Source organism: Variovorax atrisoli, assembly GCF_014195185.1.
GTDB classification, from domain to species: Bacteria; Pseudomonadota; Gammaproteobacteria; order Burkholderiales; family Burkholderiaceae_C; genus Variovorax; species Variovorax atrisoli.
This window is the reverse complement of record NZ_JACIBG010000003.1, coordinates 1-55,326: the sequence shown is the minus strand read 5'-3', so window position 1 is coordinate 55,326 and position 55,326 is coordinate 1. Positions and strand designations below refer to the sequence as shown.

Genomic DNA, 55,326 nt, shown 5'->3' with positions numbered 1-55,326 from the left:
ATGTCTGCTGCGCACACCGCAACACCATCCGCGCCTTTCTCGCTCAAGGACTTCCTGAGCAGCTTCATGCTGTTCGAGCTGTTCAAGGGCCTGGCCATCACCGGCAAGTACGCCTTCGCCCGCAAGATCACGGTGCAGTTCCCCGAAGAGAAGACGCCGCTGTCGCCGCGCTTCCGCGGCCTGCACGCACTGCGCCGCTATGAGAACGGCGAAGAGCGCTGCATCGCCTGCAAGCTGTGCGAGGCCGTCTGCCCGGCGCTGGCGATCACCATCGAATCGGACGTGCGCGACGACGGCTCGCGCCGCACCACGCGCTACGACATCGACCTGACCAAGTGCATCTTCTGCGGCTTCTGCGAAGAGAGCTGCCCGGTCGACTCGATCGTCGAGACGCACATCTTCGAATACCACGGCGAGAAGCGCGGCGACCTGTACTTCACCAAGGACATGCTGCTGGCCGTGGGCGACCGCTACGAGAAGGAAATCGCAGCGAACAAGGCGGCTGACGCCAAGTACCGCTGACCCGGTTCAGCCCGAAACCCGTACCAATTCGAATTCCAATGGACGTCAAGACCGGTCTGTTCTATCTGTTTGCCGTGGTGCTGCTGTTCGCAGCATTCCGCGTCATCACCGCCCGCAACCCCGTGTACGCAGCGCTGTACCTGGTTCTGGCCTTCTTCCAGGCATCGGCCATCTGGCTGCTGCTGCGCGCCGAGTTCCTCGCGATCTCGCTCGTGCTCGTGTATGTGGGCGCCGTGATGGTGCTGTTCCTGTTCGTGGTGATGATGCTGGACATCAACGTCGACAGCTTGCGGGAGGGCTTCTGGAAGCACTTCCCGCTGGCGGCGGGCGTGGGTGCGCTGATCGCGCTCGAAATGGCGGCCGTGCTCATGGGCGGCTTCCGCCTGGGCGAGCCGCGTGCCGCAGCCGTCGCAGCGGGGGCCAACACTTCCAATACGCTCGAACTGGGCAAGCTGCTCTACTCCGAATATCTCTACCCGCTGGAAATCGCCGCGGTCATCCTGCTCGTGGCCATCGTGGCCGCCATCGCACTGACGCTGCGCACCCGCAAGGACAGCAAGTACGTCAACCCGGCCGACCAGGTCCGCGTGAAGGCGCGCGACCGCGTGCGCATCGTGCAGATGCCGGCAACGCGTGCAGCGGAGCCTGTGGTTGAAGCTGCGGACGCTGCAAAGGAAAACAAGGCATGACGCTCACGCTCGGACACTTTCTTTCGCTCGGCGCGATGCTCTTCGCGCTGTCCGTGATCGGCATCTTCCTGAACCGCAAGAACCTGATCGTGCTGCTGATGGCCATCGAGCTGATGCTGCTGGCGGTCAACATGAACTTCGTGGCGTTCTCGCACTTCCTGGGCGACATGCACGGCCAGATCTTTGTGTTCTTCATCCTGACGGTGGCCGCGGCCGAGTCGGCCATCGGGCTGGCGCTGCTGGTCCTGCTGTTCCGCAACAAGTCGAACATCAACGTCGACGAACTCAACTCGCTCAAGGGTTGACAGCAACATGAGCGCAACCCTTTCCGCATCCACATTGCTGGCCGTGCCGCTGGCACCCCTGGTCGGCGCAGCCGTCGCAGGCCTGTTCGGCACGAAGTTCGGCGGCAATCACATCGGCCGCAAGGTCACGCATTCGCTGACCATCCTGGGCGTGCTGGTCGCCTTCATCATCTCGGCGATGACGCTCAAGAGCGTGATCGCCGACGGCGCCCGCTTCAACCAGACCATCTACGAATGGATGGTGGTCGGCGGCCTGAAGATGGAAGTCGGCTTCATGGTCGACGGCCTCACCGCCATGATGATGTGCGTCGTGACCTTCGTGTCGCTGATGGTCCACATCTACACCATCGGGTACATGGAAGAGGACGACGGCTACAACCGCTTCTTCGCGTACATCTCGCTGTTCACCTTCTCGATGCTGATGCTCGTGATGAGCAACAACATGCTCCAGCTGTTCTTCGGCTGGGAGGCGGTGGGCCTGGTGTCGTATCTGCTGATCGGTTTCTGGTTCAACAAGCCGACTGCGATCTTCGCGAACATGAAGGCCTTCCTGGTCAACCGCGTGGGCGACTTCGGCTTCATCCTCGGCATCGGCCTCATCGCCGCGTATGCCGGCACGCTGAACTACACCGAAGCCTTCGCCAAGGCGGGCACCCTGGCCGGCATCACCTTCCCGGGCACCGAGTGGATGCTCATCACGGTGATCTGCATCTGCCTGTTCATCGGCGCGATGGGCAAGAGCGCCCAGTTCCCGCTGCACGTGTGGCTGCCCGACTCGATGGAAGGCCCGACCCCGATTTCCGCGCTGATCCACGCAGCGACCATGGTGACGGCCGGCATCTTCATGGTGGCGCGCATGTCGCCGCTGTTCGAACTGAGCGACACGGCCCTGAGCTTCATCCTCGTGATCGGCGCCATCACCGCGCTCTTCATGGGCTTCCTGGGCATCATCCAGAACGACATCAAGCGCGTGGTCGCGTATTCGACGCTCTCGCAGCTCGGCTACATGACGGTGGCGCTCGGTGCCTCGGCCTACTCGGTCGCGGTGTTCCACCTGATGACGCACGCGTTCTTCAAGGCGCTGCTGTTCCTCGGTGCCGGGTCGGTCATCATCGGCATGCACCACAACCAGGACATCCGCTGGATGGGCGGCGTGCGCAAGTACATGCCGATCACCTGGATCACCTCGCTGCTGGGTTCGCTCGCGCTGATCGGCACGCCGTTCTTCTCGGGCTTCTACTCGAAGGACAGCATCATCGAGGCGGTGCACGAAAGCCACCTGTGGGGCGCGAACTTCGCCTACTACGCGGTGCTGGCCGGCGTGTTCATCACGGCGTTCTACTCGTTCCGCATGTACTTCCTGGTCTTCCACGGCAAGGAACGCTACGACCAGAACCCCGATGCGCACCATGACGACCATGGCCACGGTCATGACGATCACGGCCATGGCCACGACCACAAGCCGCACGAGTCGCCCTGGGTGGTCTGGCTGCCGCTGGTGCTGCTGGCGATTCCCTCGGTGGTGATCGGCTTCATGACGATCGAGCCGATGCTGTTCGGCGAGTTCTTCAAGAACGCGATCTTCGTGGACGCTTCCAAGCATCACGCCATGAAGGAGCTGGAAGAAGCCTTCCACGGTCCGGTGGCCATGGCCATCCACGGCCTGCAGACGGCGCCGTTCTGGCTGGCGCTGGCCGGCGTGGTCCTGTCCTGGTACATGTACATGATCAACCCGGCGCTGCCGGCGGCGATCAAGCGTGCCTTCGGTCCGATCTACCGCCTGCTCGAGAACAAGTACTACATGGACTGGTTCAACGAGAACGTCATCGCCCGCGCCACGCGCGCCCTGGGTACCGGCCTCTGGAAGGGCGGCGACCAGGCCCTGATCGACGGTGCCGTGGTGAACGGTTCCTGGAAGATCGTGGGTCGTATCTCGGGTGTGGTGCGCTGGATGCAGTCGGGCTACATCTATCACTACGCCTTCGCGATGCTGCTCGGCGTCTTCATCCTGATGACGTACTTCGTCTGGTTCAAACGCTGAGCCTAGCGCTGGAGAAAAAGAAAAATGGGTTTGTTGAGCCTTGCCATCTGGGTGCCGATCGCATTCGGTGCCGTGCTGCTGGCGTTTGGCCGTGACGAGCACGCCAGGGGCGTGCGCTGGGTCGCGCTCGTCGGTTCCATCGTGAGCTTCCTGGTCACGGTGCCGCTGTTCACGCGTTTCCAGAACGGCACCGCCGCGATGCAGTTCGTCGAGAAGACGGGCTGGATCTCGCGCTTCAACGTCAACTACCACCTCGGGGTCGACGGTTTGTCGCTCTGGCTGGTGCTGCTGACGTCGTTCATCACGGTCATCGTGGTGATCTCGGCCTGGGAGGTGATCACCGAGCGCGTGAACCAGTACATGGGTGCGTTCCTGATCCTGTCGGGCCTCATGATCGGCGTGTTCGCCGCGCTCGACGGCGTGCTGTTCTACGTCTTCTTCGAAGCCACGCTGATCCCGATGTACCTGATCATCGGCATCTGGGGCGGCCCGAACAAGATCTACGCGGCCTTCAAGTTCTTCCTCTACACCTTGCTCGGCTCGCTGCTGATGCTGGTGGCGCTGATCTACCTGTACAACAAGTCGGGCGGCAGCTTCGACATCCTGTCGTGGCACAAGCTGCCGCTGGGTGCGACCGCGCAGACCTTCCTGTTCTTCGCCTTCTTCGCCGCCTTCGCGGTGAAGGTGCCGATGTGGCCGGTGCACACCTGGCTGCCCGACGTGCACGTCGAGGCGCCCACGGGCGGTTCCGCCGTGCTGGCCGCGATCATGCTGAAGCTGGGTGCCTACGGCTTCCTGCGCTTCTCGATGCCCATCGCTCCCGACGCCTCGCACGAGTGGGCCTGGCTCATGATCGCGCTGTCGCTGATCGCCGTGATCTACGTCGGCCTGGTGGCGCTGGTGCAGCAGGACATGAAGAAGCTGGTGGCCTACTCGTCGGTGGCGCACATGGGCTTCGTGACGCTGGGCTTCTTCATCTTCAACGAGCTTGGCGTGTCCGGCGGCATCGTGCAGATGATTGCCCACGGCTTCGTCTCGGGCGCCATGTTCCTGGGCATCGGGGTGCTGTACGACCGCGTGCACTCGCGCCAGATCGCCGATTACGGCGGCGTGGTGAACACCATGCCCAAGTTCGCCGCGTTCGCGCTGCTGTTCGCCATGGCCAACTGCGGCCTGCCGGGCACCGCCGGTTTCGTGGGCGAGTGGATGGTGATCCTGGGTGCCGTGAAGGCCAACTTCTGGATCGGCCTGGGTGCGGCCACCGCGCTGATCTTCGGCGCCGCCTATACCCTCTGGATGTACAAGCGCGTGTATCTGGGACCGGTTGGCAACGACCACGTGAAGGAACTCAGCGACATCAATTCGCGCGAATTCCTGATGCTGGCACTGCTGGCCATCGCCGTGCTGTGGATGGGCCTGTTCCCGAAGCCGTTCACCGACGCGATGGACGCCTCCGTGACCGAGCTGCTGCGCCACGTGGCTGTTTCGAAGCTGCCCTCCTGATGCCACGCTGAAGAAGAGAACGAGATGATTGACAAACTCAGCTGGGTCACGATCTACCCCGAAATCGTGTTGCTGGTCATGGCCTGCATCATTGCGCTGGTCGACCTGTCGGACACGAGCCCGCGCCGTACCCGCACGTATGTGCTGACATTGCTCACCCTGGCCGTGGTGGCCGTCCTGTCGGGGCTGCACGCCTCCGCAGGCAAGACCATCTACGGTTTCGGCGGCATGGTGGTCAGCGACCCGATGGGCAACTGGCTCAAGTGCTTCTCCACCGTGGCGCTGATGGTCACGCTGGTCTACGGCCGTCCCTATGCGGCCGATCGCGAGATGCTGCGCGGCGGCGAAATGTTCACCATTAGCATGTTCGCGCTGCTGGGCATGTTCGTGATGATCTCGGGCAGCAACTTCCTGCTGATCTACCTGGGCCTCGAACTGCTGACGCTCTCGAGCTACGCCCTGGTGGCGCTGCGCCGCGACAACGCGGTCGCCAGCGAAGCCGCCATGAAATACTTCGTGCTCGGCGCCATGGCCAGCGGCTTCCTGCTCTACGGCCTGTCGATGATGTACGGCGCTACCGGCTCGCTCGACGTGAACGAGGTGTTCAAGGCCATCGCCAGCGGCAAGGTGAACCACCAGGTGCTGGTGTTCGGCCTGGTGTTCATCGTCGCCGGCCTGGCCTTCAAGGTGGGTGCTGCGCCGTTCCACATGTGGGTGCCCGACGTCTACCAGGGCGCACCGACGGCGATCACGCTGCTGATCGGCGCCGCGCCCGAACTGGCCGCCTTCGCGATCATCATCCGCCTGCTGGTCGACGCGCTGCAGCCGCTGGCCATCGACTGGCAGCAGATGCTCGCCGTGCTGGCCATCGCCTCGCTGCTGGTCGGCAACCTGGCCGCCATCGCGCAGAGCAACCTCAAGCGCATGCTGGCCTACTCGACGATCTCGCAGATGGGCTTCATGCTCCTCGGCCTGGTCGCCGGCTCGGACCAGCAGGGCACGTACAACGCCCAGTACGCCTACAGCGCCGCGATGTTCTACATCGTGACCTACGTGCTGACCACGCTGGCGAGCTTCGGCATCATCCTGCTGCTGGCGCGCGAAGGCTTCGAGAGCGAGGAGATCACCGATCTCGCCGGCCTGAACCAGCGCAGCCCGCTGTACGCCGGCGTGATGTCGATCGCGATGTTCTCGCTGGCGGGCCTGCCGCCGCTGGTCGGCTTCTACGCGAAGCTGGCCGTGCTGCAGGCGCTGATCGCTTCGGGCCACGCCATCTACATCGGCCTGGCCGTGTTCGCGGTGATGATGTCGCTGATCGGCGCGTTCTACTACCTGCGCGTGGTCAAGGTCATGTACTTCGACGCGCCCGTCACGGCCACCACCGTGTCTGCACCGCGCGACGTGCGTACCGTGCTGACGATCAACGGCGCGCTGATCCTGATCCTGGGCATCCTGCCCGGCGGGCTGATGACGCTGTGCTACGACGCGATCGTGGCGACGCTGGCCCACTGACGCGGCCGACCTCGGGTGTCGCAAACCGCGTCGGTCTGGGTCGTTCTCCTGGTGGCCCTCCTGGCCGCCAATCTGCCGTTCTTCAACGACCGCCTGCTCGGCGTCGTGCCGCTCGCGACTGCTCCCAAGTCGCTCGCGGTGCGCCTCGCCGAACTGGTGGTCTTGTACTTTCTGGCCGGCGGCGTCGGGCTTCTGTTCGAGCGCAGGGCAGGGCAGATCGCCACGCAGGGCTGGGAGTTCTATGCGGTGACCGGCGCGCTGTTCGTCGTGCTGGCTTTTCCGGGCTTCACCTGGCGCTACCTGATGAAGCACAGGCACTGACACTGGCATCGAGACTGGCAAGGACGACATGACCACCAAACCCGCCGACACCGTTGATTCGCACCTGAAGGAAGAGCTCCTGAGTCGCGAGGAGCTGTTCGAGGGCAAGTTCCTCAAGGCCCGGCGCGACACCATCCGCCTGCCCGACGGCCACAGCGCCACGCGCGAGTACGTGCTGCATCCAGGCGCGGTGGTGGTGATTCCGCTGCTCGACGACGGCCGTGTCGTGCTCGAGCGGCAGTTCCGGTACCCGGTCGGCCACGTGATGATCGAGTTTCCGGCGGGCAAGCTCGATGCGGGCGAGGACCCCTTCGACTGCGGCCGACGCGAGCTGATCGAGGAAACCGGCTACACCGCGCGCGAATGGGCCTACGCAGGCGCGATGCACCTGGCGGTGGCTTACTCGACCGAGATCATCCACATCTATTTCGCGCGCGGGCTCTCGCTCGGCGAGCGGCAGCTCGACCACGGCGAGTTCCTCGACGTGTTCACCGCCACGCCCGACGAGCTGGTCGGCTGGTGCCGCGAAGGCAAGGTCACCGACGCCAAGACGCTGACCTGCACGCTGTGGCTGCAGAACGTCCTTTCGGGCGCATGGGCACTGGACTGGCAGGCCGCACCCGCGCAGGGCGGCGCGGGATAATCCGCGCCATGAAGGTTCTCGATCTCCGCTGCACCCATGGCCACGGCTTCGAGGGCTGGTTCGCCTCCAGCGAGGATTTCGAGACCCAGCTGGCCTCCGGCCTGGTCGAATGCCCGGTCTGCGGCGACACCGCCATCGTCAAGCTGCTGAGCGCTCCCCGTCTCAACCTGGGCAATGCCAAGGCGCCGAAAGAGGCGGCCACATCCACATCCGTGACCGCCGCGCCTGCCGCTGCCAGCAATGCGTCCGCCGAACTCTCGCCCGAGGCCCGCTGGATGCGTGCGGTGCGCGAGGTGCTGGCAAAGACCGAGGACGTCGGCGAGCGCTTCGCGGACGAGGCCCGCAAGATGCACTACGGCGAGGCCGCCGAGCGCGGCATCCGAGGACATGCCACGCCCGAGCAGGCCGAGGCGCTGCTCGATGAAGGCATTCCGGTGATGGCGCTGCCGATTCCGGCTGCGCTGAAAGAGACCCTGCAGTAAACGGGCAGCCGGCGATCAGCCGGTGCCGGCATCGCGGTCCTGCTCAGGCCGTGAACTGAAGCGCGGCCAGCCGCGCGTAAACGCCGCCCTGCGCGACCAGCGCCGCGTGCGTTCCCTGTTCGACGATCCCGCCGTGGTCCAGCACCACGATGCGGTCGGCCTTCTGGACGGTGGCCAGGCGGTGGGCGATCACCAGGGTGGTCCGGTTCTCCATCGCCGACTCCAGTGCGGCCTGCACCATGCGCTCGCTTTCCGCGTCGAGCGCGCTCGTGGCTTCGTCAAGCAGCAGAAGCGGAGGGTTCTTCAGGATCGCGCGCGCGATCGCGATGCGCTGTCGCTGTCCGCCCGAAAGCCGCACGCCTCGCTCGCCGAGGAAGGTGTCGTATCCCTCCGGCAGCGCCTGCAGGAAGTCGTGGGCGAAGGCGGCGCGGGCGGCTGCCTGCACTTCCTCGGCCGTCGCCTCGGGGTTGCCGTAGCGGATGTTCTCGAACGCGCTGGCCGAGAAGATCACCGCGTCCTGCGGCACGAGGCCGATGCGGGTGCGCAGCTCCGGCAGGGCCAGCGAGGCCAGCGGTGCGCCGTCGAGCAGCACCCTGCCGGTCTGCGGGTCGTAGTAGCGCAGCAGCAGCTGGAACACGGTGCTCTTGCCGGCACCGCTCGACCCCACCAGCGCGACGGTCTCGCCGGGCGCGACTTCGAGGCTGAAGTCGCGCAAGGCCGGCGTGCCGGGGCGGGAAGGGTAGTGGAAGGTCACCGCGTCGAACTTGATCGCGCTGCCCGCCACCGGCACCGGTGCGACCACCGGGTCGGCGGGGGACACGATGGCCGCAGGCGCGTGCAGCAGTTCCATCAAGCGCTCGGTGGCGCCGGCCGCGCGCAGCAGGTCGCCGTACACCTCGCCGAGCACGGCGGTCGCGCTGGCGAGGATGGCGACGTAGACGACGGTCTGGCCCAGGTGGCCGGCGGTGATGTCGCCGCGCAGCACCGCCTGCGTGCCCTGGTAGAGACCCCAGAGAAGCGCCGCGGAGGTCGCGATGATGATGAAGGCCACGAGCACCGAGCGGGCGCGGGTACGGCGCACGGCGGTGCGGAAGGCGTTCTCGGTCGAGCCGCTGAAACGCGCGGCCTCGCGGCCTTCGGCCGTGTAGCTCTGCACCACCGGAATGGCATTCAGCACCTCGGCGGCGATGGCGCTCGAATCGGCCACGCGGTCCTGGCTGGCGCGGGAGAGCTTGCGCACGCGGCGGCCGAACACCATGCTCGGCAGCACCACCAGCACGAGGATGCCCAGCACCTGCACCATCACATAAGGGTTGGTCCAGATCAGCACCGCCAGGGCGCCCGCGCCCATCACGGCGTTGCGCAGGCCCATGCTGAGCGACGAGCCGACGACCGTCTGTACCAGGATGGTGTCGGCCGTCAGGCGCGAGAGCACCTCGCCGGTCTGCGTGGTCTCGAAGAAGGCGGGGCTCTGCTTGAGCACGTGGCCGTAGACGGCGTTGCGGATGTCGGCCGTCACGCGCTCGCCCAGCCAGCTCACCGTATAGAAGCGCGCCGCGGAGAAGACACCGAGCGCCACGGCCACGGCGAAGAGGGCGCCGAAGTGCTCGCGCAGCGCCATGGTCTGGGCGCCCTTGTCGGCGCTGATCAAGCCGTTATCAATCAGGCTGCGCAAGGCGATAGGAAAAGCCAGCGTCGTGACCGCCGCCATCACCAGGAAGACGCCAGCCAGCACGATTTGCACGCGGTACGGGCGAAGAAAAGGGCCCAGGCCCGAGAGCGATCGGGGCGAGCCCTTGGCCATGGAAGACGGTGGGGATGAAGCCATGAGCCGATTCTACCGATCCCTTGCCTCTACAAAGGTAGCCTTGACAATAATTGCCGAGGCAACTAATATTTGGCCCATGAGCGATGCCAACACCCCTCAAAAGCCGCCGGCTTCCCCCGGCGAGGAGCGTCGTGCGCCCGTCGCCTTCTACAGTCCCGAAACCTATCGCGCGGAGGAGAGCATCGGCTACCTCATGCGCCGCATCGTCACGGCGGTCGGCCAGTCGGTCGAAACCCGCATGTGCGAACCGGGCAGCCCCACCTATCCGCAGTGGGTGCCTCTCTACAAGCTTCACGTCGGCGCGGCCACCACGGTGGCCGAACTGGCCCGCGCCTGCGAGCTCGACACCGGCGCCATGACGCGCCTGCTCGACCGCCTCGAGGCCAAGGGCCTGTGCCGCCGGGTGCGCTCGCTCGAAGACCGGCGCGTGGTCAACATCGAGCTCACCGACGAAGGCCGCGCGGCCGCCAAGGAAGTGCCGCACGTGCTCAGCAGGGTGCAGAACGAGCACCTTGCAGGTTTCACCACCGAGGAATGGGAGCAGCTCAAGGGCTATCTGCGCCGCATCCTCGACAACGCCCAGGCCCTCGCGGCCCGTGGAGATAAAAATGACTGACTCCCTCGCCGTGCGCGCCATGCGTCGCACTCCCGTCGTGGCCGCCGCGCTGCTGGTGGTCGCACTTGCCGGTTGCGCCGACATGGCCGGCATCGGCTCGCAGGCAAAGCTGCGCGACGCCACGTCGCTGGGCATCGCGCCCGATAGCGCCGCCGTGCCGGCATCCCGCCTCGACAGCCAGTGGTGGCTGGCCTTCGGCGATTCGCAGCTCAACTCGCTCATCGACCAGGCCGTGGCCGGCAACCCCAACCTGCAGGTCGCGCAGGCCCGCCTCGCTCGCGCGCAGGCTTCTGCCGACATCGCCGGCGCCGCGCTCAAGCCGCAGGTCAAGGCCGATCTCGACCTGAACCGCCAGAAGTTCAACAGCAACTACATCTACCCGGCGCCGCTGGGCGGCTCCACCCAGAACATCGGCCTGCTGCAGCTGGGCGCGAGCTGGGAGCTCGACTTCTTCGGCAAGAACCGCACTGCGCTCGACACCGCCATCGGCGCCGCCAACGCCGCAGCCGCCGATGCCGACGCCGCCCGCGTGCTGCTCGCGAGCAACGTGGCGCGCAGCTACTTCCAGTGGGCTCGCCTGAACGACCAGCTCACCGTCGCGAAGCGCACGCTGGAGCAGCGTGACGAAACCCTGAAGCTGGTGCGCGACCGCGTGTCCGCCGGCCTGGACACCCGCCTCGAACTGCGCCAGAGCGAAGGCGGCCTGCCCGAGGCACGCCAGCAGATCGAAGCGCTCAACGAGCAGATCGCGTTGCAGCAGCACGCGCTCGACGCGCTGGTGGGCCAGCCCAACGTCACCGCCTCGCTCAAGCCGCCGGTGCTGGCTGGCGTGCAGCCGATGTCCCTGCAGGCGAACATCCCGGCCGACCTGCTCGGCCGCCGCGCCGACATCGCCGCCGCGCGCTGGCGCGTCGAAGCAGCCACCAGCGACGTGGCGAATGCCAAGACCCTCTTCTATCCCAACGTGAACCTCACGGCCTTCGTCGGCTTCCAGAGCCTGGGCTTCGGCAAGCTGCTGAAGTCGGGCAGCGAGCAGTGGGGCGTGGGCCCGGCCATTAGCCTGCCGATCTTCGAAGGCGGCAGGCTGCGCGCCAACCTGCGCGGCAAGTCGGCCGACCTCGATGCCGCCGTCGAGAGCTACAACGCCACGGTCATCGACGCGGTGCGCGACGCGGCCGACCAGGTCACGAGCGCCCAGTCGATCGCACGCCAGCAGGCCGAGCAGCGCGCAGCGCAGACGGCCGCCGAAGGCGCCTACGACATCGCCGTGCAGCGCTATCGCGCGGGCCTCGGCAACTACCTCAACGTGCTGACGGCCGAGACCGCCGTGCTGGCCCAGCGCCGCCTGGCGGTCGACCTCGCCGCCCGCGCGCTCGACACCCAGGTAGGCCTGGCGCGCGCACTCGGCGGCGGCTGGCAGCCGCCGGCCACCGCCACCGCATCGGCTCCCTCGGCCCCGCTGAACTGACAGGCACAGCGCAGATCCAGCCCGGCCCGACCCCTTCGTCTTCGGAAAGAACTTCATCATGAGCGACAACAACACTCCGACGCCCGCTGCAGCCGCAGCTCCCGCAGCCCCCGAGGCGACCGCCGGCAACGGCAAGCGCCGCCGCGCGCTCACCGCGCTCGCCGCGGTGGTGATCGTCGCCGGCGGCGGCTGGGGCCTGTACGAATGGCTGGTGGCCAGCCACTACGAGGACACCGACAACGCCTACGTCTCGGGCAACGTCATCCAGATCACGCCGCAGATCGGCGGCACCGTGATGGCCATCAACGCCGACGACACCGACTTCGTGAAGGCCGGCCAGCCGCTGGTGCAGCTCGACCCGGCCGATGCCAAGGTCGCGCTCGAGCAGGCCGAGGCCGCGCTCGCGCAGGCGGTGCGCCAGGTGCGCACGCTGTACGCCAACAACGGCTCGCTGGCCGCGCAGGTCACGCTGCGCCAGGCCGACATCGTCAAGGCGCAGAGCGACATTGCCAAGGCGCAGGACGACCTGCAGCGTCGCCGCGCGCTGTCGGGCAACGGCGCCGTGTCGAAGGAAGAGCTCAACCACGCCGAGACGCAGCTCGAGACGGCCAAGAGCCAGCTCGCCGCGGCGCAGGCCGGCGTGGTGGCCGCCAAGGAGGCGCTGGCCAGCAACCAGTCGCTGACCGAAGGCACCAGCGTGGCCCAGCACCCGAGCGTGCTGGCCGCAGCCGCCAAGGTGCGCGAGGCCTACCTCGCCACGCAGCGCGTGGCCATGCCCGCGCCGGTCGACGGCTATGTCGCCAAGCGCACCGTGCAGCTCGGCCAGCGCGTGGCCGCCGGCACGCCGATGATGTCGATCGTGCCGCTCAACCAGCTGTGGGTCGACGCCAACTTCAAGGAAGTTCAGCTGCGCAACATCCGCATCGACCAGCCGGTGAAGCTCACCGCCGACGTGTACGGCAAGAAGGTCGAATACACCGGCAAGGTCGCCGGCCTAGGCGTGGGCACCGGCAGCGCGTTCGCGCTGCTGCCCGCGCAGAACGCCACCGGCAACTGGATCAAGGTTGTTCAGCGCGTGCCGGTGCGCATCGCGCTCGACCCCGAGCAGCTCAAGGCCAACCCGCTGCGCATCGGCCTGTCGATGGACGCCGAGGTCGACATCTCGCAGAAGGGCGGCAAGATGCTCGCCGACGCCCCGCGCGCCACCGCGCTGGCGCAGACCGCGGTCTACAGCCAGCTCGACCGCGGCGCCGACGCCGAGGTGGAGCGCATCGTCGCCGCCAACATCGGCGGCAAGGGCGGTGCGCCGACGGCAGCTTCGGCTCCCGCCAAGGCGCCCGCCGCGAACACTTCCGTGGCCGTGCAGGGCCAGCCGGGCTGATCGCGCGAGCGTTCGTCCGGACTTTCATTCCGTCCAGGTAAACAGCCCGCCCCATGGCCACCGCTGCTCCTGCATACGTTGCGCATCCGCCGCTCGAGGGCGCAGCCCGCGTCTGGGGCACGGTCGCGCTTTCTGCGGCAACCTTCATGAACGTGCTCGACTCGTCGATCGCGAACGTGTCGCTGCCTGCCATCTCGGGCGACCTGGGCGTGAGCACCACGCAGGGCACCTGGGTCATCACCAGCTTCGCGGTGGCCAACGCCATCGCGGTGCCGCTCACCGGCTTCATGACGCAGCGCTTCGGACAGGTGCGCCTGTTCATGGCCAGCGTGATCCTCTTCATGATCAGCTCGCTGCTGTGCGGCCTGGCGCCGAACATGACGACGCTCATCGCTTTCCGCGCGCTGCAGGGCTTCGTCGCGGGGCCGATGATCCCGCTGTCGCAGGCGCTGCTGCTGTCGAGCTATCCGCGCGCCAAGGCGGGCCTCGCGATGGCCATGTGGTCGATGACCACGCTGGTCGCGCCGGTGATGGGGCCGCTGCTGGGCGGCTGGATCACCGACAACATCTCGTGGCCGTGGATCTTCTACATCAACATCCCGGTGGGCATCGTCGCGGCGGCCATCACCTGGGCGCTGTACCACAAGCGAGAGAGCGCCACGCACAAGGTGCCGATCGACGCCATCGGCCTCGCGCTGCTGGTGCTGTGGGTGGGCTCGCTGCAGCTCATGCTCGACAAGGGCAAGGAGCTCGACTGGTTCCACTCCGCGCAGATCGTCACGCTGGCCGTGGTGTCCGTGGTCGGCTTCGCCTTCTTCCTGGTCTGGGAGCTGACCGACAAGCACCCGGTGGTCGACCTGTCGCTCTTCAAGCGCCGCAACTTCTGGTCGGGCGCGGTCGCGACGGCGGTGGCCTACGGCCTCTTCTTCGGCAACGTGGTGCTGCTGCCGCTGTGGCTGCAGCAGTGGATGGGCTACACCGCCACGCAGGCGGGGATGATCATGGCGCCCGTGGGGCTGCTGGCGATCTTCTTCTCGCCGGTGGTGGGCCTCACGGTGGCCAAGATCGACCCGCGCCGCTATGCGACCTTCTCGTTCCTGGTGTTCGCGCTGGTGCTGTGGATGCGCTCGAACTTCAATACGCAGGCCGACTTCGTGACGATCATCATCCCGACGATCATCCAGGGCATCGCGATGGCGTTCTTCTTCATCCCGCTGGTGACGATCACGCTGTCGGGCCTCACGCCCGACCGCATCCCGGCGGCATCGGGGCTGTCGAACTTCCTGCGGATCACCGCGGGCGCCATGGGTACCTCGATCACGACCACGCTGTGGGACAACCGCGCGACGCTGCACCACGCCCAGTTGGCCGAGACGGTCAACCAGGGCAACAACGCCGCGGCGAGCGCGATGGCCGGGCTCAACGCCAACGGCTTCAGCACCGACCAGGTGCTGGGGCAGATCAACCGCATCGTCGACCAGCAGTCGTACATGCTGGCGACCAACGACATCTTCTATGCGTCGGCGGTCCTGTTCCTGCTGCTGATCCCGCTGGTGTGGCTGGCAAAGCCGCAGAAGGGCGGAGCCGGCGGCGACGCCGCTGCGGGCGCGCACTAGTCTCCCCCCAGGCTTGGCGCACTTCGTGTCGCTTCGCCGACCCCCTCGCCGGGGGCGACACCTGCGGACCGGCAGAGCCGGTTCCGCGGTGTTCCGCGAAAAAGGGCAGGTGCCCTTCAGACGCCAAGGGCGCGCAGCACGTCGTAGCAGGCGCCCATCGTGTGGTAGTCGGTCTTGCCGGCTGGGCTCTTCTCGTCGCTGATCTTTTCGTTCGTCGGCGTGAGGATGCGATACCAGGCGCCGTGCGCGTGGTCGACGAAGTGCTCCCAGCTGTAGGCCCAGATGCTGTCGTACCAGTCCCAGTAGCCCGGCTCGCCGGTGCGCAGCGCGAGCAGGGCGGCGGCGGCGAAGCTCTCGGCCTGCACCCAGAAGTACTTGTCGCCGTCGCACACCTTGCCGTCGGGGCCGAAGCCGTAGACCAGCCCGCCGTTGTCGGCGTCCCAGCCGCGTTGCATGGCGGTGTCGAAGAAGTGGCGCGCGCGCGGCAGCGGCCATTCGGCCTTGCGGTCCTGGGTGGCGAGATGGCCGTCGAGCTGCAGCAGCAGCTTGGCCCACTCGGTCAGGTGGCCGGTCTGGAAGCCCCAGGGCTTGAAGATGTCGGTCTTGTTGCCGCGGTTGTAGTCCCAGTCGACCGACCAGTCCTCGCGGTAGTGCTCCCATACCAGACCTTCGGCCAGCGACGCGAGCCGGCCCGTCACCGATTCGGCCACTGCGAGCGCACGCTCGATGTAGCGTGACTCCTGCGTGGCCTCGAAGGCCGCCATCAGCGCCTCGCAGGCGTGCATGTTGGCGTTCTGCCCGCGATAGCTGCCCACGCGCCAGTCCGTGGTGGCCTCGTCGGCATAGAGCTGGTGCCGCGGTTCCCAGAAATGCGCCTCCATCAACCGCCAGGCGTTCTCCAGCCCGGCGTGCGCTTCCTCGATGCCGGCCATGAGCGCATGCGCGTGCGCGAGCAGCACGAAGTCCAGGCCGTAGCAGCGGTTGGTGCCGTCCTGCACCGTGGCGCGCTGTTCATGCCAGTCGATCTGCCATGCATAGCCGCCATCCTGCTGCCTGTGGGCACGCTCGATGAAGGCCAGCCCATGCCGTGCGGCAGCGAGGTCGGCGGGCTTGCCGAAGCGCCGGTACGCCATCGCATGGTTGAACACGAAGCGCGTGCTGCTCACCAGGTGGCGGGTGCGGCGGTCGTACACCGTGCCGTCGTCCTTGAAGAAATGGAAGAAGCCGCCGCTGGGGTCGATGTTGCGGCCCTCGTAGAAGGCCAGCGTGTGCCGGATGTGGTCGGCCAGGAAGTCGGGTGAGCGGAAGTCGGGCATGTGCGGCGATGTCGTTGGTGCCATGGGCGCGATCATGCCCAATCGAGGCCAGCGCCGCGAGTGGTCGATGCGCAGCGTCTTCGCCGGCTCGCGTGCCGCCTTTGTCGTCGAGACGACAGTCGTGCAGCAGGGGCCGGCGGCCCTCTGGAATGGGTGCACTGCAGCATAGGCATTTGCCCCAGTATCCAAGCCCGAGGCACCCACGAACAATCGGTCGGCGCTCGATGGTGGCGCATTGAGATGGACCGCATGACGCACATTCTTTCCACGCACACGGGCGACCTCGCGAGATGAGCGACGTCATTCTCGAAACACGCCAGCTCACCAAGGAATTCAAGGGGTTCACAGCGGTCAGCAAGGTCGACCTGTCGGTGGTGCGCGGCTCGATCCACGCGCTCATCGGCCCGAATGGCGCGGGCAAGACGACCTGCTTCAACCTGCTGACGAAGTTCCTCGAGCCCACCACCGGCACGATCCTCTTCAACGGCCAGGACATCACGCGCGAGCGCCCCGCGCAGATCGCGCGCCGCGGCATCATCCGCTCGTTCCAGATTTCGGCCGTGTTCCCGCACCTCACGCTGCTGGAGAACGTGCGCCTCGGCCTGCAGCGCCGCCTGGGCACCTCGTACCACTTCTGGAAGAGCGAGAAGTCGCTCAAGCCGCTGGATGCCAGGGCCCGCGAGCTGCTGGCAGAAGTCGGCCTGGAGGAACTTGCGGACGAACAGACGGTGAACCTGCCCTACGGCCGCAAGCGCGCGCTCGAGATCGCGACCACGCTGGCCATGGAGCCCGAGCTGATGCTGCTCGACGAGCCCACGCAGGGCATGGGCCATGAAGACGTGCACCGCGTGGCCGATCTCATCAAGCGCGTGTCGGCCGGCCGCACCATCCTCATGGTGGAGCACAACATGAGCGTGGTCTCGACCATCGCCGACACCATCACCGTGCTGCAGCGCGGCGCGGTGCTTGCCGAGGGGCCGTACGCCGTGGTCTCGAAGAACCCGCAGGTGATGGAGGCCTACATGGGCACCACCGAAGGCCAGCTGCAAGGGGCTCATTGAGATGACGGCCGCACTCGAAATCAAAGGCCTGCAAGCCTGGTACGGCGAATCGCACGTGCTGCACGGCGTCGACATGGTCGTGCAGCCGGGCGAGGTCGTCACGCTGCTGGGCCGCAATGGCGCGGGCCGCACCACCACGCTGCGCGCGATCATGGGCCTGACGGGCGCACGCAAGGGCAGCATCGAGATCAACGGCCGCGAGACCATCGGCCTGCCCACGCACCGCATCGCGCACCTCGGCGTGGGCTACTGCCCGGAGGAGCGCGGCATCTTCGCGAGCCTCTCGTGCGAGGAGAACCTGATGCTGCCGCCCGAGCTGAAGGGCGCGGGCAAGGGCATGTCGGTCGAAGAGATCTATGCCATGTTCCCCAACCTGGCCGAGCGCCGCCACAGCCAGGGCACGCGCCTGTCGGGCGGCGAGCAGCAGATGCTGGCCGTGGCGCGCATCCTGCGCACCGGCGCCAGGCTGCTGCTGCTCGACGAGATTTCAGAAGGCCTCGCGCCGGTCATCGTGCAGGCGCTGGCCCGCATGATCACCACGCTGCGCGCCAAGGGCTACACCATCGTGATGGTGGAGCAGAACTTCCGCTTCGCAGCGCCGCTGGCCGACCGCTTCTACGTGATGGAGCACGGCCGCATCGTCGAGAAGTTCGGCGCGGCCGAACTCGAAGCCAAGATGCCCGTTCTCACAGAGCTGCTGGGCGTCTGAGAGACAGAACACGACACCGCCGAACCCGTCCACAAGACCTTTCTTCCGTCCCACAAAGATTCCTCCAGGAGACAAACGCCATGATCAAGAAACTCGGCCTCATCGCAACCGCCGTCGGCATCCTCGCCATGAGCGCGGGCGCCGCGCAGGCGCAGGAAAAAGTGAAGATCGGCTTCGTCACCGACCTGTCGAGCCTGTACGCCGACCTCGAAGGCAAGGGCGGCGCCACCGCCATCCAGATGGCCATCGACGACTTCGGCGGCAAGGCGCTGGGCCAGCCCATCGAGCTGCTGACCGCCGACCACCAGAACAAGGCCGACATCGCCGCTTCCAAGGCGCGTGAATGGATCGACACCGCGGGCGTGACCATGGTCTTCGGCGGCACCAACTCGGGCGTGGCGCTGGCCACCGCGAAGGTGGCCGAGGAGAAGAAGCGCGTGTACTTCAACAACGGCGCGGGCAGCTCGGTGCTCACCAACGAGCAGTGCAGCCCCTACACCGTGCACTACGCCTACGACACCGTGGCGCTGGCCAAGGGCACCGGCGCGGCGGTGGTCGACCGCGGCGGCAAGAGCTGGTTCTTCCTGACCGCCGACTACGCTTTCGGCCACGCGCTCGAAGCCGACACCACCAAGGTGGTGAAGGAGAAGGGCGGCACGGTGGTGGGGGCGGTGCGCCATCCGCTGAACGCTTCGGACTTCTCCTCGTTCCTGCTGCAGGCGCAGAACTCCAAGGCGCAGATCCTCGGCCTGGCCAACGCGGGCGGCGACACCATCAACTCGATCAAGGCCGCCAAGGAGTTCGGCATCAACAAGACGATGAAGACCGCGGGCCTGCTGGTCTTCCTGAGCGACATCCACAGCCTGGGCCTGAAGAACACCGAAGGCCTGCTGCACACCACCAGCTGGTACTGGGACCTGAACGACGAGTCGCGCAAGTTCGCCAACCGCTTCTTCGAGAAGACCAAGCGCATGCCCACCGACGTGCAGGCCGCCGACTACTCCGCCACCATGACCTACCTCAAGGCCGTGGCCGCCGCCAAGACCACCGACTCCGACAAGGTGATGGCGCAGCTCAAGAGCATGAAGATCGACGACTTCTACGGCAAGGGCCAGATCCGCGCCGACGGCAGCTTCATCCACGACATGTACCTGGTCGAGGTGAAGTCGCCCGCCGAGTCGAAGAAGCCCTGGGACTACCTGAAGGTGCTGAAGACGCTGCCGGGCGACCAGGTCTTCACGACCAAGGCCGAGACGAAGTGCGCACTCTGGAAGTGATGCTCGCCCCAGGCTGCGCGCACTTCGTGTCGCTCGCGCCTTCCCCCTGCCGGGGGCGGGCCGGCCGCTTCGGGCGGCCGTGCGCGGCGGCCCCCACGACTTTCCGTTTCCTCACTGGAGTCTGATGATCATGAAAAAGACAGTTGTGTTCTCGGCCATCTCGCTTGCCATCGCGTTGGCTACAGGCGCCGCACAGGCCCAGGACAAGGTCAAGATCGGCTTCATCACCGACATGTCGAGCCTCTACGCGGACGTGGAGGGCAAGAACGGCGCGCTGGCGATCCAGATGGCCATCGACGACTTCGGCGGCAAGGTCAACGGCATGCCCATCGAGCTGCTGCAGGCCGACCACCAGAACAAGGCCGACATCGCCGCCTCCAAGGCGCGCGAGTGGATCGACACGCAGGGCCTGACGATGCTGTTCGGCGGCACCAGCTCGGGTACCGGCCTGGCCATGGCCAAGGTGGCGCAGGAGAAGAAGCGCGTGTTCATCGTGAACGGCGCGGGCAGTTCGGCGCTCACCAATGAGCAGTGCAGCCCCTACACCGTGCACTACGCCTACGACACCGTGGCGCTGGCCAAGGGCACGGGCAGTGCCGTCATCGCGCGAGGCGACAAGAGCTGGTACTTCCTGACGGCCGACTATGCCTTCGGCCAGGCGCTGGAAGCCGACGCGACCAAGGTCGTGAAGGAGAAGGGCGGCACGGTGCTCGGCAGCGTGAAGCATCCGCTCAACACGTCGGACTTCTCCTCGTTCCTGCTGCAGGCGCAGAACTCCAAGGCACAGGTGCTGGCGCTCGCGAATGCGGGCGGCGACACGCAGAACGCGATCAAGGCGGCGCGCGAGTTCGGCATCACCAAGAGCATGAAGATGGTCGGCCTGCTGGTGTTCGTGACCGACGTGCACAGCCTGGGCCTGAAGAACACCGAGGGCCTGCTGCTCACCACCAGCTGGGACTGGAACCTCGATGACAAGACGCGCGCCTTCGGCAAGCGCTTCTTCGAGAAGACCAAGCGCATGCCCACCGACATCCAGGCCGCCGACTACTCGGCCACCATGACCTACCTGAAGGCGGTGCAGGCGGCCAAGACCACCGACGCCGACACGGTGATGGCGCAGATCAAGAAGACCCCGATCGACGACTTCTACGCCAAGGGCTTCGTGCGAGAGGACGGCCGTTTCGTGCACGACATGTACCTGGTGCAGGTGAAGTCGCCGGCCGAGTCGAAGCAGCCCTGGGACTACTACAAGGTGGTCCAGAAGCTGAAGGGCGAGGAAGTCTTCACCACCAAGGCCGAGAGCAAGTGCGCCTTGTGGAAGTAACCCCCAGGCTGCGCGCACCGCGTGTCGCTTCGCCAACCCCCATTTCCAACGGGGGGCGGGCCGGCCGCTTCGGGCGGCCGTGCGCGGCGGCCCCCGCGATAAAGAAGAAACGGTCAGTGGTGTCCTGAACTTTCTATGAACATTTCCCTTCCCGCCCTGTTGAGCCAGCTCCTCCTCGGGCTGGTCAACGGCTCCTTCTACGCCATCCTGAGCCTCGGGCTGGCGGTGATCTTCGGCCTTCTCAACGTCATCAACTTCGCGCACGGCGCGCTGTTCATGCTCGGCGCCGTCCTGACGTGGATGGCCATGGAGTATTTCGGCGTCAACTACTGGGTGATGCTGATCGCGGCGCCCATCGTCATCGGCATCTTCGGCGTGCTCATCGAGCGGCTGCTGCTGCGCTGGATCTACAAGCTCGACCATCTCTACGGCCTGCTGCTCACGCTCGGCCTCACGCTGCTGATCGAGGGCGTGTTCCGCTCGGTCTATGGCGTCTCGGGCCTGCCCTACGACGCACCCGACGCGCTGTCGAGCGCCACCGACCTCGGCTTCATGGTGCTGCCCAACTACCGCGCTTGGGTGGTGGTGGCATCGCTGGCGGTGTGCTTCGCCACCTGGTACGTGATCGAGAAGACGCGCATCGGCGCCTACCTGCGCGCCGGCACCGAGAACCCGCGCCTGGTGGAGGCCTTCGGCGTCAACGTGCCGCTGATGATCACGCTGACCTACGCCTTCGGCTGTGCGCTCGCCGCGTTCGCCGGCGTGCTGGCCGCACCGGTCATCCAGGTGTCGCCGCTGATGGGGCAGAACCTCATCATCGTGGTGTTCGCCGTGGTCGTGATCGGCGGCATGGGCTCGATCATGGGCGCGATCCTCACGGGCCTGGGGCTCGGCGTGATCGAAGGGCTCACCAAGGTTTTCTATCCGGAGGCGTCCTCGACGGTTGTGTTCGTGATCATGGTCATCGTGCTGCTCATCCGCCCCGCCGGCCTGTTCGGCAAAGAGAAGTGAAAAGGCGAGCGGCATGAACACGAAAAAGATCTCCACCGTCGTCTACGCGCTGCTGCTGCTTGCACTGGTGCTGGCCCCGTTCTTCGGCGCCTATCCGGTGTTCGTGATGAAGCTGATGTGCTTCGCGCTCTTCGCAGCCGCCTTCAACCTGCTGCTGGGCTTCACCGGGCTGCTGTCCTTCGGGCATGCGGCCTTCCTCGGCGGCTCGGCCTACGTGGCGGGCCATGCCATCAAGGTCTGGGGCCTCACGCCCGAACTGGGCCTGGTCGCGGGCACGCTCACCGGCGCCTTCCTCGGCTGGATCTTCGGCGTGCTGGCCATCCGCCGCCAGGGCATCTACTTCGCGATGATCACGCTGGCACTCGCGCAGATGATGTTCTTCGTCGCGCTGCAGGCCAAGTTCACCGGCGGCGAGGACGGCCTGCAGGGCGTGCCGCGCGGCAAGCTCTTCGGCGTGATCGACCTGTCGAACGACCTCACGATGTACTACGTGGCGCTGGTCATCGTCGTGGCGGCTTTCCTGCTGATCGTGCGCACCATCCATTCGCCCTTCGGGCAGGTGCTCAAGGGCATCAAGGAGAACGAGCCGCGCGCGCTCTCGCTGGGCTACGACGTGAGCCGCTTCAAGCTGCTGGCCTTCGTGATCTCGGCGGCGCTGTCGGGCCTGGCCGGCTCGCTCAAGACGCTGGTGCTGGGCTTCGCCACGCTGTCGGACGTGCACTGGACGGCATCCGGCCAGGTCATCCTGATGACGCTGGTGGGCGGCCTCGGCACGATCTCGGGCCCGCTGGTGGGCTCGGCGGTGGTGGTGCTGCTGGAGAACAAGATCGGCGAACTCGGCAGCTTCCTCGCGCGCATCACCTCGGTGGAGTGGTTCAACACGCTGGGCGAGTCGGTGACGATGGTCACGGGCCTGATCTTCGTGATCTGCGTGCTGGCCTTCCGCAAGGGGATCATGGGCGAGATCATCGCGTTCATCGACCGGCGGCGGACGAAGTAGGAAGCAGGAAGCGGACGACGAACAAAAAAGGGAGCCTGTCCGGCTCCCTTTTCGTTTGCGGCACTGCTGCGATTCGGCGCCTCAGCAGTTGCCCTTCTTGGCCTGCCCGGGCGGGCAGAAATACTCGCCACGGTCGCGATCATGGCCGTGCCGGTGTTCGCGCTCGTAGCGGTCATGGCGGCGGTCTTCTTCCCACTCGCGTTCGCGTCGCGCTTCACGGTACGCCTCGCGACGGCGCCAGTCGCCTTCGGTCCAGCGCCAGCCGCCGCGGTCCTCGATCCAGCGGCCGGGGGCATACACATAGCCCACGCGCTCGGGCTGCCAGCCGCCCGGACGCCATGCGTAGGCGCGGCCATCCCACATCCAGCGGCCCGGCACCCAGACGAAGCCGCCGCGAGGCGGGGGCAGCGGCTCGTAGCGTGGCGGGGGCGGGGCGGTCATCACCAGTCCGGGGACGTTGATGTTGACCGAGACTTGTGCGTTGGCGGCCAGGGGGCTCGCGAAGATGGACAGCGCGCCGGCCGCGGCCAGCAGTGCGATTCGGGTTTTCATGGGGGCTCCTCTGCGTCGGGTGATTATTTATGGGAAATTTTCCCAACGCATGTAGGAGGCGTTCGGTTGTCAGCCACCGCGGATGGCGACAACAGTTACAGCTTCAGCGGCGCGGCGTAGCCGGTCATCTCGAGGTAGCCACGCCCGACCCGCCGGCCCTGCGCATCGAGCAGGTCGCTCACGCCCTCCCAGTAGACGCCGTCCGTGGAGCCGCGGCTGTCGAGTTCCTGGTCGTCGAGCAGGGCGCGCACCTCGAAGCTGCCGGCGGGCGTCTGTACGCGCCATCGTGTCGGGTACTTCGCCTGCGTGCGGGGGCTGACCCATGTACCGAGGCTCTCGAAGCGGACCTCGTCGTGCCTGAAGATCCGCGCCGCGCCATCGCGGGGCCGGAAAGAGCCGCCGCCCCACAGCGCGCTGCCGTCGCTGCGCCGCAGGTGGAAGGCAGTGAGGGCGCTGCCGTCGTCGAGGTTCATTCCGATCCAGTCCCAGCCCACCGCCTCGGGGTGCATCAGCGCCTCGCTCCATTCGTGGTCCAGCCACGCGATGCCGGCTACATCGAAGGGCTGGCCCTTGAGCGTCAGCCTGCCCTGGGCCTTGAGCTGCGGCTCGCTGTAGTAGTAGCTGGCCTGCGATTCTTCCGGGCCCTTGCGCGAGAGCCCGGCATTGCCTTGCAGCAGCACCGGCTGCGTGGGCGTGAAGCGCAGCTCGAGCGCGAACTCGCCCGCCGGAATGCGTGCGACGTAGATGCCGTTCTCGCGTACGAGCGACCAGTCGCGGATGCGCACGTCGGTGTCGTTCGCCGAGGCCTCCGCCACGCCGAAGCCCGCGCGCGCGATGCGCTGGTCATGCAGCAATGTGCGGCCTTCGAGATCGGTGACGGCCGCATGCGCGAACACCAGGTGCTTCGCTGCGAAGGCCGAGCGCATGCCCTGCGTGGCCTCGACGCGCGAGCGGAAGAAGGTGACCTGGTAGCCGAACTCGCGTCCGGCGGACGTCTTCGCATGGCCGGTGATGTACCACCACTCGGTGTGCAGGTCGGGGTGGCTGCCGAAGTCGCGCGGGAACTCCAGGCGGCGCTCGGGCAGCGCCCACGCGGCCAGCGGGCCCGACGCGAGCGCGGCGAGCAGCAGGCTTCGGCGCGAAAGGGAAAAGGAGAAGGGTGGTTGCTGCATGGGTTCCAGTCCAGGAGTCGGGCCTCGTGCGAATACCGGCGTCGGCCTACCAGTCTTCCTTGACCGCCAGCACCACGTCCTTGCCGGCGGCGGCGCGACCCGCCATCCAGGCAGTCACGGTGCCTGCCGCCACCACCGCAGCGCACAGCGCCAGCAGGCGCTCCCACGGCACCAGCAGGTCCATGCTCCAGTGGAAGCTCTGCGGGTTCACCACTTTCACGAGCACCACCGACACGGCCAGCCCCAGGCCCAGCCCGGCGACTGCGCCGATGGCCGTCCACGCCGCGCCTTCGCCGGCGACCACCGCCAGCACCTGCCGGCGGGTGAAGCCGAGGTGGGCGAGCAGGCCGAACTCCTTGCGCCGCGCCAGCACCTGCGCGCTGAAGCTCGCCGCGATGCCGAACAGGCCGATGGCGATGGCCACTGCCTGCAACCAGTAGGTGACGGCGAAGCTGCGGTCGAAGATGCGCAGCGAGGTCGCGCGGATCTGCCCCACGGAGGCGATCTCCACCGAGCCTTCGGAGGATTTGCCCTGTGCGCCCTGGCCCTCTTGCCGCGCGGCCAGCTCGCGCACCGCCGCCTGCACGGCGCCTTCCGATGCGCCCGGCGCGAGCCACAGCGCCACGTCGCTCACGTTGCGTTCGCCGGTGAGGCGCTCGAAGTCGCGCGCGTCCATGGCGATGGCGCCGAACTGCCGCGCGTAGTCCCGCCACACGCCGGCCACGAAGAACGATGCCCCAGCCTTGCCCATGGCGGCCGACAGCGGCGCGAACACCGTGCCCGGCTTCGCGCCGTAGAGCTCCACCATCGGCTCGCTCACGTAGACGCCGACCTGCCCCTCGGGCACCGTCAGCGCGCTGCCCACCAGCGGCAGCGATTGCGCCGCCCCGCCTTCGAGGCTGCGCGCGATGAGTGCGACCGCCGGCCGCGCCGCATCGAGCTGCAGCGGCTGCGTACGCAGCGTGCCGGTGCGCGCTACGCCGGGCAGCTGGGCGAGCGACTGCACGAAGGCCGGCGCAAAGGTGGCGGTGTCGGTGCTGCTGCCGCCGCCGCTGTTGCCGCCGCGTCCGCCCGAGGTGGCGCGCACGTACAGATCGGCGGGCAGCACCACGCCGAGCCATTGCGTCACCGAGTCGCGGAAGCTCGCGACCATCACCGTCAGTGCCACGGCGAGGCTCAGGCTGGCGACCACGCCGCTGACAGCCACCGCCGCCGTGCCGCGCATGCGCCGGGCGCGCTCCACCGCCAGCATCGGCAGCACGCGCTGCGAGAACAGCGGCGCCACGCGGTCGTAAAGCAGCGCGATCAGCCAGGGCAGGGCGGTGATGCCGCCCACCAGAAGGCAGGCGACCGAGAGGTAAGCCGCCACCGGAATGCCGCCGATGGCCGGCAGGTTCGCCAGCACCGCGCCCAGCGCGATCAGGCCCAGCGCCAGCCAGTGGCCATTGCCCTGCGTGGGCGCGGCGCCCAGGCCCTTGAGCGTCTGTGCCTCCGGCAGCGACTGAGCCGCGCGAGCAGGCCACCAGCCCCCGACCAGCGCGGCCACCACGCCGAGACCGCCGTAGAGCAGGGCGGCGCCCGCGCTCCAGTGCAGCGTGGGCGCCACGCCCTCGAAGTAGCCGCCGCCCAGGTCGCCGCCCAGCACGCGCAGCGCGAAGGCTGCCAGCGCCGTGCCCAGCGCGAGGCCGGCCGCGCTGCCGATGAGGCCCAGCACCAGCGATTCGGCCAGCACCAGCCGCAGCCGCTCGCGCGGCGTGAGACCGAGCACGCCGAGCAGCGCGAACTGCTGCGCCCGCTTGGCCACGCTGAGCGCCAGCACCGAGAACACCAGGAAGGCGCCCGTGAAGAGCGCCACCAGCGCCAGCACCGTCAGGTTCACGCGGTAGGCACGCGACAGGTTGCTCACGCGCTGCGCCGCGTCGCCGGGCTCGGCGAACTGCACGCCCGCCGGCCAGTCTGGCGACTTCTGCAGCGAGGCGATGAAGGCCGCCCGGTCGGTGCCGGGTGCGAGCCGCAGGTCGATGCGGCTCAGCTGGCCGATGCGGCCGAAGAGTTCCTGCGCCGCCGCGATGTCCAACACCGCGAGCGCCTTGCCGCCGGCCGCCACATGGCCTGCCACCGCGAGGCTGTGCCAGGCGTCGCCGCCGCGCAGCTGCACCGTCTCGGACTTGCCCGCGCCGGGTGCCGACTGCGCGGGCATTCCCAGCGCATCGCGCGCCGCGAGGTTGAGGAACACCTGGTCGGGGGCGAAGAGCGCGAAGCGGTCGGCGCCCGCCGCAGCCTGCGGCATCAGCGCGGGTGCGATGGTCGGCAGCGTCAGCGCGTCGATGCCGATCACGCGGATCGGCACCTGGCTGTCGCCTGCCAGTGCCAGGCCCTGCACCTCGACCACCGGACTCGCCAGCACCACCTGCGGATGCCGGGCGAGCCGTGCGAACACGGCCTCGTCGAAGCCGCCCTGCACGGCGCGCACCTCGAGGTCGGGCTCGCCGTTGACCGAGCGCACCGCGCTCGAGAACTCGTCGAGCGCCGAGGCGTTGATCAGCTGTACCGAGAAGGCCAGCGCAACGCCGAGCATCACGGCCAGCACGGCCGCCGCGTTGCGCCAGGGATGGTGGCGGAGTTCCTGCCAGGAGAAGGTGCCGAGCAATGCGCGCATCGGGCCATTGTCGTCGCGGGGCGCGGGAGGCGCGCCCGGCGTGGCAGGATGGCGGCTCTTTCGACGACGCCCGAGGAATCCGACGATGCGGCTCCTGCCTCATGCCTTGCTGTACCGCTCCCGGCTCGCGGCATGGCTTTTCCTCTTCCTGCTGGCCGGCCATGCCGCTGCACAGCTTCAGCCGCCGCAACAGCAGCAACAGCAACAGCCCTTGACGCTGGCGAGCGACCCCGCCGTGCTCGCCAGGGCGGCGCTGGGCACCGAGCGCGGCACCCTGGTGGTGGGCACGCTGCACAACGGGCAGGCAGCCTACGGCGCCGCCTACAACCCCGAGCCGGCGACCGCGCCGCGCGCCGTCGCATCGGGCAGCGCGGAGCAGCCGATGTTCGAGATCGGCTCCGTCACCAAGGTGTTCACCGGCCTGCTGCTCGCGCAGGCGGTGCAGCGCGGCGACCTGAAGCTGGACGACACCGTCGGCAGGCTGCTCGCCGGCAAGGTCGACGGCATTTCGCCCGCGGTGGCCTCGGTCACGCTGCGCCAGCTCGTCACGCACACCGGCTGCATGCCGGTGATGGCCGATGGTGTGACCGGCGGCGCGCCGCTCGTCGAGCAGTTCCACGCCTTCGACAAGCCCATGTTCTGGGCCGCGCTTGCGCGCATCAGGCTCACGGCCGCCGCGCCGCCCTGCGAGGGCGCATACAGCAACTTCGGCATGGCGCTGCTCGGGCAGTTGCTCGCCGAGCATTACGGCACATCGTGGGGCGAACTGGTGCGCGGGCGCATCACCGAGCCGCTGGGCATGAACGACACCGTCATCGGGCTGGGCGACAAGGCCTCGCGCATGGCCCCGGCCTTCGCGGGCGATCGCCGCCAGCCGCTGTTCGACATGCAGGCCTACGCGCCGGCCAGCGCACTGCGTTCCACGGCTGCCGACATGATGACCTTCAGCCGCGCCATCCTCGCGGGCGCCAGCGGCCCGCTGGGGCCGGCCGCGGCGCGCATGCTCATGCCGCTGGCGCGCTACGAGGGCGCCGAGATCGGCTATGCGGTGATGGTGCGCGGACCCGAAGGCGGCCGTCGCACCTACTACCACGCAGGCGTCACCCAGGGCTACCGCACGCTGTGGCTGCTCGCCCCCGACACCGGCGAGGCGCTGATCGTGCTCAGCAGCAATGCGCGCGCGCCGATCCAGACGGTGATGCTGGCCATCGGCAAGAGCCGCTATCCGGTGCCGACAGCGGAAGTGCCCATCGACGCGAAGCGGCTCGATGAATACAGGGGCGAGTACCGCGTGACACGCACCCAGTCGCTGAACTTCGCCGTGCGCGGCGGCAGGCTGCTGGTGCGCGAAACGGGGCGCGGCTACAACGCGCTCACCCCCACGGGCACGGACCGCTTTGCCGTGACCGCCATCGGCGCGCAGGTCATGTTCAGGCGCGATGCGGCGAACGCGGTGATCGGGGTGTCGCTCGCGCAGGGCGGCAGCCAGCTCGACGCGCGCCGGGTGAGCGACGCCGCCGCGCAGCCGGAGTAGCGGCCGGGGCCTCGTCAGCCGGCCAGTGCGAGGAGCTGCCCGGCCATCTCTTCGATTTCTGCGCGCATGACGAGCTTGTCGAGCCAGTCCCGCGGTATGCCTTCGACGCCATAGAAGGCGCCTGCGAGCTGGCCGCAGATGGCGGCCGTGGTGTCGGCGTCGTCGCCCAGGTTGGCGGCCGCGAGCACGGCTTCCTCGAAGGAACCGGTGTTCGCGAAGCACCAGAGCGCCGCCTCGAGCGATTCCACGCAGTAGCCCGATCCCTTGATCTGCCCGGCGGTCTTCGAGGCGTGGTCGTTTCTTGCCAGCGCCGCCACCTTCTCGCTCAGCGGCGCCAGCGGCGTGGTCGAGAGGATCGCGGCCTTCTCTTCGCCACGCAGGGCCGAACGCAGCTGCAATGCGAAGAGCCGCGAGCATTCGATGGCCTCCAGCGCGCCGTGGGTGGTGCGTGTGCTCTCGCCGGCCTGCTTCCAGGTGGCTTCGGCGTTCGCCGCGTAGAACATCGGCACCGGCGCGAGCCGCATCAGCGCGCCGTTGCCGGCGGTGCGCGGATCGGGATCGCCGGCGAAGGGATCGCCCGAGGCCAGGTAGCGGGCGAGGGCATTCGACACCGTCAGGCCGATGTCGAAGCAGCTGCCCGTGCTGCTCATGTAGCCCACGTTGCGCCAGTTGCAGTAGCGGTTCATCTGGTCGACCGCGTCGAAGCCCTTGCAGTGGATCAGGCTTGCTGCCAGGCACAGTGCCATCGACGTGTCGTCGGTCCACTCGCCCGCGATCAGCCCGAAGGGGCCGCCGCCGTGCATGCCGGTCACGGGCGCGAAGCTGCCCCTGGATCGGAACTCGACCGTGGTGCCCACTGCATCGCCGCAGGCCAGCCCGAGCAGGCAGCCACGGTAGCGCTCGATGGCGTTCACCGCTGCTGCCTCAGCACCTCGCGCGCGGCCATGAGCGCGAAGCCCAGCAGGTTCAGCCCCTTCCATTCGCGCGGGTCCTGCGCCAGGGGATCGTTGGCGGCAAGCCCGATGCCCCAGATCGGATCGACCGGGCTGGCCTCCACCAGCACCTGGTGCCCAGTGCCGAGCAGGAAGGCGCCGAGCTCCGCGTTCTGCGAGAACTTGGCGATGTTGCCCTGCGTCACGATGTCCAGCCGGGCTGCCACCCAGGCGGCCTCGTCGAAGCCGCGGATCTCGCGGCCCAGCTTCTTGGCCTCTGCCGGCGTGCGTGCCGCGAGGATGCGCTCGTAGACCTCGTCGTCGCCGAACAGGCGTGCCTTGCCGGCCATCATGAAATGCTCGGCCGTGCGGTAGGAGACGCCGTCGACCTTGAAGGCGGCCTCGAACCACTGGCTGAAGCAGCTCTTGTTCACGCCCGTCTTCGGCGCCTGATGGCCCCAGAAGAGCAGGTACTCGGGGCGATGGCCCTGCGCGAAGTAGGCGGGCAGGTCGCGGGTGCTGCGGGGTATCACGGTGGTCGGGTTCGTTGTCGTCGTCATTTGGAATCCTCCTTTTCGAAGTCGATGTCGAGCACTTGCTCCAGCGGCAATTGCAGCTCGGGGCTGTCGTCCTGGGCCAGCAGGCGCTGCGCGGCCACGAAGGCCCGCATGTCGATGACCTCCAGCAGTTCCTCATGCGCGAACGCGGCCAGCGTGCGGCCACGCAGGCCGAGCTGGATCGCGCGGCGCTCCAGCTTGCCGCCCTTCGGCGAATGATCCGGGTCCCACTGCAGGCGCACCTCGGAGCGCCCCACGGCCTCCTGCCACGCTTCGCGGCTCGCGTAGCTCGCATCGAAGGTCGAGGGTACCGCCTCGCGCACCACGCGCTCGAAGAACGAGCGGCGCAGCCGCAGGCCGAGCACAACTTCCTGGCCTTCCTTCGTACCCCAGCTGCTGCGATACATCATCCAGAGGAAGTTGGGCTTGATCCAACTCATCCGCGAAAGGCTGAAGTCCGGGCCGTCGAGCCGGCCATGGCGGATGGCGTACTCGCCGATGGCGGGGCGGTAGGCCTGGTAGACGATGACCGAGTTCGCATCGTGGTGGGCGAGGATGTGCCGGCCGCTTTGGGGCCAGCGCTTGCGCTGCAGTTCGTGCAGTTCAGTGGGCAGGGGTGTGACAGCGTTGTTCATTTCGTTCGTCTTTCCTTGTAGTTCTTGTGATGTGATGAAGGTTGCTCTGTACAACTAATCAGGGGTTGTATAGTACAACTAATAAGCCCGCAGTCAAGCTCTCAAGTGAACACCCCATCTTCCGGATTTCCGCCACTGACCTTCCCACGCCCGCTGGTCACCGTCGACGTGGTCATGTTCACCGTGCTCGACGACGCCCTTCAGGTGCTGCTGGTGAAGCGGCCCGCCGATACGGACGAGCCCTTTCCGGGCAGATGGGCCTTGCCAGGCGGCTTCGTCAACATCGACGAGGACGCCACGCTGCTCGACTGTGCGCTGCGCAAGCTGCGCGAGAAGACCGGGGTGGCCGCGCCCTACCTGGAGCAGCTCGGCAGCTGGGGCGGGGCGAAGCGCGATCCGCGGGGCTGGTCGGCCACGCATTGCTTCTATGCGCTGATCCCCGCGCAGGCGATGCAGCTGCGCGGCGGGGCGAATGCGGCCGAGGTGGCTTGGTTCGAGGTCGATGCGGCTTCGCGCAAGCGGCTGGCCTTCGACCATGGCGAGCTGCTCGATGCGGCCGTCGCACGGCTTCGCAGCAAGGTCGAATACACCTCGCTGCCGGCCTTCCTGCTGGAGGAGCCGTTCACGCTGCCGGCGCTGCAGCACACCTACGAGGTCGTGCTGGGCCGGGCGGTCGACAAGAGCGCCTTCCGCAAGCGGATGCTCGACGGTGGGTTCATGGAGGAGGCCGGCATGGTCACCGGCAGCCTGGGCCGGCCGGCCATGAGCTACCGGCTGCGCGACCGCTCGCAGGCCGCGCTGTTCCCGCGCACCTTCAACGCGACGAAATAATTCGGGTTTCAGAGCCGGTCCGACATCGCGTGCAGGTAGGCACGCACGGCCGAGTTCGTGCTCAGGCCGATGGCCCTGTCGAATGCCTGGCGTGCGGCGGAGCGCGCACCGCCGGCCGCCAGCAGATGGGCGCGCGCCGCCCAGTACGGCTGGTAGCTCGCCACGTCCTGCGCAGGAATGGACTCGAGCGCCCTGAGGCCGATCTCGGGGCCACGCGCGTTTGCGAGCGCGCAAGCGAGGCTGACCTGCGCGCCGATGCTGGTGCGCAGCGCCAGCAGCCCTTCGTACAGCGACACCAGTGCCTCGGGCGGCACCGGCGCGCCGACGCGGCGTTCGCAATGGGCCGACTGGATCGCCGCCTCGAGCTGGTAGGCGCCGAGCGACTTCATTTCGGATGCGCGGCGCAGGCAGAGCTCGGCCTCGGCGAGCAGGTCGGGGTTCCAGCGCAGCGGGTCCTGCTGATCGAGCGGCACGTAGGCGCCGGTGTCGCTGCGGCGCGCGGGCATGCGGGCCTCGCAGAAGAGCATCAGCGCCAGCAGGCCCAGCGGCTCGGGCTCGGCGGGCATCAGGCCGCAGAGGATGCGGCAGAGGTCGATGGCTTCCGTCGTGAGGCCGCGCGGCAGGGCGTCGGCGCCGTCGATGTCGTCCCAGCCGGTGCCGTAGGCGGCGTAGATGCCGTCGAGCACGTCCTGCAGCCGCTGCGGCAGGTCGCGCGCCTGCGGGTATTCGAAGGGAATGCCCGCTGCGCGGATGCGGGCCTTGGCGCGCACCAGCCGCTGGCCGAGGGTGGAAGGCGCGGTGAGGAAGGCGCCGGCCATGCGGGCCGCGTCGAGGCCGAGCACGGTCTGCAGCATGAGCGGCGCGCGCGCAGGGGCATCGACGGCCGGGTGCGCGCACACGAAGAGCAGGCGCAGCCGCTCGTCGGGGATGGCGCTGGCGCCGTCGGCGGCGTCGTCGACCTCGCCCGCGAGCAGCAGCAGGGTCTGGGTGGCCTGGTCCTGCACGCGGCTGTGGCGCCAGGCGTCGAGCTTGCGATGGCGCGCCACGCTCAGCAGCCAGGCATCTGGCTCGGCCGGGACGCCATCCGCGGGCCAGCGCTCGAGCGCTCGCGCGAAGGCGTCGGCGAGCGCGTCTTCCGATGCGGCGATGTCGTGGGTGCGCGCCGACAGGATGGCCAGCAGCCGGCCATACGACTCGCGCGCCGCCCGCTCGGCGGCCCCGTGAACCGCCGGGTCGCTCATGGGAGCACCTGCGTGCCCCGCACTGCGGTGCGAGCTTGCCTGGGGCGGCCCGGCGCGGCGCTCATGCCGCCGCTGCGGCCAGTGCGGTGGCCACGAAGACGGGCCGCACCTCCACCCCGCCGCTGGTCGCGCAGGGCGCACGCGCCGCCCATTCGAGCGCGGCGTCGAGGTCGGGTACGTCGATCACGAAGTAGCCTCCGAGCTGCTCCTTGGTGTCGGCGAAGGGGCCGTCCTGCACCTGGCTCCTGTCGCCGCGCACGCGCAGCGTGGTGCCGGTCATGGGCGGGAAGAGGCCGTGGCCGCCGAGCGAGATGCCCGACTGGCGCACCGCGTCGGCATATGCGACCCAGCTGGCCCGGTAGGCCTGCGCGGATGCGTCTTCGCGCTGCTCGAATTCGGCCGCGGGCTGGTAGAACATCAACATGTACTGCATGGTGTCTCTCCGTCAAGGAAAAGCTTGCTGAGCAGGATCGCTCACCACAATGACGGCCAGCCGGCGAGCATTTCGACACTGGCTTCGTGCCGAGCAGAACATTTTTTACGTGAAAGCCGCCCGGTGCAACGGTGGCTGCACCGAAGCGGAAAGTTCTCGGCCAGCCGTCAGGCGGCCTCCGCCCGTGCCGCGGGCGCTAACAGGGCTTCCATCTCGTTGCGCAGCCTGTAGGCGGCGGTGGTGGTGTCGATGGCCACGTCGGCCCAGCTCAGGCTCTGGCCCTTCTTCACCGGTCGCACCAGCCTGATGCCGTGCGCCAGCCCCAGCGGCAGGCCGCCCAGGCGCAGCGAGCGCCCGGCCGGCAGCAGCTTGCCCCAGACGGTGTAGCCGCCTTCGCCATCGAGCATTTCGCCGGCAGCCAGGTCGCGTTTTGCGGTGGCGACCACGTCGGCGTTCCAGCAGGTCGCCACGCCGGTGGGCTCGCCGCGCAGCGCCACGCTGGCCACCGACATGCCGACTTCGAGCCCGATGAGGTGCCAGCGCTTGTAGAGCGTGAAGTAGCGCCCGCTCGGGTCGGTGTGGGCGTTGTACTCCTCGAAGCAGTTCTTGATGTACTCGGTCTCGGCCTCGACGGTGACCCACACACCCATGCGGATGTCGTACGGGATCTTCCGCCCGTCGGCTTCCAGCGAAGACACCACCTCGACCATGCCCTTGCGCTCCAGCACGCCGCCTTCGCTCTTCGGCCGGGTGACGAAGGGGATGTCTTCCACGCTCGCGGGCGGGTAGAGCAGGCCGTCCGATGGCACCGCCAGGCCGGTGGCGTTGGCGACCGCCGAGCTTTCGATGGAAGGCTTCGAGCCGTCGAGGAAGCTGTTGAACATCTTCGGGTTGAGCCCGCCGCGCTTGGCCTGCTCGGGGGTGAGGCCGTAGTTGCCCCACACCGTCTCGGGTGTCGATTCGGTGAAGTGCGGCAGCCACTTGTGGCCGCGCCCGGCCGCCACCACCGGAAAGCCGCAGGTGCGCGCCCAGTCGACCAGGTCGCAGATCAGCGCCGGCTGGTCGCCGAAGGCCAGCGAATAGACCACGCCGCCCTGCTGGGCCTTGCGCGCGAGCAGCGGGCCGCAGAAGGCGTCGGCCTCCACGGTCACGTTCACCACGTGCTTGCCGTGGGCGAAGGCATCGAGGCAGTGATCGACCGCCGCGATGGGGTTGCCGGTGCACTCGACCACGATGTCGATGGAGGGCTCGCGCGTCACGGCCTGCCAGTCGTCGGTGATCCAGGTGGTGCCCTGTTTCAGCGCCTCCTGCACCGATGCGGCCGTGGCGCGTTCGCGTTCCCAGCCCACGCGCTCGAGGTTGACGCGGGCCGCATCCGGCGACAGGTCGGCTATCGCCACCAGCTGCACGCCGGGCGTGCGCGGAATCTGCGCGAGGTACATCGAGCCGAACTTGCCGGCGCCGATCAGGCCGATGCGGATGGGGCGGCCTTCGGCGGCGCGCTGCTGCAGGCGGGCGTGGAGGCTCATGTCGTTCAGGCCTCCACCGTGTCGAGCACGTCCAGCGAGGTGCGCAGCGCGCTCTCGGGCAGGCCGTTCTTCCACGGCACGTCCACAGGGTAGGGCTTGAGCAGGCAGTCGTCGGGCAGCAGCTCGATGGGCGTGAAGTCGCGGTGGGCGATGTACTCGGGGCGCTTGTGGCGGCGGATGTGGTTGCTGACCGCGCACAGGCTCAGGTACACCGCCACGCGGTTGAAGGGCGAGAGGTTGCTGCCCGAGGCATGCACCAGGCAGCTGTGGAACAGGATCATCGAGCCGGCCGGCCCCTTGGGCGAGACGATGCCGCCCTGCTTGCCGCCGGCGCGCTCCACCAGCTGGCGGATCAGGTCGTTGTCGACGGTCCAAAGCGGGTAGCTGGTGGTCGTGAGGTCGTGCTTCGCATCGACCACGCCCTTGCGGTGGCTGCCCGGGATGAACATCAGCGGACCATTGTGCTCGTTCACGTCGTCCAGAAAGATCGCCACGTTCATCGCGCGCTCGGTGGGCATCAGGTCGTCGTTGAGCCAGGTGCCGTAGTCCTGGTGCCACTGCCACACGTCGCCTTCGAAGGCCATCTTCCCGTTGATCTTGAACTGGTGCATGTAGACCTCCTCGCCGAAGAGATCGACCACCGGCTCGACCATGCGCGGATGGCGCGCGAGCCGTGCGAAGGGCTCGCTCACGAGGTGCGCCGCGAAGTTCGTGCGCACGGCGTCGGAGCCTTTCTCGCGCACGTTGAAGGCCTCGCGCTTCGCGTAGAGGTCGGGCACCGCATCGGTCAGTGCCCTGGTTTCTTCGGCCGAGAAGTGGCCGGGGAAGAACAGATAGCCGTCGCGCTCGAACTGCGCGCGCTGCTCGGGGGTGAGCTTCATGCCTTGTCTCCTTTCTGCTTGGGGGTGTTGGCGGATGCCGCATGTGCCAGCAGCCGCTCGCTCAGTGCCTCGCTGGCCCGCGAGACGTGTTCCTCGCTCAGGCGCGCGGCACGGTCCGCGTTGCCTGCCGCGATGGCTTCGGCAATGGCCTCGTGCTCGTCCCACAGCGTCTCGCGCTGCGGCTCGGCCTGCAGCACCGCGCCCATCGCGCGGCGCAGGTGGCGCCAATGCGGATCGGCGCTCTGCGCGATCAACGGATTGCCCGAGGCCTCGTAGATGGCCTGGTGGAAGGCGACGTCGGCATCGATCATGGCTTCCACGTTGCGCCCGCGCGCGGCACGCCGCCCGCGCTCGATGAGCCTGGGGTCGATGCGAAAGCGCTGCCGCGCCGCCAGCCTCGCGGCCAGGGCATCGAGCGCGCCGCGCACCTGGTAGACCTTGCGCATCGCCTCCGCTTCCAGCGGGGCCACCAGCACGCCGCGGCCGGGCGCGTCGAGCACGAAGCCGTCCTTCTTCAGAAGCCGCAGTGCCTGCAGCACCGGCTGGCGCGACACCGAGAGGCGCTGCGCGATGTCTTCCTGCGTGATGCGCTCGCCGGGTGCAAGCGTGCCGCTGCTGATGGCGCCGAGCAGGGCGCGGTAGACCTGGTCGACGAGGTCGGGCGCGACCTCGATGCTGACGAGCTGGGCGGGCATGGTTGTCTCCTTGCGCCGGTTTCTTTGAACTCTGTATACAGAGTACGGAGTTCGCAGCTGCCGCAGATAGCGGGTTTTTACCCATCGGGGCTGCAAAAGACCGGAAGCCGCCGCTAAGCTCGGTCTCATGCAACTACCCACCTACGACGACGTCATCGCCGCGGCCGCGCGGCTCGAAGGCCATGCCCACCGCACCCCGGTGCTGCGCTCCACCACTGCCAACGAGCGCTGGGGCGCCGAGTTCTTCTTCAAGTGCGAGAACTTCCAGCGCATGGGCGCCTTCAAGTTCCGCGGCGCCTTCAACGCGCTGTCGAAGTTCGATGCCGCGCAGCGCAAGGGCGGCGTGATCGCCTTCTCGTCGGGCAACCACGCGCAGGCCATCGCGCTGTCGGCGCGCCTGCTGCAGATGCCCGCCGTCATCGTCATGCCCAAGGACGCGCCGGCCGCCAAGGTTGCCGCCACCAAGGGCTACGGCGCCGAGGTCGTGATGTACGACCGCTTCACCGAAGACCGCGAGGCGCTGACCAGGAAGCTCGCGCAGGAGCGCGGCATGACGATGATCCCGCCCTACGACCACCCCGACGTGCTCACCGGCCAGGGCACCGCGGTGAAGGAGCTGATCGAGGAGACCGGCCCGCTCGACCACCTGTTCGTCTGCCTGGGCGGCGGCGGGCTTCTCTCGGGCTCGGCGCTGTCGGCGCGCGCGCTGTCGCCGCAGTGCAAGGTCTACGGCGTGGAGCCCGAGGCCGGCAACGACGGCCAGCAGTCGTTCCGCGCCGGGAAGATCGTGCACATCGAAACCCCGAAGACCATCGCCGACGGCGCGCAGACGCAGCATCTTGGCGAATACACCTTCGGCATCATCCGCCGCGACGTGGACGACATCTTCACCGTCACCGACGAGCAGCTCGTCGAAGCGATGCGCTTCTTCGCCGAGCGCATGAAGATGGTGGTGGAGCCCACCGGCTGCCTCGCCTTCGCAGGCGCCATCGCTGCAGGCAAGGCCATTGCAGGCCAGCGCGTGGGCGTGCTGATCAGCGGCGGCAACGTCGACCTGTCGCGCTTCGCGGCGCTTGTCGCGCCGCAGTAAGCGGCTCTGCGCTCAGGCCGCGCGCAGCGAGCCGAAGAGCGCTTCGGTCTCGTTCTCGGGGCCGGCCGCGAAGTAGAGCGCGTTGCTGTCGCCCAGGGCCACTCCGTTGCCGAACTGCAGGCCCCACAGGCCTGCGATGGCCAACGGGCGGTCTTGGCCGTCGCGCAGATCGTCCAGGTATTGCCCGTTGTCCAGGTCGAAAGCGCAGATGCGGCCCGCGCCGCCGAAATTGCCGACCAGCAGCCGGCCCGACATTGCACCGAAGTCGGCCGGTGCGATCGCCACGCCCCAGGGGGCATTGAGCCGCCCATCGTCCGCGTAGATGCGCAGCAGCCTGCCGTCCAGGTCGAATTCGGCCAGCCTGCCCCGCGCGGGCCGGTTGCCCGAAGCGGCTTCTGCCGCGGCGTTCAGGCTTTGTTCTTCACCTGCAAGGAACGCGTCCGCATTGGCCGGATCGGGCTGGCTGATCGCGTAGAGCACGAAGACCCGGTCCTGCCTGCCGTCGTTCACCACCTGGATGTTGAAAGGCACCGGGTCGCCGGGCCGTGCCGTGCCGGCGGGGCCGCTCGCGAAAGGATTGGCGAAGCCCCTCGTGGGCACGAGCTGCCATTGCGCATCGAGCGTGCGTATCTGCGGCTGGGCGCCGAAGTCGGCCAGCCAGAGGCGGTCCCAGTGGCCGGTATGGATGGCCGCGCCGAAGAACGCCATGCCCTGTGCGGCACCGTTGAAGACTTCCACGGCCGGGCCGTCCACGCGCACGATGGTGCCGGTCTCGGCATCGCGCTCGGTCCAGGCGCTCACGCTGCCGCTGTCGGTGACGAAGACGAAGCGTGCGCTGCCGTCGAGCATGCGGTCGCCGGCGGGCTGGCCCCGCACCCGCAGCAGCTCCGAGGTCAGTGCCGCGCCGTTGAACACGACGCCGGTGACCTTGCCCGCGCTCGCATCGCCGGTTGAAGCGTCGGCGCCGGGCACGCTCACCTTGCGCAAGCCGTCCTGCTTCAGCGTACGCAACGCCGGATCGGCCGAGCGCATCACGTCACCGAGGTACTGCCAGGACTTGCCGCCTCCGGCGACCCAGAAATGACCGCCCGCGCCCGCCGGACGGATGGCGATTCCCCAGCCGTTGACGAACTCCGGCTCCGTGAAGTGGGCGCCGTAGCGCGAGTGGCTGGCCAGCAGATTGGTCTGCCGGTAGCGGTTGACGCTGGCGCCGAGGTTGCTGTCGCCGATGCCGCGGCAGGCGATCGGCGCCGACGAACACGGATTGGCGGCGCTGTCGCTGCCGCCCCCGCCGCAGGCTGCCAGTGCCGATGAAGCGATGGCGCCCAGAACGAAATTTCTTCTGTCGAACATTGGATGGTCCTCCCTGATTGCATTGCAAAGCCGTTTTTCGATTGGCTGAGCACGCGGGACCACCAGCCCTGTGGAATCAAGGCATCGGTGTGTTCGCAGGTGTCCTGGCTATGGGTTGTGCATCCTATTTGCGCTTGCCGTGCCTTTTGCGCGGGACGTGAAGCCGGGCCGCTTTTCTGCCAACTTTTTCCACCACAGGAGATGAATTTCAGGCCGCGATGCCGTCGGCTCGCAAGTGCAGCAGCCGGTCGGCCTGCGCAGCCGCGCTTTCGGAGTGCGTCACCAGCACCAGCGAGGCACCGTGCTCGCGGGTCTGGCCGATGAGCAGTTCCATCACCTTCGCGGCGGTGGTGGGGTCGAGGTTGCCCGTGGGCTCGTCGGCCAGCAGCAGGGCGGGGCGGTGCACCAGTGCGCGCGCGATGGCCACGCGCTGCAGCTGCCCGCCCGAGAGCGTCTGCGGCAGCCGCGTGCCCATGCCGGGCAGGCCCACTGCCTCGAGCATGTGTGCGATGCGGCCTTCGCTGTCCTTCTGCTGCCCCAGCAGCATCAGCGGCAGCGCCACGTTCTGCGCCACGTCGAGGTGCGGAAGCACGTGGAAGGCCTGGAACACGAAGCCGACGTGGCGGCGCCGCCAGAGCGCGCAGGCCTCGCCGTCGAGTGCGCCGATGTCGATGCCGTCGTGCATCACCGTGCCCTGGTCCCAGCTGTCGAGGCCGGCCATGCAGTTGAGCAGCGTGGACTTGCCGACGCCCGATTCGCCCACGATGGCGACGAACTCGCCGGGCTCGACGGTGAGCGTCACGTTCTCGAAGACAGGCGCATCACCGTAGTGCTTGCCGAGGTTGGAAATGCGCAGCGTCATCGGGGGGCGACGGCCTTTGCCATGAGTTGAACGGCGGTCTGCACCGCATCGGGGGCGTCGCAGGCGATCACGGTGCGCTGCGGCATGCTGCGCAGCCAGGTGATCTGCCGCTTGGCGAGCTGGCGCGTGGCGGCGATGCCGCGCTCGCGCAGGTCGGCCATGGCCTTGGCTCCGGGCGCGGCGCTGCCGGCCGCGTCGAGCGTTTCCCAGGCCTGCCGATAGCCGACGCAGCGCATCGAAGGCAGGTCGGTCGACAGATCGCCGCGCGCGCGCAGGGCGCGCACCTCTTCGAGGAAGCCGGCCGCGAGCATGGCGTCGAAGCGCTCGGCGATGCGCCCGTGCAGCCAGGCGCGATCGGCGGGTTCGAGCGAGAACAGCATGCCGCCTTCGACCGGGGCGGCAGTCTTGTTGTCGCTCGCATGGAAGCTCGACAGCGGCTGGCCGCTGCTCTCCCACACCTCGAGCGCGCGCTGGATCCGCTGGCTGTCCTGCGGCGCGAGCCGCGCGGCGGTGACCGGATCGACCTGCGCGAGCCGCGCATGCATGGCGGGCCAGCCCTGCGCCGCCGCGTCGGCATCGATGCGCGCGCGCACGGCGGCATCGGCTGCCGGCATGGCGTCGATGCCGTCGAACAGCGCCTTGAAATACAGCATGGTGCCGCCCACCAGCAGTGGCAGCGCGCCGCGCGAGCGGACCTCGTCGACGAGCCGCGTAGCATCGGCCACGAAGGCGGCGGCGCTGTAGCTCTCGCGCGGATCGAGGATGTCGATCAGGTGGTGCGGTACGGCGGCCTGTTCGGCCGGCGTGGGCTTGGCGGTGCCGATGTCCATGCCGCGATAGACCAGCGCCGAATCGACCGAGACGATCTCCACCGGCAGCAGGCGCGCGAGCGCCAGGGCGGCGGCTGTCTTGCCCGAGGCGGTCGGGCCTGCGAGTGCGACGTAGCGCGGGGGATTCGAGCGAGGAACGGCGTCGGGCGAGGCCGCGGTGGCGGCCTTCGCGGCCGCAACGGAACTGGGAGACATGGTGCGCCGAGCGTAGCAAATGGCGCGAGCCCGGCAGCCCGCCGGGCCCAGATGGCGCGAGCCGCTTGAGCGAGCGCCCTCAGATCGCAGCGGGCACCGTCGGCTGCAACTTGCCGCTCACGTCCTGCGGAGTGAGCGGGGAGGAAGATGTGGGCGGCGCGAGCCGCGGCGTCGGCCGGACGGTGGTGTTGCTCGCGACCATGTTCTCCGGCTTCATGCGGAAAAGCTGGGTCAGCGCCGCCCGGTACTGCGCCTCGCCGACCGAGTTGGTGTTGTGGTGGGAGCCGCCCTCGACCAGCACGAACATCTTCGGCACGGTGGCCGCGTCGTACAGCTTGCGGCCCAGGGTCGGGTTGATCAGGCTGTCGGCAGTGCCGTGCACCACCAGCAGCGGCGCGCCGATGTCCTTGACCGCCTTGATCGCCTCGAAGCGCTGCGTGATGAAGGGGCCGAAGGGCAGCCAGCCCCACTTGAAGCCGCTGACCACGTCGGCGATGGAGGTGAAGGTGCTTTCGACGATGGTGCCGCTCTCGTCGTTCACGTGCGAGGCCAGGTCGATGCCGATGGCGCCGCCGAGCGAATGGCCGAAGATGTAACGGTGCTGCTTCGGGTGGCGCGCGGCCAGCCAGGTCCAGGCGGCGCGGGCGTCCTCGCGGGCCGTTTCCTCCGAAGGCAGGCCCTTGGAGCTCTTCCCGAAACCGCGGTAATCGATGGCCAGCACCGAGAAGCCCAGTTCATGCATGCGCTGGATGCGCGGTGCGGAGCCGGCCACGTTGTAACGAGCGCCATGCAGGTACAGCAGCACCGGGGTGGCGGTGGTTTCGGGCGCGCCGCCGAGCCACAGGCCATGCAGGCGGACGGGTTCGCCGGTGATGGAGGACTGGAAGTCGATCCACACGTCCTCCATGCCCTGGGCCATGGCGGCGGTGTTGCCCCAACTGCGGTCGCTGGGCTGGAAGATCCATTCGCGCTGCTGTTCGTCGAGCGTCGAGCAGCCGGCGGCGAGCAGGGCACACAGCGAGAGGACAGACGCGAGGAGGGTCCAGCGTTTCATCATGGGTTTGAGGGACAGCGGAGTCGGCTCGAAAGTTCACGTGCTTTCACCTTGATGCGCCGACACAGCATCGAGGTAACTCCCTGAAACAGTGCTCGCGGGCACTTTACCGAGCACATGCAACGGATGTGCCTGGGATTTCGCCGACTGCGGAAAACCCTAGAAAAAAGGCTTAAAGATGTCCGAAAGCCGCAGATCGGCCGCGTTTTGCCGCTTATCGGCCACGCATGAAGAGCGAATCCAGCTCGCGGATCGAAAGCTGGCGCCAGGTCGGCCGGCCGTGGTTGCACTGGTCGGAGCGCTCGGTCGCCTCCATCTGGCGCAGCAGCGCATTCATTTCGTCGATGGTGAGCTTGCGGTTGGCCCTCACCGCGCCATGGCAGGCCATGGTGGACAGCAGTTCGTTCTGGGCGCGCTGCACCACGGTGCTGGCGTCGTGCTGGCCCAGTTCTGCCAGCACGCTGCGCGCGAGCTCCACCGGATCGCCATCGGCCAGCGTTCCGGGCACGGCGCGCACCGCCAGCGTGCGTGCCGAGAAGGGCGTGATCTCGAGCCCCAGCGTCGGCAGCACCTCGGCGCAGGCCTCGGCCGTGGCCACTTCCTGCGGCGTGGCCGCGAAGGTGGCCGGGATCAGCAGCGGCTGGCTGCTGATCGCCGCGCCGTCGAGCTGCGTCTTGAGCCGCTCGTAGACGATGCGCTCGTGCGCCGCGTGCATGTCGACGATCACCAGGCCCTGGCTGTTCTCGGCCAGGATGTACACACCCTGCAGCTGGGCCAGCGCCCGGCCCAGCGGCCAGGCTTCGTCGTTGTTGGCGATGGACTGGGGGCGGCCCGCGCCAGGGGGCAGCGCGGCCGGCGCCTGGAAGCTCGCAGCGGACGCGCTCGCTGCGGGCCAGGGAGGCGCAGCGGCAGGTTCCGCCGCATGCAGCGGGGCCTGATCGTTGCTGCTGCGCTGCGGCCACATGGCCTCGAAGTCGCCGGTGCCTCGCTGTTCGCGCGGCGCGAAGTCCATCGCCGGCTGCGCCCAGCCGGCATTCGGCGGCAGCGGCGCCTGCTTGAAGAAGGGCTGCGGCGCGCCCGTGGGCGCCACGGCATCGCCGGCGCGGGGGGCCGCGAGCGCATCCTCGATGGCGTGGCGCACCGCCTGGTGCACCTCGCGCCCGTCGCGGAAGCGCACTTCGATCTTGGTGGGGTGCACGTTCACGTCGACGCGCGACGGATCGATTTCCAGGTACAGCGCATACACAGGCTGGCGCTGGCCGTGCAGCACGTCCTCATAGGCGCTGCGCACCGCGTGCGACAGCACCTTGTCGCGCACGAAGCGCCCGTTGACGTAGAAGAACTGGTGGTCGCCCCGCGAGCGCGCCGCATCGGGAATGCCGGCTCTGCCGACCACGCGCACCGGACCGGCCTCGCGCTCGACCGCCACGCTCTGCGCCACGAACTCGTCGCTCAGCGCATCGGCCAGCCGCTGCTCGCGCGTGGCGGCGGCGCGCCACTGCTCGATGAGCTTTCCGTCGTGCCAGACCGAGAAGCCCACCTCGGGCCGCGCCAGCGCGTGGCGGCGCACCGCCTCGATGCAATGGGCCAGCTCGGTGGCATCGGTCTTCAGGAACTTGCGGCGCGCGGGGGTCGCGAAGAACAGCTCGCGCACCTCGACCGTGGTGCCGGTGGAGCGGGCCACAGGCCGCAGCTCGCCGGTGCGCCCGTCGAGCGCGAATGCGGAATCGGAGCCCGCGAAGCGCGAAAGAATGCTGAGCTCGGCAATGGCGTTGATTGCGGCCAGCGCCTCGCCGCGAAAGCCCATCGTGCCGACCGTCTCCAGGTCGTCGAGGCTGGCGATCTTGCTGGTGGCATGGCGGCGCAGGGCCACCGTGAGTTCCTCGCGCGGAATGCCCAGGCCGTCGTCTTCCACGGAGATCAGCCGCACGCCGCCCGAGGCCAGCCGCACCGTGACCTGGCTGGCACCCGCGTCCAGCGCGTTGTCCAGCAGCTCGCGCACCACCGAAGCCGGACGTTCGACGACTTCACCTGCGGCGATCTGGCTGATCAGCTCGTCGGGAAGCTCGCGGATCGGGCGGCGTTGTGCGGGGGCGATGGAGGTGGGGAGGGCGCTCACCGGGGCATTCTAAAAGCGGGGGAAATCCGGGGCTCAGTGGGGCCTGAGGTATTGCGCCAGAAAGGAGCCCACGCGGTCTTCGTAGGTGACGCGCGCGAACTTGTGGAGGTCGACATGCGCAGCGCCTTCGACGATCCACAGCTCCCGCGGGTGGCCGGCGGCTTCGAAGACCTGCTGTGTTTCAGCTGGGGTTGTGTGCCAATCCCGAGAGCCGGAAATCACGAAAACGGGCGCATGCAGCGCGCCGACCTGCGCGACGGGTCGAAGCTGAGCGGTGTCGATGCCGGAACGCATTGGCAACTGCCAGAGTAGCAGTGGTGCCAGCGACGTACCCAGAGGGCCGAGGTAGTGCTTCAGCCTGTTCGCGACTGCGTCGTCGATGGTCGGATACATCGATTCGAGCACCACGGCCCGAACCCGCGGATCCTGTCCCGCCAGTACTGTCGAGGCGGCTCCAAGAGACACGCCGATCACGCCGATGGGGGCATTGGGCATTTCGCGCTCAAGGTAACCCAGAGCCGCCTTGACGCCAAGGGATTCGCGCGCTCCGAAGGTAATCCGGTCACCGCTGCTCTCGCCGTGCGCGGGAAGATCGATCCATAGCACCGAGTAGCCGAGGCGATGCAGGAAGCGGGCGCGTTGCGTCATCTGCCGGCGGTCCGAGCGCACTCCATGGAGTAGCAGGATCGCGCCTGCCCCGGGGCGGCCGCGCACTTGCCAGCCCGAGACTTGTTCGATTCCTGAATAGTCGATGCGGACGGTTTCAGCCTGCAAGTCGGCAGGAGGGAGGCCAACCGCGGGGCGTACCGGCCGGCTGAGCAGTTCACCCGCGCCGCCCACGGCCAATACGCCGAGCGCCAGCGTTGCAAGAGCGAGCAGAAGCCAACGGCGCATTGGGGGCTCTCTAACTACTGCAATTCAGGCGTAGTTCTCCGACGCAGGCGGCTGCTCAAGGCTGCAACTGCTTGAACATCACGTACGCATCCACGAAGCCATGCCGTGGATGCCTGAAGGCACCAGGCAGCGTGCCGACGATCTCGAAGCCCATCTTGCGCCACAGCCGCACCGCGCCTTCGTTGGTGGACACCACGAAGTTGAACTGCATCGCACGAAAGCCCATGCGCAGGGCCTCCTGCTGCGAGTGTTCGCACAGGGCAGATGCCACGCCCATGCCGCGCGCCGCATCGGACACCATGTAACCGCAATTGCTTACGTGCGAGCCCTGGCCGGGCTGGTTGGGCCGGATGACGTAGGTGCCGAGCACCGTGCCCTCGTCGTTGCAGGCGACAAAAGTCGCCGTGGGCACTTTCATCCACGATTCGCGTGCCTGCTCTTCGGTCACGTCGGGGGAATAGGTGTAGGTATCTCCGCGGCGGAAGGTCGGCTCGAGGACCGACCAGATGGCGGGCCAGTCGACATCGGTGGCGGCGCGTATGTGCAGCATGGGGTGATTCACGGGGGCGTCGGGATCGAGCAAGGATAATCCGCGGCCATGGAAATCATCAGCTTTCTCGTCGACTTCATCCTTCACGTCGACAAGCACCTCGAGGCCTTCGTCATCGCCTACGGCCCCTGGGTCTACGCCTTGCTGTTCCTCATCGTCTTCGTGGAAACCGGCGCGGTGGTGATGCCGTTCCTGCCCGGCGACTCGCTGCTCTTCATCGTCGGCGCGCTGTGCGGCGCGGGGCTCATGAACTATCCGCTGGCCTGCGGGATCTTGATCGCGGCCGCGATCCTGGGAGACCAGTGCAACTACTCCATCGGCCGCCACTTCGGGCCGAAGGTGTTCCAGTGGGAGAACTCCCGCTTCTTCAACCGCAAGGCCTTCGACCAGGCCCATTCGTTCTACGAGCGCTATGGCGGCATCACCATCATCCTCGCGCGCTTCATGCCCTTCATCCGCACCTTCGCGCCCTTCGTGGCGGGCGTCGCCGAGATGAGCCGCGCGAAGTTCACGATGTTCAACGTGGTGGGCGCATTGATCTGGGTGCTGGGCATCGCCACCGCCGGCTACTTCTTCGGCAACCTGCCGTTCGTGCGCCAGCATCTGGACAAGATCATCTGGGCGCTGATCTTCGTGCCGGGCCTCCTGGCCATCTATGGCGCGTGGAAGGCCTCGAAGGCCGAGAAGGCGCGCGAGGCGCAGCAGGCTTCGCAGGCCTGATCTTCGATACCTTCCATCCATCCATGAAAAAGCGCGCCCTCGGGCGCGCTTTTCAATTCAGGCCTGCTGCCCAGGCCGTGTGTCAGTAGTTCGGGCCGTTGCCCGGGTAGTAGCCACTGCCGCGCGGATAGCGTTGCTGGTTGTAATAGTTGCGTTCGTCGGCGTTGCGGCCGACCTGGTTGCCGATGATGCCGCCGATGGCCGCGCCGCCCACGGTGCTCGCGGTATTGCCGCCGATGGCATTGCCAACCAGTGCGCCGCCCACTGCGCCCACCCCGGTCCCGAGGTTCTGATTGGGGCCGCTTGCGCAACCCGCAATCGTCAAGACGGAAGTGGCTGCGGCTGCAGCGATCCAGAGACGTGTCTTCATGATTTCCACCTTTCGATGAGTGATGGTTCATCATGTCCAGAACACCCTTGGGCGCCGTGTAGGAACCTGCCGCACGTGCCTGTGCGGACTCGCGGGGCGAACCGCGTGGGACAGGAGTGCATGCTTTGGCCCTACAACCGGCCGGCGCCGGCTGTCACCGCCCGGCGGCTAGAGCTGCCGGCTGCGCGCCAGCGGCGGGTTCTGCGCGAAGTAGCGCTGGATGCCGCGCATCAGCGCATCGGCCAGGTTCTCCTGGTAGTCGACGCGGCGCAGGTTGGCTTCTTCTTCCGGATTGCTGATGAAGGCGGTCTCCACCAGCACGCTCGGAATGTCGGGCGCCTTCAGCACCGCGAAGCCGGCCTGTTCGACCTGGCCCTTGTGCAGCCGCGCGCCGATACCCTTGATCTCGCCGAGCATCGCGCCGCCGAGCTTGAGGCTGTCGTTGATCTGCGCGGTGGTGCTCATGTCGAGCAGCGCGCGCTGCACCTGGGCCTCGTGGTTGCCCACGTTCACGCCGCCGACGCGGTCGGCGTCGTTCTCCTTGTTGGCGAGCCAGCGCGCAGCGCTGCTGGAGGCACCGCTCTGGCTCAGCGCGAACACGCTGGCGCCGCGCGCAGCGGGGGTGGTGAAGGCGTCGGCGTGGATGCTCACGAACAGGTCGGCCTGCACGCGCCGCGCCTTCTGCACGCGCACGCCCAGCGGCACGAAGAAGTCGGCGTCGCGCGTGAGGAAGGCGCGCATGGGGCTGCCGTTCACGCTGCTCGCGTTGATTCGCTGGCGCAGGCGGTGGGCCACCTGCAGCACGATGTCTTTCTCGCGCGTGCCGTTGGGACCGATGGCGCCGGGGTCTTCGCCGCCATGGCCGGGGTCGAGCGCCACGATGATGATTCGGTCGGTGCGATTGGCCGTGGCGGCCACCGGTGGCGGGGGTGGCACGGGCGGCGCGGACGGCATAGGGGGCCTGGCGGGCGGCGCCGCGGCCACCACGGGCGGGGGCGGCGGCATCGAGGGCCTGTCGCCGCCGGCCGTTGATGCGGGCGGCGGCGATTGCGGACCGGGGCGCATCGACTGCTGCGCCATCAGGTCGCCCAGTGGATCCGCGGCGGGCGCAGGCGCGGTTGCCGGCGGCGCGACGGCGACCGCGGAGCCGCCACCGGAGCTGCGCGGCGCATCGCGCAGGCGCTCGGCGATCAGCGCTTCCATCGGGTCGATCGCCTGCTCGGGATAGAGGTCGAGCACCAGCCGGTGCTTGTAGGCGGCCACGGGCGCGAGCGAGAACACCTGGGGTACCACGGCCTGCTTCAGGTCGAACACGATGCGCACCACCTTCGGCGCGTTCTGGCCGACGCGCAGGCCATTGATGTACGGGTCGCCGGGCTTGATCTTGCCGACGAGCTCGCGCAGTTCGGGGTTGAGGTCGATGCCCTCGATGTCGACCGCAAGCCGCGGCGGGCTGCCCACCACGAGTTGCTGCGAGTTCAGGCGTGCGTCGGACTCGATAGTCACGCGCGTGTAGTCGGCGGCGGGCCACACGCGCACGGCGAGGATGGTGGCGCCGCGCGCGATCTGGTGCACGCCGAGCATCAGCGCGATGCTGCCGCCTTGCAGCAGCACGCGCCGTTTCAGGCCGGCCGCCTTCATGCGGCGATGCGCGCCAGCAGATCGCTGCCGCGAGCGGTGTTCGCCAGGAGGGTCACGCTGCGTGTGTCGTCAGTCATTGCTTCTATTTTAATAGCGAGGTCGGCAATTGGCGTACGGCCCGCAGCGTTGTCCGGCCATTCGGCCAGCTTGAGGCCCGGTCCCGCGAAGATGTCGCGGAAGCCGGCGTCGTCCCATTCGCGCGGATCGGCGAAGCGATAGAAGTCGAAATGGAAGATCTGCAGCCCGTCGGGCGCCTCGTGGGGCTCGACCACCGCGTAGGTGGGGCTCTTGATGCGTCCGGAGATGCCCAGGGCGCGAAGCAGGTGGCGTACGAAAGTGGTCTTGCCGGCGCCGAGGTCGCCATGCAGTTCGATGAAGGCATTGCTCAACGCGGGTGCCGAGGCCAGCTTCTGCGCGAATGCTTCGGTGTCGGCTTCGCTGCACCAGCGCAGGCTGCGGGTGCTCTTGTGCGTTTCTACAATCGGCAAGTGATCGTCAGCCATCCACTCGTTGTTCGTATTCAGGCCTTGGCCAGGGAACTCGGATTCTCCCAAATCGGAATCGCGGGCGTCGATCTGTCGAGCGCCGAGGCCGGTCTGATGCAATGGCTGGCCCATGGGTTCCATGGCGAGATGCAATACATGGCAACGCACGGCGCGCGCCGCGCGCGTCCGGCCGAGCTGGTGCCGGGCACGGTGAGCGTGATCACCGCGCGCATGGACTACCTGCCGCGCAGCACCGAGCCCGAGTGGCAGGCTATCGAGTTCGACCGCCTCAAGCGTCCCGGCGAGGCCATCGTCTCGGTCTATGCGCGAGGGCGCGACTATCACAAGGTGGTGCGCAACCGGCTCGCGAAGCTGGCGGAGCAAATCGCCGAGGAGGTCGGCCCCTTCGGGCACCGCGCCTTCACCGATTCGGCCCCCGTGCTCGAGGCCGAGCTGGCCTCGCGCAGCGGCCAGGGCTGGCGCGGCAAGCACACGCTGGTGCTCGACCGCGACGCCGGCTCGATGTTTTTCCTGGGCGAGATCTACGTCGACATGGAGTTGCCGCCGAGCGGGCCCGTCACCGCGCACTGCGGCAGCTGCAGCGCCTGCATCGACGTGTGCCCGACGCAGGCCATCATCGCGCCGAAGCGGCTCGACGCACGCCGCTGCATCTCGTACCTCACCATCGAGCATGGCGGGCCCATCCCGCTCGAGCTGCGCCCGCTGATGGCCAACCGCATCTACGGCTGCGACGATTGCCAGCTGATCTGCCCCTGGAACAAGTTCGCGAAGAAGAGCACGCTGCCCGACTTCGACGCGCGCCAGGAACTCACCGGCCGCACCCTGGCCGATCTGTTCGCATGGACCGAGCAGGATTTCCTTCGCCGCACCGAAGGCAGTCCGATCCGCCGCATCGGTCATGAACGCTGGCTACGCAACATCGCGGTGGCGCTGGGCAATGCGGTGCGTTCGGGCGAGGGCGGTGCGAAGGAAGCGCTGGCGACGCGTGCCGAGCACCCGAGCGAGCTGGTGCGCGAGCACGTCGCCTGGGGTCTCGCGCAGGACCTCGCGAGCTGAGGCTTCAGGCCGGCAGGATCTCGCGCACGCGCTCCCACGGCCGGCACATCAACGTGCCGCGAGGCGACACCACGATGGGCCGCTGCAGCAGGATCGGGTGCTCCACGATGAAGTCGAAGATCTGGTCGTCGGTCCATTTCGGATCGGCGATGTTCAGTTCCTCGTAGGGCGCTTCCTTGGTGCGCAGCAGATCGCGCGCGCCCATGCCCATGGCCTTCGAAAGCTCGCGCAGCTTCTTCTTCGAGGGCGGTGTTTCAAGATAGAGAACGATCTCGGGCTCCACGCCGCTTTCGCGGATCAACGACAGCACGTTGCGCGACGTGCTGCAGTTGGGCTTGTGGTAGATCGTCATCGGGTAGGCGGTGGTCGGGGTGCGTGCGGTCATGGTGCCGATGATAGGAAACCCGATGGCGGCGGCCGAGGGCTCAGCTTTCCTGCGCGTCCATCGAGAACGGGAAGCGCGCCGCCCAGAACTCCGCCAGGCGCGGATCGGCATCCACGCGGCGCACCACCTGCGTCATGCGCGGCGCCACGCGATAGAAGCGCCGGCGGCGCGGCGTCCAGCGCGACACGACGGTCACGTACAGGTCGAGCATGCTGATCTTCTCGCCCAGCAGGTAGGGCGCTGGTTCGTCGATCTGCGAATCCATCAGCTGCCAGCAATGCGCGATGCGCTCGGCGGTGCGTTCGAGCATCGCGGCTTGCGCGGCCGGGTCGGGCACGAGGCGCGAAGGCTCGTCGCGCACCCAGAACATCGAATAGATGGCGGCCGGCAGGTAGACCATCCAGCGCAGGTAGCGCGCGCGCAGCGGGTCGTCGGGTGCGGGGCAGAGCTGCGCCTCGGGATAGCGGTCGCCCAGCCAGATCAGGATGGCCGCGCTCTCGGTCATCACCTCGCCCGACGGCAGCACGAGCGCCGGCACCTGCCGCATCGGGTTGACGCCGGCGACGCGCTCGCGCTCGACATCGCCCTCCCAGGGGGCGATGTCGATGGTCTCGACCTGCGCGCCGATCAGCGTGAGCGCGGCGTGGATGGGCGTGGCGCCCGAGCCGGGCGCGCCGTAGAGGGTGTAGCGGTCTTCGCGTGCGGAGGCGGACGGGCTGGTCATCCGCGCAGGTTACGCAGGCCCGCCGGCCTTGTCACGTAGGTCAGGCGGCCAGGAGCGCGTCCACCTTCTTCAGCCCTTCGAGCGTCTTCACGCAGGCCTCGGCCACTTCCGTGCCCTTGACCGCGAAGTGGCGGTGGAAGTACTTGCGGTGCTCCACGTGTTCGTGGAAGTGATGCGGCGTGAGCACGGCCGAGAAGATCGGCACGTCGGTCTCCAGCTGCAGCGACATCAGCGTGCTGACCACCGTGTTCGCCACGAACTCGTGGCGGTAGATGCCGCCATCGACCACCAGCGCGCAGCCGATGATGGCTGCGTACTTGCCGGAGTTGGCAAGGCGCTTGGCGTGCAGCGGGATCTCGAAGGCGCCCGGCACGTCGAAGATGTCGATGAGATCGCGCGCCACGCCCAGGCGCTCCATCTCCTCGAGGAAGGCGTCGCGCGCCTGGTGGACGATGTCGGAATGCCACTGCGCCTCGACGAAGGCGATGCGCGTGCCGCGTGGCGAACCCGACGCGGTGACGGCGGAGAGGGGAAGGTCGTTGATCTGACTCATGGTGTGCCTCTGAGAAAGCAGGTTTCCTGAATCAGGGCGCACGAAACCGCAAGGCAGCTCGCGCGCGGGCCGAAGCCGGACGCGCGGGCAGGCCCGCATTTCGCGCTCTCTTTCATCCGGACTGTGACCGTCGGCTTCGGAATCGCACCGAAATCTGCTGACCCCGAAGCTCGTTGCAAGCTCCGGGCGCTCGCGGGCTTGTGCGGCTTTTCCTTTCGGAAGACACCGCCATCACCGCCGGTGGGGAGTTTCACCCCGCCCTGAGAACGCTTGCCGCCCGGCGAGCCGGACAGCGGGGCCGATTCTAGGTGTCGGCCCCGGAGGGAGCCTGTCGCCCCCGCGCCAGACCTTCGCCCGGGCGGGGATTTTCTTCAGAAGCGATACGTGGCCGCCGCAGTCACGGTACGGCGCTGGCCGTAGAAGCAGTCGCCGCGCGCCAGGCAGGTGGTCAGCTGCACCTTGTCGGTCAGGTTGCCCACGTTGAGCGACAGGCGCAGCGGGCCGTTGTCCCAGGCGAACATCGCGTCCAGCAGGGTGACCGAGGGCACCGGGTTGGCGTCCATGCCATCCCACGACTTGCCGATGTAGCGCACGCCGCCGCCCACGGAGAAGGCGGGCACGCCGCCGATGGAGAAGCGCCGCATCAGCCAGGCCGAGGCCGTGTGCTTCGGCACGCCCGAGATGCGCTTGCCCAGGTCGGTGCCGTTGCTGCGCGAGACGCGCGCGTCGGTGTAGGCGTAGGAGGCGACCCAGTCCCAGTCGCGGCCGATGCTGCCCTTGTATTCGAGCTCCAGCCCCTTCACGTGCACCTCGCCGAGCTGGATGCTGTTGAGCGGGTTGGTCGGGTCGGTGGTCTTGCGGTTGGTGTCGCGCAGGTCGTACACCGCCGCCATGAACGAGGTGCGCTGGCCTTCAGGCTCCCACTTCACGCCGGCTTCCCACTGCTTGCCGCGCTGGGGCTTGAAGGGCGTGTTGTTCACGTCCGCGCCGCCCAGCGGCAGGAACGATTCCGCATAGCTCAGGTACGGAGCCCAGCCGCCGTCGGCCAGGTAGACGAGGCCGGCGCGCTTGGTGGTCGCCTTGTCGTCGACCGCCACGGCGGGGCGGCCTTCGGTGTCGGTGGTGGCCTTGTCGTGGCGCAGGCCCAGCAGGCCGACCCAGCGGCCGTACTTGACCTGATCCTGCACGTAGATGCCGGCCTGCTTCTGCACCACAGCGGGCTGCCGCGTGAGGAATGCGGGCGGCGTGTAGTTGCCGTACACCGGCGCATACACGTCGAGCGCGCCGGCGCGGCCGCGGCCCGTGAGCTGCGAGGTCTCGTTGCGCTGGAAGTCCGCGCCGACGAGCAGCGTGTGCTCGGCTGCGCCGGTCTTGAAGTGGGCCTCTGCCTGGTTGTCGAGCAGCAGCATCTTGCCGCCGTTGAGCTGCACCACCAGGTCGCGCTCGATGGTGCGCTGGTCGGCGTTGAACACCGGGCGCGCCGGGCGGCCGGTGAGCCTGTTGGCGGTGAAGCTGGTGTACGAGGTGTTGTAGACCACCTTGCTCTCGGTCGAGCGCAGGTTCTGCCTGAAGGTCCAGGTGTCGTTGAAGCGATGGCTGAACAGGTAGCCCAGCGAGGTGTTGCGCGTGTCGTAGCGGTCGAAGCCCGGCTCGCCGGTGAAGGTCGAGGTGGGAATCTGGCCGTAGAGCGACGGCAGCAGCGTGCCCTGCCACGGGAAGAATCCGATCAGCGAGCCGCTCTTGTCCTTCTGGTAGAGCGCCTGCAGCGTGAGCGAGGTGTCGGCGTTCGGGCGCCAGGTGAGCGAGGGCGCGAGCAGGATGCGGTCGTCGGGCACGTGGTCGACCTGCGTGCCGCTGTCGCGGTTGACGGCCACCAGGCGATAGAGCCACTTGCCCTCGGTGTCCAGCGGCCCGGTGAAATCGGCCGCGACCTGCTTGCGGTTGTGGCTGCCCAGCTGCACCTGCACTTCGCGCTGCAGCTCGGCCTGCGGGCGCTTCGACACCAGGTTCAGCACGCCGCCGATGCCCCCCTGGCCGTAGAGCACGGAAGAGGGCCCGCGCAGCAGCTCGACCCGCTCCAGCGTGTACGGATCGGCGCGCGTGGTGTTGTAGGTGCCGTAGCTTCGCTGCAGCCCGTCGAGGTACTGGATGGCCTCGCCGCCGCGCACCTTGAAGGAGTCGACGCGGCTGTCGAAGTAGCTCGACACCACGCCGGCCGTGTAGTTGGTGGTCTCGCGCAGCGTGAGCGCGCTCTGCGCCTCCATCTGGTCGCGCGTGACCACCGAGATGGCCTGCGGCGTCTCGATCAGCGGCGTGTCGGTCTTGGTGGCGGTGCCGCCGCGCCTGGCGACGAAGCCGGTCACCGGGCCGGTGGCGCTTTCGACTGCGTCGCCCGTCACGGTGATCGTGGGCAGGGCCTTGCGGGTCTCGGCGGATTCGTCCTTTTCCTGGGCGTAGGCCGGCACGGCGGCGCCCAGCGCCATGGCGGTCGCCGCGAGCGTGGCGCGGCGGGCATGTGAAATTTGCGGGTTGGGGCGCCAAGCCGGGCGCCGATGCTTCTTCGATGTCATGTGCAGCTTCTCCTGTGTCCTGCGTTTGGGGGGAGTGGCTGCGGCGCGCGCCGGATGCGGGCGCGCCATGGCTTCTCGTCTCTGATCCATTCGGTTCGGACGAGCGCAAACCGGCGGCTCGCTTCGGGCTGGCGGCCGGTGGGTTTTGTGGGTTCTTGTTGCGTCGTCGCGGGCAGCTTTTTCGGCTGCGGTCTTCGTTCCTTCGAAGACGGCTTGCACGTCCGTTGCGGGCGGCTGGCTGAGCGGCCGGATTATAGGAAGAAAGACATCAACGCCCGGCCAGAAACCGCGTCATGCGCTGCAGTTCTTCGTCGAGCGCCGCGCGGAAGGCCGCATCGCGCGGCTTCCTGTCGGCGAAGCCGAAGGCCGGCTGCAGCTTTCCTTCCGGCGCGCTCACGTTGGCCCAGCCGATCACGCGGTCGTGCCACAGCATCGGCAGCGCGTAGTAGCCGAACTGGCGCTTCGGCGCTGGCGTGTAGGCCTCGAACTTGTAGGTCCAGCCCCAGAGCAGCTCGAAACGGCGGCGGTCCCACACGACAGGGTCGAAGGGCGCGAGCAGGCGCACCGCGTCGTCGGGTGCGTGGCGGCGCGAGGCCGGGTTCTCGTCGGCGGGCCAGAACCAGGTGGTGCCCTCGATGCTGCAGCTGGCGAGTTCCTCGCGCGCGATGCGCAGCGCCGCCTGCATCTGCGCCGAGAGATGCGGCGCGCCGTAGCCGAGCAGGCGCACGAGGTACGTGAGGCTCGATGCGGGCAGCGGCGCGTACTTGCGCACCACCAGTTCGATGAGCGCCGCCGCGCGGCGAGCGCGCCCGGCAGGGCTGTCGTCCGCAGGCACGTGCGTCACCGCCTCATAGACGCGCGTGCCGCTGTCGCGCCGCACCACGCGCAGCATGCCGCGGTAGTGCATGCCGTCGAGCAGGTGCGTGGTCGCGTTGCTGGAGCCGCCCCAGTAGTTCTTGACGCGGCCGTGCGCGAAGTGCTGCTCGACCTGCCGCGGATGCACCGGGCCGTGCTCCTTCACGTAGGCGAGCACGTCGGCCGCCTTGCGCCGGGTGTCAGCGTCCCATGCGCGCTTGGCCTCGCGCGGATGCATCAGCGCCAGATGCTCGCGCGGCAGGAAGCCGTAGTTGACGAGGCAGTCTTCCTCGATCGCGAGGCGTGTGTAGCGGCTTTCGAGATCGCCCGCGCGGTAGTCCTTCACGCGGTGGCGCAGCGTCAGGTCTTGCGCGCGCGCCGGGGCGCGGATCGGATCGGCCTGCACGAAGCCGAGCCGGCGGATCGCGGCGGGCAGTGTCGTGGGCTTGAAGAGAGTGCGCGCGACTGCGTAGCGGCGCAGGTCGTCGAGGGTCGGGGCAGGCATCGGAGGATTGCAGCACAGGCGGCGGACTTTCGCTTTGCTCCGCTGGGTCGTGCGTTCCTCGTCGTTCAGGGCGCGCTCACGCCGACGGGGTACCTTGCTCCGCGAATGTCCCCCGGCCTTCGGCCTCCTCCTGATATTGTTCATCCGCTCCCGTAGCGCTGAAGGGAGCCCGTTCGGTAGACCCTGTGCTCCTCCTTGGGCTATCCAGCCCGCAATAA

Annotated in this window: 52 protein-coding genes and 1 riboswitch; of the genes, 24 read left to right on the top strand and 28 right to left on the bottom strand. The window is 68.1% G+C overall.

Annotation, left to right across the window (positions count from 1 at the left end):
* Genes nuoI through FHY06_RS11340 form a run of 9 tightly spaced genes read left to right on the top strand, consistent with a single transcriptional unit; the run spans position 1 to position 8,018 of the window.
* Positions 1–522: an NADH-quinone oxidoreductase subunit NuoI gene (nuoI, locus tag FHY06_RS11380; RefSeq protein ID WP_019653385.1), complete on the top strand. Its 522-nt coding sequence runs from the start codon at positions 1–3 to the stop codon at positions 520–522.
* 38 nt (positions 523–560) lie between these two features.
* The gene (locus FHY06_RS11375) at positions 561–1,211 is read left to right on the top strand and encodes an NADH-quinone oxidoreductase subunit J (RefSeq protein ID WP_019653384.1); all 651 of its coding nucleotides are present in this window, start codon (positions 561–563) and stop codon (positions 1,209–1,211) included.
* A complete protein-coding gene (gene nuoK, locus FHY06_RS11370; RefSeq protein ID WP_019653383.1) occupies positions 1,208–1,516 on the top strand; it encodes an NADH-quinone oxidoreductase subunit NuoK in 309 nt (102 codons plus the stop codon). The genes FHY06_RS11375 and nuoK overlap by 4 nt, the downstream gene beginning before the upstream one ends.
* 7 nt (positions 1,517–1,523) lie before the next feature.
* The gene (gene nuoL / locus FHY06_RS11365; RefSeq protein WP_019653382.1) at positions 1,524–3,557 is read left to right on the top strand and encodes an NADH-quinone oxidoreductase subunit L; all 2,034 of its coding nucleotides are present in this window, start codon (positions 1,524–1,526) and stop codon (positions 3,555–3,557) included.
* Positions 3,558–3,581: 24 nt separating this feature from the next.
* A complete protein-coding gene (locus FHY06_RS11360; RefSeq protein WP_019653381.1) occupies positions 3,582–5,060 on the top strand; it encodes an NADH-quinone oxidoreductase subunit M in 1,479 nt (492 codons plus the stop codon).
* Between the two features lie 24 nt (positions 5,061–5,084).
* Positions 5,085–6,572, top strand: coding sequence for an NADH-quinone oxidoreductase subunit NuoN (nuoN, locus tag FHY06_RS11355; RefSeq protein WP_019653380.1), 1,488 nt, complete (start codon positions 5,085–5,087; stop codon positions 6,570–6,572).
* Between the two features lie 15 nt (positions 6,573–6,587).
* Positions 6,588–6,893: a DUF2818 family protein gene (locus FHY06_RS11350; RefSeq protein ID WP_019653379.1), complete on the top strand. Its 306-nt coding sequence runs from the start codon at positions 6,588–6,590 to the stop codon at positions 6,891–6,893.
* A 28-nt stretch (positions 6,894–6,921) separates the two neighbouring features.
* Complete coding sequence (locus FHY06_RS11345; protein WP_126184486.1) at positions 6,922–7,536, top strand: NUDIX domain-containing protein; 615 nt, start codon at positions 6,922–6,924, stop codon at positions 7,534–7,536.
* Positions 7,537–7,544: 8 nt separating this feature from the next.
* Entirely contained in the window at positions 7,545–8,018 is a 474-nt protein-coding gene (locus FHY06_RS11340) for a DUF1178 family protein (protein WP_184605113.1), read from the top strand.
* Between the two features lie 43 nt (positions 8,019–8,061).
* Here FHY06_RS11340 and FHY06_RS11335 read toward each other — a convergent pair whose 3' ends face one another.
* Positions 8,062–9,846 (bottom strand): ABC transporter transmembrane domain-containing protein, encoded by a 1,785-nt coding sequence (locus tag FHY06_RS11335; RefSeq protein ID WP_184605111.1) that lies wholly within the window; start codon positions 9,844–9,846, stop codon positions 8,062–8,064.
* A gap of 76 nt (positions 9,847–9,922) precedes the next feature.
* On the opposite strand from FHY06_RS11335, the gene FHY06_RS11330 reads away from it, so the two are divergent.
* The 4 genes from FHY06_RS11330 to FHY06_RS11315 are packed head-to-tail and all read left to right on the top strand — an operon-like array spanning position 9,923 to position 14,927.
* Positions 9,923–10,462, top strand: coding sequence for a MarR family winged helix-turn-helix transcriptional regulator (locus FHY06_RS11330; protein WP_019653375.1), 540 nt, complete (start codon positions 9,923–9,925; stop codon positions 10,460–10,462).
* Positions 10,455–11,930, top strand: a complete 1,476-nt coding sequence (locus FHY06_RS11325; protein ID WP_184605109.1) for an efflux transporter outer membrane subunit — start codon at positions 10,455–10,457, stop codon at positions 11,928–11,930. Before FHY06_RS11330 ends, FHY06_RS11325 begins: the two co-directional genes overlap by 8 nt.
* Before the next feature lie 58 nt (positions 11,931–11,988).
* The gene (locus tag FHY06_RS11320; RefSeq protein WP_132750614.1) at positions 11,989–13,311 is read left to right on the top strand and encodes an HlyD family secretion protein; all 1,323 of its coding nucleotides are present in this window, start codon (positions 11,989–11,991) and stop codon (positions 13,309–13,311) included.
* Positions 13,312–13,364: 53 nt separating this feature from the next.
* Positions 13,365–14,927 (top strand): DHA2 family efflux MFS transporter permease subunit, encoded by a 1,563-nt coding sequence (locus FHY06_RS11315; protein ID WP_019653372.1) that lies wholly within the window; start codon positions 13,365–13,367, stop codon positions 14,925–14,927.
* Positions 14,928–15,043: 116 nt separating this feature from the next.
* Here the strand turns inward: FHY06_RS11315 and FHY06_RS11310 are convergent, their stop codons facing one another.
* On the bottom strand, positions 15,044–16,267 hold the full coding sequence (locus tag FHY06_RS11310; RefSeq protein ID WP_260310251.1) for an AGE family epimerase/isomerase: 1,224 nt from the start codon (positions 16,265–16,267) through the stop codon (positions 15,044–15,046).
* A gap of 266 nt (positions 16,268–16,533) precedes the next feature.
* Here FHY06_RS11310 and FHY06_RS11305 point away from each other — a divergent pair, with 266 nt between their 5' ends.
* The 6 genes from FHY06_RS11305 (at position 16,534) to FHY06_RS11280 (ending at position 22,625) form a co-directional block, all read left to right on the top strand.
* A complete protein-coding gene (locus FHY06_RS11305) occupies positions 16,534–17,304 on the top strand; it encodes an ABC transporter ATP-binding protein (RefSeq protein ID WP_019653370.1) in 771 nt (256 codons plus the stop codon).
* A gap of 1 nt (position 17,305) precedes the next feature.
* On the top strand, positions 17,306–18,013 hold the full coding sequence (locus FHY06_RS11300) for an ABC transporter ATP-binding protein (protein ID WP_019653369.1): 708 nt from the start codon (positions 17,306–17,308) through the stop codon (positions 18,011–18,013).
* Between the two features lie 80 nt (positions 18,014–18,093).
* Positions 18,094–19,290 (top strand): ABC transporter substrate-binding protein, encoded by a 1,197-nt coding sequence (locus tag FHY06_RS11295; RefSeq protein ID WP_126184479.1) that lies wholly within the window; start codon positions 18,094–18,096, stop codon positions 19,288–19,290.
* Positions 19,291–19,420: 130 nt separating this feature from the next.
* On the top strand, positions 19,421–20,614 hold the full coding sequence (locus FHY06_RS11290; RefSeq protein WP_026346258.1) for an ABC transporter substrate-binding protein: 1,194 nt from the start codon (positions 19,421–19,423) through the stop codon (positions 20,612–20,614).
* Between the two features lie 135 nt (positions 20,615–20,749).
* Entirely contained in the window at positions 20,750–21,625 is an 876-nt protein-coding gene (locus FHY06_RS11285; RefSeq protein ID WP_145761812.1) for a branched-chain amino acid ABC transporter permease, read from the top strand.
* A gap of 13 nt (positions 21,626–21,638) precedes the next feature.
* Positions 21,639–22,625 (top strand): branched-chain amino acid ABC transporter permease, encoded by a 987-nt coding sequence (locus FHY06_RS11280; RefSeq protein WP_019653365.1) that lies wholly within the window; start codon positions 21,639–21,641, stop codon positions 22,623–22,625.
* 81 nt (positions 22,626–22,706) lie between these two features.
* On the opposite strand, the gene FHY06_RS11275 is transcribed toward FHY06_RS11280, so the two are convergent.
* The 3 genes from FHY06_RS11275 to FHY06_RS11265 all read right to left on the bottom strand — a co-directional run bounded on the left by FHY06_RS11275 (position 22,707) and on the right by FHY06_RS11265 (position 27,008).
* On the bottom strand, positions 22,707–23,177 hold the full coding sequence (locus FHY06_RS11275) for a YXWGXW repeat-containing protein (protein ID WP_019653364.1): 471 nt from the start codon (positions 23,175–23,177) through the stop codon (positions 22,707–22,709).
* Positions 23,178–23,272: 95 nt separating this feature from the next.
* The gene (locus FHY06_RS11270; protein ID WP_184605106.1) at positions 23,273–24,349 is read right to left on the bottom strand and encodes a lipocalin-like domain-containing protein; all 1,077 of its coding nucleotides are present in this window, start codon (positions 24,347–24,349) and stop codon (positions 23,273–23,275) included.
* Between the two features lie 46 nt (positions 24,350–24,395).
* On the bottom strand, positions 24,396–27,008 hold the full coding sequence (locus FHY06_RS11265) for an FtsX-like permease family protein (protein WP_184605103.1): 2,613 nt from the start codon (positions 27,006–27,008) through the stop codon (positions 24,396–24,398).
* Between the two features lie 85 nt (positions 27,009–27,093).
* On the opposite strand from FHY06_RS11265, the gene FHY06_RS11260 reads away from it, so the two are divergent.
* Positions 27,094–28,542, top strand: a complete 1,449-nt coding sequence (locus tag FHY06_RS11260; protein ID WP_184605101.1) for a serine hydrolase domain-containing protein — start codon at positions 27,094–27,096, stop codon at positions 28,540–28,542.
* 14 nt (positions 28,543–28,556) lie between these two features.
* Here the strand turns inward: FHY06_RS11260 and FHY06_RS11255 are convergent, their stop codons facing one another.
* From FHY06_RS11255 to FHY06_RS11245, 3 genes are read right to left on the bottom strand one after another with little or no spacing between them, the layout of a single operon-like run.
* Complete coding sequence (locus FHY06_RS11255; RefSeq protein ID WP_184605099.1) at positions 28,557–29,456, bottom strand: ADP-ribosylglycohydrolase family protein; 900 nt, start codon at positions 29,454–29,456, stop codon at positions 28,557–28,559.
* Positions 29,453–30,034: a riboflavin biosynthesis intermediates N-glycosidase gene (locus tag FHY06_RS11250; protein WP_260310250.1), complete on the bottom strand. Its 582-nt coding sequence runs from the start codon at positions 30,032–30,034 to the stop codon at positions 29,453–29,455. Before FHY06_RS11250 ends, FHY06_RS11255 begins: the two co-directional genes overlap by 4 nt.
* Positions 30,031–30,666, bottom strand: a complete 636-nt coding sequence (locus FHY06_RS11245; protein ID WP_184605096.1) for a DUF4291 domain-containing protein — start codon at positions 30,664–30,666, stop codon at positions 30,031–30,033. Before FHY06_RS11245 ends, FHY06_RS11250 begins: the two co-directional genes overlap by 4 nt.
* A gap of 174 nt (positions 30,667–30,840) precedes the next feature.
* On the opposite strand from FHY06_RS11245, the gene FHY06_RS11240 reads away from it, so the two are divergent.
* Positions 30,841–31,497, top strand: a complete 657-nt coding sequence (locus FHY06_RS11240) for an NUDIX hydrolase (RefSeq protein WP_240650042.1) — start codon at positions 30,841–30,843, stop codon at positions 31,495–31,497.
* Positions 31,498–31,505: 8 nt separating this feature from the next.
* Here the strand turns inward: FHY06_RS11240 and FHY06_RS11235 are convergent, their stop codons facing one another.
* The 5 genes from FHY06_RS11235 to FHY06_RS11215 form a co-directional block, all read right to left on the bottom strand.
* Complete coding sequence (locus FHY06_RS11235; RefSeq protein ID WP_019653356.1) at positions 31,506–32,738, bottom strand: RNA polymerase sigma factor; 1,233 nt, start codon at positions 32,736–32,738, stop codon at positions 31,506–31,508.
* 61 nt (positions 32,739–32,799) lie between these two features.
* Positions 32,800–33,171 carry a YciI family protein gene (locus tag FHY06_RS11230; protein ID WP_184605094.1) on the bottom strand — a complete coding sequence of 124 codons (372 nt, stop codon included), beginning with the start codon at positions 33,169–33,171 and terminating at the stop codon, positions 32,800–32,802.
* 167 nt (positions 33,172–33,338) lie between these two features.
* On the bottom strand, positions 33,339–34,700 hold the full coding sequence (locus tag FHY06_RS11225; RefSeq protein ID WP_184605092.1) for an NAD(P)H-dependent oxidoreductase: 1,362 nt from the start codon (positions 34,698–34,700) through the stop codon (positions 33,339–33,341).
* Positions 34,701–34,705: 5 nt separating this feature from the next.
* Entirely contained in the window at positions 34,706–35,581 is an 876-nt protein-coding gene (locus tag FHY06_RS11220; RefSeq protein WP_019653353.1) for a phytanoyl-CoA dioxygenase family protein, read from the bottom strand.
* Positions 35,578–36,276 (bottom strand): GntR family transcriptional regulator, encoded by a 699-nt coding sequence (locus FHY06_RS11215; protein WP_132750623.1) that lies wholly within the window; start codon positions 36,274–36,276, stop codon positions 35,578–35,580. The genes FHY06_RS11220 and FHY06_RS11215 overlap by 4 nt, the downstream gene beginning before the upstream one ends.
* A 127-nt stretch (positions 36,277–36,403) precedes the next feature.
* Here FHY06_RS11215 and FHY06_RS11210 point away from each other — a divergent pair, with 127 nt between their 5' ends.
* Positions 36,404–37,366, top strand: a complete 963-nt coding sequence (locus FHY06_RS11210) for a threo-3-hydroxy-L-aspartate ammonia-lyase (RefSeq protein WP_184605090.1) — start codon at positions 36,404–36,406, stop codon at positions 37,364–37,366.
* 12 nt (positions 37,367–37,378) lie between these two features.
* Here FHY06_RS11210 and FHY06_RS11205 read toward each other — a convergent pair whose 3' ends face one another.
* The 7 genes from FHY06_RS11205 to FHY06_RS11175 form a co-directional block, all read right to left on the bottom strand.
* Complete coding sequence (locus FHY06_RS11205; RefSeq protein ID WP_184605087.1) at positions 37,379–38,719, bottom strand: TIGR03118 family protein; 1,341 nt, start codon at positions 38,717–38,719, stop codon at positions 37,379–37,381.
* A gap of 208 nt (positions 38,720–38,927) precedes the next feature.
* Complete coding sequence (locus FHY06_RS11200; protein ID WP_132797877.1) at positions 38,928–39,581, bottom strand: ABC transporter ATP-binding protein; 654 nt, start codon at positions 39,579–39,581, stop codon at positions 38,928–38,930.
* Positions 39,578–40,606 carry a tRNA (adenosine(37)-N6)-dimethylallyltransferase MiaA gene (gene miaA, locus FHY06_RS11195; protein ID WP_184605085.1) on the bottom strand — a complete coding sequence of 343 codons (1,029 nt, stop codon included), beginning with the start codon at positions 40,604–40,606 and terminating at the stop codon, positions 39,578–39,580. The genes FHY06_RS11200 and miaA overlap by 4 nt, the downstream gene beginning before the upstream one ends.
* A 79-nt stretch (positions 40,607–40,685) precedes the next feature.
* Positions 40,686–41,663 carry an alpha/beta hydrolase gene (locus FHY06_RS11190; protein WP_184605083.1) on the bottom strand — a complete coding sequence of 326 codons (978 nt, stop codon included), beginning with the start codon at positions 41,661–41,663 and terminating at the stop codon, positions 40,686–40,688.
* 211 nt (positions 41,664–41,874) lie between these two features.
* Positions 41,875–43,779 carry a DNA mismatch repair endonuclease MutL gene (mutL, locus tag FHY06_RS11185; protein WP_019653347.1) on the bottom strand — a complete coding sequence of 635 codons (1,905 nt, stop codon included), beginning with the start codon at positions 43,777–43,779 and terminating at the stop codon, positions 41,875–41,877.
* 33 nt (positions 43,780–43,812) lie between these two features.
* Positions 43,813–44,673: an alpha/beta hydrolase gene (locus tag FHY06_RS11180; RefSeq protein ID WP_184605080.1), complete on the bottom strand. Its 861-nt coding sequence runs from the start codon at positions 44,671–44,673 to the stop codon at positions 43,813–43,815.
* A gap of 55 nt (positions 44,674–44,728) precedes the next feature.
* Complete coding sequence (locus FHY06_RS11175; protein WP_184605078.1) at positions 44,729–45,223, bottom strand: GNAT family N-acetyltransferase; 495 nt, start codon at positions 45,221–45,223, stop codon at positions 44,729–44,731.
* Between the two features lie 48 nt (positions 45,224–45,271).
* Between FHY06_RS11175 and FHY06_RS11170 the strand changes: the two genes are divergently transcribed.
* A complete protein-coding gene (locus FHY06_RS11170) occupies positions 45,272–45,943 on the top strand; it encodes a DedA family protein (protein ID WP_184605076.1) in 672 nt (223 codons plus the stop codon).
* A gap of 82 nt (positions 45,944–46,025) precedes the next feature.
* On the opposite strand, the gene FHY06_RS11165 is transcribed toward FHY06_RS11170, so the two are convergent.
* From FHY06_RS11165 to tsaE, 3 genes are all read right to left on the bottom strand, one after another.
* Positions 46,026–46,313, bottom strand: a complete 288-nt coding sequence (locus FHY06_RS11165) for a YMGG-like glycine zipper-containing protein (RefSeq protein WP_020722983.1) — start codon at positions 46,311–46,313, stop codon at positions 46,026–46,028.
* Positions 46,314–46,481: 168 nt separating this feature from the next.
* Complete coding sequence (locus tag FHY06_RS11160; protein ID WP_019653343.1) at positions 46,482–47,954, bottom strand: N-acetylmuramoyl-L-alanine amidase; 1,473 nt, start codon at positions 47,952–47,954, stop codon at positions 46,482–46,484.
* Complete coding sequence (tsaE, locus tag FHY06_RS11155; protein ID WP_132750631.1) at positions 47,951–48,457, bottom strand: tRNA (adenosine(37)-N6)-threonylcarbamoyltransferase complex ATPase subunit type 1 TsaE; 507 nt, start codon at positions 48,455–48,457, stop codon at positions 47,951–47,953. The genes FHY06_RS11160 and tsaE overlap by 4 nt, the downstream gene beginning before the upstream one ends.
* Here tsaE and queG point away from each other — a divergent pair.
* Positions 48,443–49,516 (top strand): tRNA epoxyqueuosine(34) reductase QueG, encoded by a 1,074-nt coding sequence (gene queG, locus FHY06_RS11150; protein ID WP_184605073.1) that lies wholly within the window; start codon positions 48,443–48,445, stop codon positions 49,514–49,516. The two genes, tsaE and queG, sit on opposite strands and share 15 nt — an antisense overlap.
* A gap of 4 nt (positions 49,517–49,520) precedes the next feature.
* Here the strand turns inward: queG and arsC are convergent, their stop codons facing one another.
* The 5 genes from arsC to FHY06_RS11125 all read right to left on the bottom strand — a co-directional run bounded on the left by arsC (position 49,521) and on the right by FHY06_RS11125 (position 55,108).
* A complete protein-coding gene (gene arsC / locus FHY06_RS11145) occupies positions 49,521–49,901 on the bottom strand; it encodes an arsenate reductase (glutaredoxin) (RefSeq protein ID WP_019653340.1) in 381 nt (126 codons plus the stop codon).
* A gap of 40 nt (positions 49,902–49,941) precedes the next feature.
* Entirely contained in the window at positions 49,942–50,625 is a 684-nt protein-coding gene (locus tag FHY06_RS11140; RefSeq protein WP_184605071.1) for a glutathione S-transferase family protein, read from the bottom strand.
* A 40-nt stretch (positions 50,626–50,665) separates the two neighbouring features.
* On the bottom strand, positions 50,666–51,178 hold the full coding sequence (locus FHY06_RS11135; protein WP_019653338.1) for a 6,7-dimethyl-8-ribityllumazine synthase: 513 nt from the start codon (positions 51,176–51,178) through the stop codon (positions 50,666–50,668).
* 100 nt (positions 51,179–51,278) lie between these two features.
* Positions 51,279–51,450, bottom strand: a riboswitch (FMN riboswitch).
* Positions 51,451–51,549: 99 nt separating this feature from the next.
* Complete coding sequence (locus FHY06_RS11130) at positions 51,550–53,748, bottom strand: TonB-dependent siderophore receptor (protein ID WP_184605069.1); 2,199 nt, start codon at positions 53,746–53,748, stop codon at positions 51,550–51,552.
* 268 nt (positions 53,749–54,016) lie between these two features.
* A complete protein-coding gene (locus tag FHY06_RS11125; RefSeq protein ID WP_184605066.1) occupies positions 54,017–55,108 on the bottom strand; it encodes a DNA glycosylase AlkZ-like family protein in 1,092 nt (363 codons plus the stop codon).
* Positions 55,109–55,326: the final 218 nt, after the last annotated feature.

Coding starts and splice junctions, on each gene's coding strand:
- nuoL (WP_019653382.1), top strand. CDS start 1,524: ATGAGCGCAACCCTTTCCGCATCCACATTGCTGGCCGTGCCGCTGGCA.
- FHY06_RS11285 (WP_145761812.1), top strand. CDS start 20,750: ATGAACATTTCCCTTCCCGCCCTGTTGAGCCAGCTCCTCCTCGGGCTG.
- FHY06_RS11245 (WP_184605096.1), bottom strand. CDS start 30,666: ATGAACAACGCTGTCACACCCCTGCCCACTGAACTGCACGAACTGCAG.
- FHY06_RS11340 (WP_184605113.1), top strand. CDS start 7,545: ATGAAGGTTCTCGATCTCCGCTGCACCCATGGCCACGGCTTCGAGGGC.
- FHY06_RS11180 (WP_184605080.1), bottom strand. CDS start 44,673: ATGCGCCGTTGGCTTCTGCTCGCTCTTGCAACGCTGGCGCTCGGCGTA.
- FHY06_RS11215 (WP_132750623.1), bottom strand. CDS start 36,276: ATGCCCGCCCAGCTCGTCAGCATCGAGGTCGCGCCCGACCTCGTCGAC.
- FHY06_RS11175 (WP_184605078.1), bottom strand. CDS start 45,223: ATGCTGCACATACGCGCCGCCACCGATGTCGACTGGCCCGCCATCTGG.
- FHY06_RS11280 (WP_019653365.1), top strand. CDS start 21,639: ATGAACACGAAAAAGATCTCCACCGTCGTCTACGCGCTGCTGCTGCTT.
- nuoN (WP_019653380.1), top strand. CDS start 5,085: ATGATTGACAAACTCAGCTGGGTCACGATCTACCCCGAAATCGTGTTG.
- FHY06_RS11160 (WP_019653343.1), bottom strand. CDS start 47,954: ATGAAGGCGGCCGGCCTGAAACGGCGCGTGCTGCTGCAAGGCGGCAGC.
- FHY06_RS11235 (WP_019653356.1), bottom strand. CDS start 32,738: ATGAGCGACCCGGCGGTTCACGGGGCCGCCGAGCGGGCGGCGCGCGAG.
- nuoI (WP_019653385.1), top strand. CDS start 1: ATGTCTGCTGCGCACACCGCAACACCATCCGCGCCTTTCTCGCTCAAG.
- FHY06_RS11275 (WP_019653364.1), bottom strand. CDS start 23,177: ATGAAAACCCGAATCGCACTGCTGGCCGCGGCCGGCGCGCTGTCCATC.
- FHY06_RS11265 (WP_184605103.1), bottom strand. CDS start 27,008: ATGCGCGCATTGCTCGGCACCTTCTCCTGGCAGGAACTCCGCCACCAT.
- FHY06_RS11315 (WP_019653372.1), top strand. CDS start 13,365: ATGGCCACCGCTGCTCCTGCATACGTTGCGCATCCGCCGCTCGAGGGC.
- FHY06_RS11345 (WP_126184486.1), top strand. CDS start 6,922: ATGACCACCAAACCCGCCGACACCGTTGATTCGCACCTGAAGGAAGAG.
- FHY06_RS11270 (WP_184605106.1), bottom strand. CDS start 24,349: ATGCAGCAACCACCCTTCTCCTTTTCCCTTTCGCGCCGAAGCCTGCTG.
- FHY06_RS11130 (WP_184605069.1), bottom strand. CDS start 53,748: ATGACATCGAAGAAGCATCGGCGCCCGGCTTGGCGCCCCAACCCGCAA.
- FHY06_RS11165 (WP_020722983.1), bottom strand. CDS start 46,313: ATGAAGACACGTCTCTGGATCGCTGCAGCCGCAGCCACTTCCGTCTTG.
- FHY06_RS11295 (WP_126184479.1), top strand. CDS start 18,094: ATGATCAAGAAACTCGGCCTCATCGCAACCGCCGTCGGCATCCTCGCC.
- FHY06_RS11205 (WP_184605087.1), bottom strand. CDS start 38,719: ATGTTCGACAGAAGAAATTTCGTTCTGGGCGCCATCGCTTCATCGGCA.
- FHY06_RS11310 (WP_260310251.1), bottom strand. CDS start 16,267: ATGGCACCAACGACATCGCCGCACATGCCCGACTTCCGCTCACCCGAC.
- FHY06_RS11300 (WP_019653369.1), top strand. CDS start 17,306: ATGACGGCCGCACTCGAAATCAAAGGCCTGCAAGCCTGGTACGGCGAA.
- FHY06_RS11200 (WP_132797877.1), bottom strand. CDS start 39,581: ATGACGCTGCGCATTTCCAACCTCGGCAAGCACTACGGTGATGCGCCT.
- FHY06_RS11305 (WP_019653370.1), top strand. CDS start 16,534: ATGAGCGACGTCATTCTCGAAACACGCCAGCTCACCAAGGAATTCAAG.
- FHY06_RS11220 (WP_019653353.1), bottom strand. CDS start 35,581: ATGAAGCTCACCCCCGAGCAGCGCGCGCAGTTCGAGCGCGACGGCTAT.
- FHY06_RS11360 (WP_019653381.1), top strand. CDS start 3,582: ATGGGTTTGTTGAGCCTTGCCATCTGGGTGCCGATCGCATTCGGTGCC.
- FHY06_RS11335 (WP_184605111.1), bottom strand. CDS start 9,846: ATGGCTTCATCCCCACCGTCTTCCATGGCCAAGGGCTCGCCCCGATCG.
- FHY06_RS11320 (WP_132750614.1), top strand. CDS start 11,989: ATGAGCGACAACAACACTCCGACGCCCGCTGCAGCCGCAGCTCCCGCA.
- miaA (WP_184605085.1), bottom strand. CDS start 40,606: ATGTCTCCCAGTTCCGTTGCGGCCGCGAAGGCCGCCACCGCGGCCTCG.
- nuoK (WP_019653383.1), top strand. CDS start 1,208: ATGACGCTCACGCTCGGACACTTTCTTTCGCTCGGCGCGATGCTCTTC.
- FHY06_RS11125 (WP_184605066.1), bottom strand. CDS start 55,108: ATGCCTGCCCCGACCCTCGACGACCTGCGCCGCTACGCAGTCGCGCGC.
- FHY06_RS11225 (WP_184605092.1), bottom strand. CDS start 34,700: ATGAGCCTCCACGCCCGCCTGCAGCAGCGCGCCGCCGAAGGCCGCCCC.
- FHY06_RS11330 (WP_019653375.1), top strand. CDS start 9,923: ATGAGCGATGCCAACACCCCTCAAAAGCCGCCGGCTTCCCCCGGCGAG.
- FHY06_RS11325 (WP_184605109.1), top strand. CDS start 10,455: ATGACTGACTCCCTCGCCGTGCGCGCCATGCGTCGCACTCCCGTCGTG.
- FHY06_RS11135 (WP_019653338.1), bottom strand. CDS start 51,178: ATGAGTCAGATCAACGACCTTCCCCTCTCCGCCGTCACCGCGTCGGGT.
- FHY06_RS11140 (WP_184605071.1), bottom strand. CDS start 50,625: ATGACCAGCCCGTCCGCCTCCGCACGCGAAGACCGCTACACCCTCTAC.
- tsaE (WP_132750631.1), bottom strand. CDS start 48,457: ATGGCTGACGATCACTTGCCGATTGTAGAAACGCACAAGAGCACCCGC.
- FHY06_RS11375 (WP_019653384.1), top strand. CDS start 561: ATGGACGTCAAGACCGGTCTGTTCTATCTGTTTGCCGTGGTGCTGCTG.
- FHY06_RS11210 (WP_184605090.1), top strand. CDS start 36,404: ATGCAACTACCCACCTACGACGACGTCATCGCCGCGGCCGCGCGGCTC.
- arsC (WP_019653340.1), bottom strand. CDS start 49,901: ATGACCGCACGCACCCCGACCACCGCCTACCCGATGACGATCTACCAC.
- FHY06_RS11170 (WP_184605076.1), top strand. CDS start 45,272: ATGGAAATCATCAGCTTTCTCGTCGACTTCATCCTTCACGTCGACAAG.
- FHY06_RS11250 (WP_260310250.1), bottom strand. CDS start 30,034: ATGACGACGACAACGAACCCGACCACCGTGATACCCCGCAGCACCCGC.
- FHY06_RS11260 (WP_184605101.1), top strand. CDS start 27,094: ATGCGGCTCCTGCCTCATGCCTTGCTGTACCGCTCCCGGCTCGCGGCA.
- FHY06_RS11190 (WP_184605083.1), bottom strand. CDS start 41,663: ATGATGAAACGCTGGACCCTCCTCGCGTCTGTCCTCTCGCTGTGTGCC.
- FHY06_RS11240 (WP_240650042.1), top strand. CDS start 30,841: ATGTTCACCGTGCTCGACGACGCCCTTCAGGTGCTGCTGGTGAAGCGG.
- FHY06_RS11290 (WP_026346258.1), top strand. CDS start 19,421: ATGAAAAAGACAGTTGTGTTCTCGGCCATCTCGCTTGCCATCGCGTTG.
- FHY06_RS11230 (WP_184605094.1), bottom strand. CDS start 33,171: ATGCAGTACATGTTGATGTTCTACCAGCCCGCGGCCGAATTCGAGCAG.